The organism is Dellaglioa sp. BT-FLS60, from assembly GCF_054941065.1.
Map to the genome: position 1 here is coordinate 1 of NZ_JBSOLI010000022.1, position 53,582 is coordinate 53,582.

The following is a 53,582-nucleotide window of genomic DNA, read 5'->3' on the forward strand; positions in this document are numbered from 1 at the left end:
AGGGAACCTCTTTCTTTTGGGCTGGCTGGCCATTAAAGGAAACGAAGTTCCCTTTTTTGTATTATTATATAAAAAAATTGCCGCCAGTGATAGATTTTCTATCACCAACAACAAATATTGTAGAGCCTATTTTGGTTCGATGTTGTAAAGCTTTTTTTGATTCAGATTAAGTTACATGAACACATTTTTATATGGTAAAATAGTTTGAGTATTGAAAGGAAGGTGTTTAATATGGATGTTCATAATGTTGAACTAGTTATGAGTGCCGTTGCACCAGCGCAGTATCCAACAGATGGGATGCCTGAGATTGCATTGTCAGGGCGTTCTAATGTTGGAAAATCATCATTAATAAATACGTTAATTAATCGTAAAAGTTATGCGAGAACCTCAAGTCAACCGGGGAAAACGCAAACGTTGAACTTTTATAACGTTGAACAAAAATTATTTTTCGTGGATGTTCCAGGATATGGATACGCGAAGGTATCAAAAACAGAACGTGCAAAATGGGGTCAAATGATTGAAACTTATTTGGCAGAACGCACAACGTTGAGAGGCGTTATCTCGTTAGTTGACGCACGACATGAACCAACGAAATTGGATGTTCAAATGGTTGATTTTCTTCATTATTATGATATTCCAGTATTGGTTGTTGCAACAAAAAGTGATAAAATTTCTCGTGGTAAATGGAATCAACACGAAAGTGTCATTCGTCGCGCGTTGTCTTTAACTCCTGAGGATGATTTTGTTTTATTCTCTGCTCAAGATAAATCTGGAAAAGAAGAAGTTTGGCAGTGGATTGAAAAGCATGCAAACTTAGGAGAAGAAAATGGAATTTAATGACTATCAAGAAGCAGCAAATCGAACACTATATGGAACTGAACAAGTTTTAACTAATTGTGCTTTGGGTGTCGCAGCTGAAGGCGGACAATTAGTGGATTTGATTAAGGACTACACCTTTAAAGGCCGAGAATTAGATAAGGTTAAATTAACTAAGGAAATGGGCGATGTTCTTTGGTACTTATCGCAAATTGCTGAATGGGCCGATATTGAATTTGATGATGTTGCAAAAGATAATATTTTAAAATTAAATAAAAGATATCCAGACGGATTCAAAAAATAAAAAAATTCCGATAAGTTGATTGCTTATCGGAATTTTTTTATTTTTTCGTTTTCGAATCTTTGGTATCAGATTCAGGTTTTTCTTCTGTTTTTGAAGATTTTAGGTCAACTTTGGCAGGTTCTTTAGGATCAATTGCAAATTTATCAAATAAACTTTCTAAATTGTCTTGTCGTTGGATTTTTAAACTCATAATGGTAACCTCCTTATGTAAATATAGGATAACAGTTTATTAAAATGAATACAAGATAGCTAATTGTTGCATAAAAAGCGCTTTAATTAATATTATTATGCATAAAACAGATTATTTAATACGTTTTATTGCATAAATAATCTTTATAGCATATAATCAATTTATTCACTAATAAGAGAAATTGAAAAAGGAGCGTAAGATTGTGCAAATAAATAAAAAATGGCTTATAAGTATTCTTATTACATTTTTCATGATGTTAGTTGGTATGAATCAAGTAAATGCTGCAACAGACACATCATTACAGGATGTTAAGGATAAGGGAACATTAGTACTTGGAACGAGTCCAGATTATCCACCTTATGAATTTCAAACAACAGTTAATGGTAATGATAAGATTGTTGGATTTGATATTTCAATAGCAAAAAAAATTGCTAAAGATATTGGCGTTAAGTTGGTCATCAAAAAAATGGATTTTGATTCATTACTGGTTGGTTTAGAAACGCATAAAATCGATATAGTTATTTCAGGTATGAATCCATCAGATGCTCGTAAAAAAAGTATTGATTTTTCAAATATTTATTATAACGGGAAACAGATGATGCTGGTTAACAAAGCTGATAAAGCAAAATACAAAACATTGAATGATTTTTCTAATCTATCGGTGGGTGCTCAAACTGGTTCACTTCAATATACAATGAGTAAGGCGCAAATCAAAAATGTAACGATTAAAGGCCTAGCTAAAGTTACAGATTTAATTTTAGCACTTAAAAGTGGCAAAGTAGCAGGGGTTACAATGGAAGAACCAACTGCTAAAGCCTACGCTCAAAATGATAGTTCATTAGCAGTAGTTAACCCAGGATTCGTCTCAGCACCAGATGCAAAAGGTGCTGCAGCTGGATTTGCTAAAAATTCACCTACGCTGGTAGCGGCCGCAAACAAATCAATTAAAGAAATTAAAAAGAAAAATTTAATTAATAAAACTTATTTACCAGAAGCAAGTCAGTATTTAACAAAAAATACGTCAAACAATACAATGATTCATTACTGGAAATATTTTGCAAAAGGAGTTGGCTATACGTTACTAATAACGGCCATTTCAGTTTTTGTGGGTGTTATATTAGGAACGTTGTTGGCACTTATGCGTTTAGGTAAAAATAAGGTTATCAAACTTATTGCCGTTTCATATATTGAATTTGTGCGTGGGACACCGTTAATGATTCAAGTTATGTTCGTCTACTTTGGTATTGGGATGCTTGTCAATATTCCGGCATTGCTTGCAGGAATCATAGCTGTGTCGCTTAATTCAGGTGCTTATATCGCTGAAGTGATTCGTTCGGGAATAGCTTCTATTGATGAAGGTCAAATGGAAGCAGCAAGAAGTTTGGGACTCTCACAGAAAGAGACTTATCAATCAGTTATTATTCCACAAGCGGTGAAAAATATTTGGCCAGCCTTGGGAAATGAATTTATTACTTTAATCAAAGAAAGTTCAATTGTATCGATTATCGGTGTGACCGATTTAATTTACCAAATGAAGATGGTTCAATCAGCTACTTATAAAGGAATTGCACCGATTTTTGTTGCAATGTTACTCTATTTTATTTTAACGTTTAGCTTATCTAAATTATTAAATTACTTTGAAGGGAAGATGAAACATGTCTAAGATTATTGAAGTAAATAAATTAATGAAATCTTTTGGAAAAAATACTGTTTTAAAAGATATTTCTGAGTCAGTTGATAAAGGGCAGGTTATTTGTGTTATTGGACCGTCTGGATCCGGTAAAAGTACATTTTTACGTTGTTTAAACTTACTTGAAGTGCCAACCTCAGGAAATGTTCTTTTTGAAGGTAAAGATTTGACGAGTCTAAATGAAAAAGACTTAAATCAATTAAGAGAAAAAATGGGTATGGTTTTCCAAGGCTTTAATTTATTTCCAAATATGAATGTGATTGAGAATGTTAAATTAGCCCCCATGAAAGTTAAGAGTCTTTCAGATGAAGAAGCAACCAAAATTGCTACCAATTTGTTGGACAAGGTTGGATTGGCGGATAAAGCGTTGCAATATCCTGATAGCTTATCTGGTGGTCAAAAACAACGTGTTGCGATTGCTAGAGCATTGGCGATGGATCCAGAAGTGTTATTATTCGATGAACCAACATCAGCTTTAGATCCAGAAATGGTTGGGGAAGTCCTTAAGGTGATGAAAACATTAGCTAGCGATGGCATGACAATGGTTGTCGTTACTCATGAAATGGGCTTTGCTAGAGAAGTAGCCGATCAAATTTGGTTTATGGATCAAGGCTATATTCAAGAAAAGGGCCGTCCAGAAGATGTTTTTGATCATCCAACATCAGAACGTGCTCAAGACTTTTTATCAAAAATATTATAATAAATAGATTTCAGGTAGACGCCTCGTTTACTTGGAATCTATTTTCTTTATTCAAACAGTTGTTCGGGGTATAATTAATTAGTATTTATTATTGTAAAGAAGGTGCGTTGATTGGCTTCAGAGCATATTGAAAATAAGTTAGCATTATTGCCGGCGTTACCGGGATGCTATATTATGAAAAATTTAAATAGTCAGATTATTTATGTTGGTAAAGCAAAAAATTTGAAAAATCGTGTACGGTCTTATTTTAAAAGTGCACACGAAGGTAAAACAGCCAAATTAGTTTCGCAAATTGTTGATTTTGAAACGATTATTACGTCAACGGATAAAGAAGCATTTCTGTTAGAAATTACGTTAATTCAAAAGCATCAGCCTTATTACAACATCAAATTAAAAAAGGGTACCGGCTACCCCTATATTAAGATTACAAACGAAAAAGATCCCATGATGCAAATTGTCAGTCAAGTCAATAAAGATGGTGGGTTTTATTTTGGTCCTTATCCCAATGTGTATGCAGCACAGGAAACATTACAGTTTTTACAGAAAGTTTATCCCTTGAGAAGATGTAATGGATTTCAGAAACGTCCGTGTTTGTATTATCATATGGGGCAATGTTTGGGTGCTTGTTTTAAAGAAGTGCCACATGAAAAATATGAGGCACAAATTAAAAAGATTAAATCATTCCTGAATGGCAATGTAACAGTGGCCAAACAAAGACTCAAAAAAGAAATGGTTAACGCAGCGGATGAATTATCATTTGAACGTGCTGCCGAATTACGTGACCAAATTCATTTTATTGAGGTGACGGTTGAGAAACAAAAAATTATTTCCAATGATCATACACCACGTGATTTATTTAACTTTTATCTTGATAAAGGGTGGTTATCAATTCAAGTCTTCTTTATCAGACAAGCACGATTAATGAAACGAGAAAAAAGACTTTTTCCAATTGTGACAACACCTGAAGAAGAAATGGCAACGTTCATTCTTCAATTTTACAATCGGAAAAATAATGTATTACCTAAAGAAATTCTTGTTCCGGCAGGTATTGACACAGCTGTCTTATCTGATATTTTACAAGTTCCAATTCGGACACCACAGCGTGGTCAAAAAAGTGAACTTCTAAAATTAGCAAAGAAAAATGCACGACTCGTGCTGGAAGAAAAATTTAGATTATTAGAATTAGATGGTCGCAAAACTGTTGGAGCTATGAAAGAAATTACTGATGCTATGGGAATTCCAGAGGGACATCGCATTGAATCCTTTGATCATTCACATATCCAAGGGACCGATTTAGTTTCAGCGATGGTTAGTTTTATTGATGGTAAGCCTGAGAAGAGCGAGTATCGTAAATATAAGCTAAATACGGTCGATCATGCGGATGAAGCGGCAAGTACTCGTGAAGTTATTCGTCGACGTTATACGCGTCTTTTGAAAGAAGGTAAGCCCATGCCTGATTTAATTTTAATGGATGGTGCTGAAATTCAAATTGAGGCTGCGAAAGATATATTAATTAATGAGTTAAATCTGATGATTCCTGTGGCAGGGATGGTTAAAAATGATCAACATAAAACATCTGATTTAATGTTTGGTGAGGCTGATCAAAGATTGTCGTTAGATCCAAAGAGTGAGGGATTTTATCTTTTGCAAAGAATTCAAGATGAAGTCCATCGATTTGCGATTACCTTTCATCGTCAGGTTCATTCAAAACATTCATTGAGTTCACGCTTGGATTCAATTCAAGGAGTTGGCCCCAAAACGAGAATTAAATTATTGAAAGAATTTGGTTCGATGAAACATATTAAAGAGGCTTCAATGGAAGACTTACAGGGCTTAGGAATTTCGAAAACAGTTGCACAAACGATAAAATTATCTTTATAGACTAATAAAAGGACTTATTCGATATCAATAATTGATACCGAATAAGTCCTTTTGGTTTTCAGATAAAAAAGAAGCCTCACCAGTTTCACCTGATAACGCTTCGAGATTGAACAAATTATTTTTTATTTTCTTTTGCAACGGGACGCCAGATACCAAGGATAATTCCTGCAATTGCGGCACCAATTAAAACAGAAAGTAAGTAGAATGTTTTATTTGTTGCTAAGGCAATTACCCAAAGACCACCATGAGGTGCAGGAACGGAAACGTTCCAGAATTGACTCAACCCACCACCAATTGCGGCACCGATGACACTAGATGTAATGACATGTAGTGGATCTGATGCGGCGTAAGGGATCGCACCTTCAGTAATGAATGAAATACCAAGAATATAGTTAGATAAACCAGCTTTTCTTTCGTCTTCAGAAAATTTATTTTTCCAGAATGTTGATGCAATAGCAATTGCAAGAGGTGGAATCATACCACCGACCATAACAGCAGCCATCATTTTACCATCACCAGTTGAAGTGAAGACACCAATTGAGAATGTGTAGGCAGCTTTATTAAATGGACCACCCATATCGATAGCCATCATAGCGGCTAGGATTGTTCCGATTAGCACGGCATTAGCTGTTCCCATGTGTGTTAAGAAATCTGATAAGACATGGTTAATTTGTGCGAAGACAGGGTTAATCATGAAGAACATGATGGCGCCGACAATCAGTAGAGATAAGATTGGATAAATTAAGATAGGCTTCATACCATCTAATGATTTTGGTAAGTTTTTAAAGAGTTTTTTAAGACCAACAACAACGTAACCAGCAATGAAACCAGCAGCTAAACCACCTAAGAAACCAGAAACGGATTCAGTTTTAATGACATTTGCAGCGGCAAAGTTAGCCATGTAACCACCAACAATACCAGGCATAAGAGCAGGTCGATCACCAATACTCATAGCAATAAATCCAGCTAAGATAGGAACTAAGAATGCAAAAGCATAATTACCAATGCCATTTAAGAAGACAAAGGCTTGTGATTTTGAACCACCGGGAACATATTGTTCAACGATGAATGAAAGAGCCATTAAGATACCACCACCAACAACGAATGGGAGCATATGTGAGACACCGTTCATTAAGTTCTTGTAAATTTCATTCCAAACGCTACCTGAAGTTTCTGTCTCAGTTTCGGCAGCATCAGTTCCCTTAGCGTGATAGATAGGGGCTTTACCACTCACTGCACTGTTGATTAGTTCTTCTGGTTTTTTAATACCGTCAGTAACCGGACGATTAATTAATGGTTTGCCATCAAATCGATCCATGGCAACTTTTTTATCGGCGGCAACAATGACACCAGCTGCACGACTGATTTCTTCGTCGGTTAAAAGATGCTTAATACCTTCGGAGCCATTTGTTTCAACTTTAATATCAACGCCCATTTCTTCGGCTTGTTTAATCAAAGCAGCTTCGGCCATGTAAGTATGTGCAATACCAGTAGGGCAGGCAGTGACTGCGACAACGTAGGGATTACCTGAAGGTTTAGCATCATTATTTTTAGCAGCTAATTGTGCAGCAACTTCTTTAGCTTCTTTTTCGTTTTCAGCAGCAGTGAAGGCAGCTTGTACTTCATCAGGAGTAGTAACTGTTTTGAGTTTAGCAACTAAATCAGGGTTAATTAATAAACTAGATAAAGCAGCTAGCGCTTGAAGATGAGCATTATTTGCGCCTTCAGGAGCGGCAATCATAAAGAATAAGAACGTAGGTTGACCATCAAGTGATTCATAATCAAGACCAGCTTTGCTTTTAGCAAATAGAACAGTTGCGCGTTTAACCGCTTTGTTTTTTGCATGTGGCATGGCAATTCCTTCACCGATACCTGTTGTTGATTGTGCTTCACGTTTTAAAATATCTTGTTTGTAAAGCGCCTCATCATCAATAATACCGGCTTCAAAATATTTGTGAACCATTTCATCAATGGCTTCGGCTTTCGTTGTTGCTTGAAGATCCATGATCATGACATCTTTAAGTAATAATTCATTTAAGTCCATAGTGTAAAACTCCTTTTAAAAGTTATATTTTTTCAATTTTTATTTGTGGTAAAATTTCATTGATTTTGTCAATAGTTGCAATATCTTCAGAAAATGCGGTTGCAGAACCACAGGCAAGCCCGTATTTAAAACTTTCGACAGGGTCACTTGTTTTTGCGAAGGTACCCGTAAAGCCGGCAATCATTGAGTCACCAGCACCGACTGAATTAATCACGGTTCCTTTAGGTGCATTACTCTTATAGACAGCGTCTTTTGTGATTAATAAGCCACCATCACCAGCCATTGAGATTAAAACATGTTGTGCACCTAATTCTAATAGTTTCTGGCCATATTTAACGATGTCACTGATACTATTTAAAGTAACGTCGAATAATTCAGCTAATTCATGATGATTGGGTTTGACGACAAGAGGCTTTTCACCAATTGTTTTTAATAATGCCTCGCCAGTTGTATCGATGACAAATTGGGAACCTTTAGAACGAATGACTTTAATTAAGTTATAATAAAAATCTTGAGATAGGCTAGGGACCAAGCTCCCAGCTAAAATGACTGTATCATTTGACGTTAAAGTGTTAAATTGGCTAGTGAAATTTTTAATTTCATTATCTGAAATTTGAGGGCCTTTGCCATTGATTTCAGTTTCTTGTTCAGATTTAATTTTGATATTAATTCTTGAATCAGCTTTAATTTTTGTAAATTGAGTATCAAGATGATTGGCTTGTAAAGCTGAATTGATAAACTCACCTGTGAAACCACCAATGAATCCAAGAGCCTTATTTGGTTGAGATAATTCATTTAGAATTCGTGACACGTTAATGCCTTTACCACCTGGTAATTTGGTATCGTAATCCATTCGATTGACTTCGCCAAGCGTTAATTGATTTAATTGGACGATGTAATCGATAGAAGGATTGATTGTTACTGTATAAATCATTTAGAGGGCCTCCTGAATATTTGTTTGTTTTTTATAGTCGTCAATATCATTGATTGGTAATTTATCGGTAATAATGATGGCGTGATTAAGATCTGCTACTTTAACAAATGAAACTTGATTAAATTTAGAGCTATCAGCTAAAACATAAGTCTGTCGTCCTTGATTCATTGCAGCCACTTTTACTGCAGCCTCTTCAGAATCTGGTGTACTAAACCCAAAATCAAGATTAATTGAATTCATACCAAGAAAAACTAAATTAAATTGAAGGTTTTTGACCGTTTCAATACTGCCAGAACCAACAATAGCCTTTGTATTTGCTTTGACTTGCCCACCAATCACGATGGTTTTAACATTGTATTCGGCAAGTGAGAGTGCATGATTCACACCGTTTGTGACAACAGTTAAATCGTCAATTTGGTTCAAGTAGGGAATCATTGCAAAGGTTGTACTGCCAGCATCAAGGAAAATGACATTATTTGGCTGAATTAATTTTACGGCTGTTTTAGCAATTTCAGTTTTATTTGATATATTCAATGTAGATTTATCTTCTAAATTTGCTTCCACTTTTAATAATCGGTTACTTTGTGCGCCACCATGGACTCTAAGTAATTCGCCATCAGTTTCAAGTTGCTGTAAATCACGGCGAACAGTTGATTCTGAGACGTTTAAACGATGACAAATATCTTGTAATTTAACGTAACCATGTTTGTCAATTTCAGATCTGATAAATTGGTATCTTTCAATTGTAAGCACTTTCTCAACTCCTTATAAATGAAAATAACACATAAAACATTCAAAATCAACAAAAACCAGTCAAAAACAGTTAAAAAGTTTAGTTATGAGAAATTGGCTTGAATTTATGAAAGAGTTAAGTAAATGCATAGACAAATGACCTTTTCTTCTTTAAAATAGTAAGTTAGTAGTTAAACGGAAAGAAAAGGTGATTCTATGTTTATAGATCAAGTAACAATTGAAGTAAAAGCTGGTAAGGGTGGAGACGGAATGGTTGCATTTCGTCGAGAAAAATATGTACCTATGGGTGGCCCAGCCGGTGGCGATGGTGGCCGTGGTGGTAGCATTGTCTTTGAAGTAGATGAAGGTTTAAGAACCTTAATGGATTTCAGATATAGTAAGCATTTCAGAGCAGAATCTGGTGAAAAAGGAATGATTAAAGGGATGCATGGACATGGTGCACCTGATAAAAGAGTTCAAGTACCAGAAGGAACAACCATTAAAGATGCTGAAACTGGCGTAGTTATTGCTGATCTCGTACGTAAAGGGGATTATGCTGTCATTGCTAAGGGTGGCCGTGGTGGCCGTGGTAACATCAGATTTGCTAGCCCTAAGAATCCAGCTCCAGAAATTTCTGAAAATGGTGAACCAGGAGTTGAACGTAAAATTCAACTTGAATTAAAAGTTTTAGCTGATGTTGGTTTAGTTGGATTTCCTTCTGTTGGTAAATCAACACTGCTTTCAGTTGTCACAAGTGCAAAACCTAAGATTGCTGATTATCATTTTACAACGTTATCTCCTAATTTAGGGATGGTTCGTTTAGATAATAATCGTGACTTTGTTATTGCCGATTTACCTGGTTTAATTGAAGGTGCTTCAGTAGGTGTTGGTTTAGGAATTCAGTTCCTACGCCATATTGAACGGACTCGTGTTATCCTTCATTTAGTTGATATGAACCCTGAAGAAGGTCGCGATCCATTTGATGACTATCTTAAGATTAATAAAGAATTGGAAAACTATGATCCTGAATTACTTGAACGTCCTCAATTGATTGTTGCAAGTAAAATGGATATGCCAGGCGCTACTGAACAATTAGTAGAATTTAAAAAACAATTAGCAGAGGATTCTACACTAGAAGAAGTACCTCGTGTCTTTTCAACGTCTTCTATTACACGTGAAGGTCTTAAGACATTAATGAATGTGGCTGGTGATTTATTGGAAGAAACACCAATGTTCCCAACATTAAACATGAAAGAACAAGAAGCACAACAAAAAATCTATGACTTTGAAAAAGAACAAGAAAAATCAGCGCCTGATTTTGTTATTAATAGGGATGAAGATTTAACTTGGGTTCTTTCTGGTGAAAAATTAGAACGTTTGTATCAAATGACGAACATGGATCGAGACGAAAGTTTAATGCGCTTTGCACGTCAACTTCGTGGTATGGGTGTTGATGATGCCTTACGTGAACGTGGTGCTAAAAGTGGCGATATTGTAAGAATTGATAAATTCTCATTTGAATTTGTTGAGTAATTTTAAAATAGTTAATAGTTTTAGTTCATTTATAAAAGTTTCATTAGTATAAGTAAGAGGAGAACGGGACAGGATGGAGAAGAAGCAAAGATTAAAAAAAGCTAGATATATTACTGGCTTTGATGGCGTTAGGACATTAGCTGTTATTGGGGTTATCCTTTATCATCTTGTGCCGTCTAGTTTACAAGGTGGTTACCTAGGGGTTCCAATATTTTTTGTCGTATCAGGCTACCTAATTACTGATTTACTTAATCAAGAATGGCAACAGAATCACAAAATTGATATTCTTGGATTTTATATTCGAAGAATTCGACGACTTTACCCAGCGTTATTAACAATGCTAGTAACAACAATTACGTATATTACGTTATTTCAAAGAGATTTATTAAAAAATGTCAGAGAAATTTTTGCCTCAAATTTATTGTATGTTTACAATTGGTTTCAGGTTATTCACAAAGAATCATATTTTGATCATTTTGGAACGCCATCACCTTTTACACATCTTTGGTCACTTTCAATTGAAGGGCAATACTATTTTTTCTGGCCCATTATTGTTGTGCTATTGATTATTTTCCTGAAACGGAAAGAACGTATTTTTAATCTTATTTTTATACTTGCGTTCATTTCTGCTTTACTAATGGCTTTTTTATACAAAACAGGATCTGATCCAAGTCGTGTTTATTATGGTACGGATACAAGAATGTTTTCAATTTTGTTGGGTTCAAGTCTTTCATTCATTTGGCCAAGTAGTTCTTTGAAAAAAGAAATTTCGAATAAAGGTCGTCTTTTTTTGGATGTGGTGGGTAGTGTATCGCTTTTAACAATTATTTTGTTATTTTTCACTATGTCTGATCAGAGCTCACTTGTTTACCGTGGTGGGATGTTCTTCTTTTCAGTCTTAGTTGTGATTTTTGTTGCAACTGTTGCGCATCCAGGAAATGATATGAATAGGGTTATGACTAATCCACTTTTTACTTGGATTGGTAAAAGAAGTTACGGGATTTACTTATATCAATTTCCAATAATGGTGTTTTATGAGTCTAAGATTCAAAGTATTGGCGCACATCCATGGTTGAATGCGCTAGTTGAAATCGCCATGATTTTAGTAGTCAGTGATTTATCATACCGATTCTTGGAAAGGCCATTGCAAAGGTTTGACTATAAGCAAACTTTCACAATTATTAAGACCGTTTTTACAAACAGTGTTAAAATTAGTCGTCAAAAAGTGGCGGTTATTGTGGGAGCGTTGATTATTATTATTGCGTTTTTCGGAATGATTGTTGGTCCAAGTTTACCAGTGACTGGATCAAATGATTTAAAAGCTAATATTAGTAAAAATGCGAAATCAGCTGAGAAGAAGAATGCTGACGCTTTAAAAAAGACGAGTTCTTCTACTTCTAAAAAATCTAGTTCAGAAAAAACAAAATCAAGTCAAAAAAGTTCAGTGGAAAAACAGAGTCAAACGGCATTAACAGATGCTGAAACAGAAAAAGCTGCAGGTGTATATGCAACAGCTATTGGTGATTCAGTGTTAGCAGATGGTGAAAATATTTTACAAGACGATTTTCCACATATGTATGTTGATGCAAAAGTTGGTCGTCAGGTATATACGGCTTCAGGTGACATCAAATTGCTTGCTAATCAGGGAAAATTGCAAGATAACGTCATTATTGGGCTAGGAACTAACAGTCCATTTACAACAGATCAATTTGACGCTATTATGAGTGCAGTTGGATCAGCAAGACAAGTGTACTGGATTAATGTGCATGTCCCAACCAAACGTTGGGAAGGTACTGTTAATAGCATGTTAGAATTACAAAAGAAAAAATATTCAAATCTTCATGTGATTGATTGGCATTCTTATAGTAAAAATCATACAGAATGGTTTTATGATGACAACGTTCATCCGAATCCTAATGGTTCCAAATACTATGCGACTTATATCGCGCGCGAGTTAATTAAGAATAGATAGCATTTAAAATACCGTTAAACCATTTTGCTTTGGTTTAACGGTATTTTAAGTTTTAAGCTAAAAAAAGTTTATCATGGTCTATCCTGTAACCTAAAATTAAATGTGATTCTTCGTTAATGGTTCGGATAATTATTTTTTTAGGACGAGATTCTGAATCAGATTGATAAAGTAAGTCTCGAAGTAAAATTGGGTTGTTTGAGCGGGTTGCTTTTAAAATAAAAGATTCTGATGTACTAATTACTTCAGAAATAGGGTAAAATATACTATCAGTAGTGTAATATAATTTTAAATTTTTATTTAAGTCACTAGTTGCTAATTCTAAATCAATCATACGCATCATATTCACCAACCTTTAATGGATTAATAATGTTATTATGCATTTTTTTAAATGAAAATGAAAGGATATAAGATAAATATGCCAAGAGGATTAATTATTGAAGATGATAAAAATATTTCTGATAATATTGTCGAAACAACGAAAATTATGACATTAGAACAAGCTTTTGATGGCGAAGAAGGGCTATTTAAAGCGTCACAAAACATTTATGATATTATCATTTTAGATTTAATGCTTCCCAAAATATCAGGATTCGAAGTGTTAAGAAAAATTAGAGCGCTTAAAATTGATACAGCTGTGTTAATTTTGTCAGCAAAAGATAGCGCAGCTGATAAAATTGATGGATTTAACTTTGGAGCAGATGATTATCTAGCTAAACCATTTAATTTAAGCGAATTACAAATGCGAATAAGAGCGCTTTTAAAACGGACTATGAAATTTGAAGTAGATAGTGAATTAAGATATAAGGATATGGTTTTATCAGATAATAGAACTATTTTTTCTGGTAATCAAACGATAAATTTACCTGGTAAAGAGTATGAATTTTTAACGTACCTATTGGAAAATAAAAATACTATTTTAACAAAAGAGCAAATTTTTGATCGTGTGTGGGGATTTACATCAGATACGAGCATTACGGTTGTAGAAGTTTATATGAGTAATTTAAGGAAAAAGTTGAAGATGGTTGGTTATGAAAAAATGATTCGCACAATTAGAAACGTTGGCTATTTAGTTGAGTCTGATGAAAAATAAGACAAATAGAAATACAAGAACAAAATTATTTCTGGTCTACCTTCTCAGCTTTAGTTTCATTTTTGTGACACTTGGACTGATCGTGTATAATTCGTTCAATGATGCGTTAACAATTAATGTTGATACATCAATTAAAAAGCAAATTAAGCGAATAAAATATTCAAAATATGATATTATTTCGACGCTTGATGATAGTCCGCTTTTGAAACAAGCCCCAGATTTTAAAGTTTATCAAATTTTGTGGTCAAAAGATGGCGAAATAACGAATAAAAATGCAATGGGTACGAGATACCCAGTGTTTAGTAAAATTACATTTAATAAATCTGATTTAAATAAGTTTAAAACAATTAAACAAAAAAAAGGACCAACGTTTAGATCTTATTTAATGAAGATACCAGATTCGGCTGTTACAAAATGGCATAAAGCTCAATATATTCAAATTATTGAAAATATTGAAATTAATCAAAATTCATTGACTAGTTTTAGAAATATTTTATTAGTGTCATTGCTGATTTTTGGTATGTTGTCAATTGCATTGAGTTTTATGCTATCATCGATTAGTATTAAACCAATGATCAGTGCATGGAATAAGCAAAGAGAGTTTATAGATAATGCGGCGCATGAACTGAGGACACCGTTAACAATAATACAAAATAAATTAGAATATTTATTAACAAAACCTAATGCAAAAATTATTGATGAAAGTGAATCGATAGCGACTTCATTGAGTGAAATTCGTCGCTTGAATAATCTAACAAAAGATTTGTTGTTACTAGCAAATTCAGATTCTAATGCTAATGTGCTTCACTTTAAGAAGGTGCCTGCTAGGGCGTACTTTGAAGATATTATTCAGCCCTATGCGGATATTGCTTTGAGTCAAGATAAAAAATTTAATTTTCAAATAAAGATTTCAAATCAGTATATTTATCTGGATGAGGATCGAATTCATCAATTAATTGTCATATTACTTGATAATGCATTGAAATATACAGTTGCATGTAATGAAATTGCGTTTATTGTCGTTGATTCAAACAAACAATTGGTCATTCAAGTCATTAATGATGGTGAAAATATCAGTGATGCGCATAAAAAAATAATTTTCCAACGTTTTTATAGGGAAGAAAAATCTAGAAACCGTAAAACAGGTGGTAACGGATTAGGATTATCAATTGCTAAATGGATTGTCGATGAACATAAGGGTAAAATTGAAGTAATGAATAAGATACCTAAGGGTGTTATTTTTGAAGTTACATTACCAATGAAATTAAATGAATAATTAAGGACAGGTTAACAATATGGAATTAGAATTTTTAGGTACCGGAGCAGGTGCACCTGCAAAAAATAGAAATGTGACTAGTATTGCGTTAAAATTATTAGATGAACGTAATAGTGTGTGGTTATTTGATGCGGGTGAAGCAACGCAACATCAAATTTTACAAACAACAATAAAACCCCGTAAAATTGAGAAAATCTTTATCACACATTTACATGGTGATCATATTTTTGGATTGCCAGGACTTCTAAGTAGTCGTTCATTTCAAGGTGGTAATGGACCACTGACCATTTACGGTCCTAAGGGTATTAAAAATTTTGTAAGGACTAGTTTACAAGTTTCTGAAACAAAATTGTCATATACAATTAACTTTGTAGAACTCGATAAGCCTGGATTGATTTTTGAAGATGACACGTTTAAAGTTTATTTTGACTACTTAGATCATCGAATTTTAAGTGTTGGTTATCGAATCATTGAACATGATTACGCGGGTGAATTACAAATAGATAAGCTTAAAGAATTGAGCGTTCCTTCTGGTCCTATCTATGGTGAACTGAAAGCAGGAAAAGTAGTTCAATTAGAAAATGGAACAAAATTGGATGGACATGATTTTTTAGGCGAAACAAAAAAAGGGCGTATTGTCGCAATATTGGGTGATACAAGGAAAACAAAAAATAGTTATACGTTAGCTAATAATGCAGATGTATTGGTGCATGAGAGTACGTTCGAAAAATCTGAATCCAGAATGGCTAGAAATTATTATCATACAACTAGTGCTCAGGCTGCGGAAATTGCAAAAAAATCAAATGTGAAACTATTGTTGTTAACACATATTTCTGCACGATACGTTGGTAAAATGGCGATTAGTCTACAAAATGAGGCAAGAAGTATCTTTAAAAATACAACGGTAGTTAGAGATTTTGATATCATAAATATACCGTTTTCTCAAAAGGAAAAAGCAGATGATTAGTCAATATAAAGAGTTAAGGGATTTACGAAATCGAATTATTTTAATTAGTGGTGGCTCAAGTGGATTGGGTAAAGAAATGGCATATGAGGTGGCTAGAAAAGGTGCAGTAGTAATTATTTGTGCTAGGCAAATGGATAAGTTATTAGAAGTTAAAGAAACTTGCCAACGTCTATCAGGACGTCTAGCTTATGCAATGACGTGCGATGTATCTGATCCACTTCAAATTGAACAAATGGTTAAGAAAATTGAATCTTCAATTGGGCCGATTGATGTGCTTATTAATAATGCGGGATTTGGATTAATGGAAAATGTATTAACCTTTGATATGGATATTGCTGAAAAAATGTTTAGGGTGAATCTTTTGGGGTTAATGTATATGACACAAAATGTGGCGTTGCATATGGCTGATAGAAAATGTGGTGTTATTGTTAACATTGCTTCGATAGCAGGTAAAATTGCGACACCTAAATCAGCTGTTTATTCGGCAACAAAATTTGGTGTTCTGGGATATTCAAATGCATTGAGATTAGAATTAAAGCCATTAGGAATAAAAGTTATGACAGTCAATCCAGGACCAATTGCGACAAATTTCTTTAACATTGCTGACAAAAAAGGTGATTATCTAAAAAATATTGGGTCTATAATGTTAAAACCTAACAATGTTGCCCAAATTATTGTGAAGAATATTGGAACAAATAGGCGTGAAATTAATTTACCTTATTATATGGAAATAGCTAGTTTAGGCTATACCTTGTTTCCTAAAGTGGGCGATTTTTTAGCAGGGACTATATTTAACAAAAAATAGTGGGGGAAAGTCATGAAAAAGCAGTGGCGTACAATCATTGTGCTATTAATTATGATAGTAATTGCACTTTTTTCAATTTTGAATGTAAAAGAAGTTTCAATTAATTTTTGGTTTGCTCAAGTTAGAATGCCAATGATACTGATTTTGTTATTCTCAATTTTTGCAGGAGCATTATTAATCGGTATTTTAACAACAAGTACAACAATGATGTTAAAAAAAGAAAATAAAGAATTGAGTCAGCAATTGAATGAACGTAATACCGATTTTGATGAATCAGTGGCGAATGCAACTGATAAAATTCAATCAAAAAATAGAAAAGAAGTTCAATTACTGCAGAATGAGATTAAAATGCTAAAAGCAGAAAATCAAAATCGAAAATAAAGTTGAGGTTTAATATGATTGAATCAAAGTATAATTGGAAATTATTGGATTTAGGGGACAAGACCATTCCTAATGACGTATTTGAAAATATCCAATTAGATCGCTCATTGATTTCATTATTGTGGAGTCGTGGATTTACATCTGAGAAAGCTATTGCTGATTTTTTAAGTGCAGGTGCAGAAAATATACATGACCCAATGCTTATGCATGATATGGATAAAGGAATTGAGCGCATCCAACAAGCGATAGTTGAAAATCAAAAAATTACGGTCTATGGTGATTATGATGCTGATGGGTTAACTAGTACATCAATAATGTTTGAGGTACTTAGTGATATGGGTGCGGACGTGGAAACGTATATCCCTAATCGGTTCATAGACGGATATGGTCCTAATATTGATGCGTATAAAAAAATTATTAATAATGGGACAGCTTTGATTATTACTGTTGATAATGGTGTTTCTGGAAATCAGGCAATCGAATTTGCTCAATCACAAGGTGTTGATGTTATTGTGACTGATCATCATGAATTACCAGAAGTTTTGCCTAATGCTTACGCTATTATTCATCCTAGACATCCTGAAGGTCATTATCCATTTGGTGATTTGTCAGGTGCTGGTGTGGCATTTAAAGTTGCGAGTGCGTTAACAGGTGAACTTTCTGAAGAGTTATTAGATTTAGTTGCGATTGGAACAATAGCAGATTTAGTATCGTTGACAGATGAAAATCGAGCAATTGCAAGTTTCGGTTTGAAGGTGTTACAGCAAACACTACGGCCAGGGTTAATTTCCTTAATGGAGGTTGCTAGTCTAAAACAAGAAACGGTGGATGAAAAGGATATTGGCTTTGGTATTGCCCCACGTTTGAACGCAATTGGTCGATTGGGTGATGCAAACATTGGTGTGGAACTACTAACAACCTTAGATGATGAGCGAGCAAAAGAATTAGCAACTTTTGTTCAGTCCGAAAATGTTCGTCGTCAAAAAATTGTCGCTGATATTTCGGAGTTGGCCTTACAACAAGCAGAAACTGATGTTAACCAATATAAAAAAACGTTAGTTATTTCAGGAGAAAATTGGCATGAAGGTGTCTTAGGTATTGTTGCGAGCCGTGTTGTTGAAGCTACGGGAAAGCCAACCATTGTTTTGAATCAAGATACTAGTAAGGGACAATTAAAAGGTTCCGGTCGAAGTATCCAAATGTTTCATTTGTTTAATGCAATTAATAAACATAAAGAATTAACATCACATTTTGGTGGGCATCATATGGCAGTTGGACTAACGATACCTATTGAAAATTTAGAACAATTTAGTTTGGTATTAGAAAATGAGGCAGACATTCAAAATATTCAACTGAATGTTAAACCAGATAAAGTGATTACGAGCGTTTTAGACGTGGATTGGTTGACGGCAGATTTCTATAAGAATATTGAAAAACTAAAACCATTTGGTATGGGCAATGAAAAGCCTGTTTTTGAAATTAACTATAAATCAATACAAAAGGTTAAAGCAATTGGAAAAACAGGCGCTCATTTGAAATTTGAAATTGCTGGTGAAAAGGAACAAATTTCCGGAATTTCATTTTCAAATGGGAAATATGTAAATGATATCCAGAATGCTTCAGATAAAATTAAAGTTATTGGTGAAATTGAAGAAAATGTTTGGCTGAATAAAACTAGTTTACAATTGATGGTTCAGGATATTAAATCTGACGGGTTAACAATTATTGATGAACGAACTGATCATATAAGCGAGAACCTGTTTCAAAATGAAGGACTATTTATTTTTTGGAATTCAAAAAATTATAAACGATTAGAACGGTTTGCATCAAATAAACAGATTTTTAAACAAGCTGATCAAATTCACAGTGCAGAAGATTTTGATAATCAAAAAACAGTTATATTTGTGGATTGCCCAATTTCTTTGGAGAAGATGTCTGCAATATTACATTTTTCGAATATTCAGAAAATAATTATGGTATTTTTAAAGACAGATAGTGCCTATTTAGACGGTATGCCCTCTAGAGAACAGTATGCGAGTCTTTATAAATTCGCGATGAGTCATAAAAATGTCGATATTAATAATCAACTAATTGTTTTATCTAATTTTTTAAAAATAAAGAAAACTTTATTAATATTCATGATTAAGGTGTTTTTAGAGTTAGAATTTGTTAAAATAAAAGATGGTTTAATGACTGGACAAAAAGTAACGAATAAAATGGATATTAAGAATACTTCTGCATATCAGCTAAGAAATGAGCGAATGTTAGCTGAAGAACAGCTAGTCTACTCGAAAGAAAATGATCTGAAAAAGTGGATACTTGCTCAAATGAATGTAGAAGATTAAAGGAGCGTTTATTAGATGGTATTAGATTTAACGAAGTATATTGCTGCAATTCCAGATTACCCAGAAAAAGGTGTTGTTTTTCGTGATATTTCACCTTTAATGGCTGATGGTGCGGCATACCGTGAAGCAACAAATAAAATTGTTGACTATGCTAAGAGTAAAAATGTTGAGATGATTGTTGGACCTGAAGCTAGGGGCTTTATTGTTGGATGTCCAGTTGCCTATGATTTGGGTATTGGATTTGCTCCAGCTAGAAAAAAAGGCAAGTTACCTCGTGAAACGGTTGAAGCTAAGTATGCTTTGGAGTATGGAGAATCTGCACTTTATATGCATAAAGATGCCGTAAAACCGGGTCAAAGAGTATTGGTTACTGATGATTTATTAGCAACTGGAGGTACGATAGCAGCAACAATTGAGTTAGTTGAAAAATTAGGTGGTATTGTTGTAGGAACTGCTTTCTTTATTGAATTAGATGATTTAAAAGGTCGTCAAAAAATAAAAGATTACGATATATTTAGTCTGATGAACTATTAGATTAGTAATTTGATAAAAGAGTGTTTCAATTATGAAATACTCTTTTTATATATTCTCTTGTGACTAAATTAAATCAGATGACTAAAATTTGAAATATATATTTATATACTAAGGGGTATTTGATATGATTGCACAAACATTTTATTTAATCATTTTAATTATTTGGATGGTTATGATTGGTTTGACTGCTTGGGAAAAGGGTCCAACTAATTTTTTGAAATATATATTTACTACTGCAAAGATTCCGAGTCAAAATAGATTCCAACGCTCTTTTTTATCATTTTTGGTTGTTCAAGAAAAAGAGCAAAAATCTTATTTTTATGCGCTAAGTTTTTTAATGTGTACAATACTTGGATTAATGTTCTGGCCGGAGTTGATAATTTTAAGATTAATGACCTTTAGTGCCGCTTCATTGTTATTTTGTTATAGTTTTTTTTCTTATTTAAAATTATTTCCTAAGCAAACAAAAATTTGGCAAATTGAGTCCTATTTATTATTACTTATTACTACTTTTATTTTTTATTTAATTAATTATATGAATCTAATTACACCACTGACTGAAGAGACGGTTATTTTTACATTTGCATTAGGTATTATTATTATTACATTTAGTTCATTTTATTTATTGAAGTTACTTTCATATATTGTGCAAAATAATTTTGCACATACTGTTCAAGTTATTGCCGAATTTGCTTTAAATATTTTTTACGAAGGGTTGCTTGTTGGGACCTCTTTAATAGGTGTTCTGGGCGGTGAAACGAAAGTTACTGAGTTTATTGCAAAATTACCAAGTACCCATATCGGTGATCATTTGGTGGCACTTTCATACTATGGCTTAAGTGATTTCTTTGGAGATCCTATTAATACCATTCAAAATGTGCAATCATACCCAACTATTATTTTGTATATACATTTATTGAGTTTGTTATTCGGTGCAAGTTATACATGGATATTCCTTGCTAACTTGATAAGCATTGATAATAATTAAATGTGTTTTGCAATTATATTAAAAAGTTGATATACTAAACAAAGTTGTTTTGGAGAGTTGGCAGAGTGGTAATGCACCGGACTCGAAATCCGGCGAACGCTGTAATGGCGCGCGCAGGTTCAAATCCTGTACTCTCCTTAATTAAAATATCATGTTTTCTCATGTTTGCCGAATTACTGTTAAATCAGTAGTTCGGCTATTTTTTTGCTCTTTTTGATGTCATATACATTCCTATGTTTGCTATCAAAGGTAAGTCAAAAAGGACAGTCAGTTTTTTTGAGGTTAGTCAATTTTAGGCTTAAAGGTTAGTCAGTTTATAATACTAAAAATCAACGTCTAAAGCGGACTTGAGTTTCTCTTTTTGATTTGAAGTAACATGGGTATATATATCTAGGGTTACACTGATATTTTTGTGGCCTAGTCGTTCTTGAACTGATTTAGGTGTGATTGTACTGTCTTTTTCAAATAGCCATGTTGCATGTGTATGACGCAAACCGTGGGGCGTGATTTGATGCACAAAGGTTTTGTAATAATCATCATTTGTTTGAATGTAGGTAGCATTAAAATCTGAAATACCTTGATTAATAATAGACTTGATCCATGTATTTGGTTTACTTAAATTACGCCAAGTGTTTTTATTATTTGGAAAGACGAGTGCAGATTCTGAAGAGTATTCACGATAGGACTTGAGTAGGTCCGACTATTAAAGTATTTAAATCGATTATTCTGAGAAAGCCATTTAGGAGGTTGTACAGCTAATTTTCCTCCCTCAACCATCGCTAATGTCCGTTTAATATCAATCGTGCTATCGTCGAAATTAATATCGTTCCATTCAAGCGCAAGAAGTTCACCTTTGCGCTTGCCTATATACGCTAATACTAGTAAGAATGTAGCATGGGTGAAATCGATGCTTCCTGTATTATCTTTATTAGAATTGTTAAGAAGGTAACGAGTGAATTTTTCTAATTCAAGACTACTAAAAAATTATTAGATTGATCCTTAGCGAGGTTGGTCACTTGTCGTTTTGGAAACATAATGTGATCAAAAGGATTTTCGTTAATTAATTTTAGAGTAAAAGCAAAATCAAAAACTCGTTTGGCATAACGACTCAATATATTTAGTTTCGTGTATTTAGATGACCAATCGTTAACAATAGGCTGGAGAACGTCTGATGTAATGACGCTAATCTTCATGTCACCAATAACTTGCAATATATGAACGTCAAACATCTGTTTCGTTTTATAAATAGTACTAGATTGAACTGTATTTCTGTACGATTCTGTAAACCATCTCAAATAGACATCGTTAAATGTTAATTGTGAGGGAGATGAAGCAACAGTTGAAAATACAAAAGAATCATTTCTAACGCTGGCTTCAATTTTCCTGTATTCTGCGTTAGCTAGGGCAGGTGTCTTAAAGCCGCGTCGGGTTGTTGTCGACTTCTTTGAAGTTTTAGGATTAATACTGATATAAATTTGAAACATATATTTTGTGATTTCTTTTTTAGATGTATATTCTTTAATTGCAGGATTTTTTATATTCAAACAAATCACTCACTTCTTATAAATGAAACGTACGTTCTTTTTAGATGTAAAATAAAAGCCCTGAGTAGGACAATTAATAAAAATGTTTTTATAATTTTATATCGAATGATTTTCTGCAGTTTAGGCAGATGGCGTGATATTTTTTACCACGTTTACCCGCAAATCCAGCAATTGTTCCAATGCCACCGGTCAATACAGCCCCGCCAACAGCTTTGCCAACAGAAAAAGCTTTCTTCTTATTATCTAATATTTGAATATTAGTAGATTTACATTTAGGGCAATGAGGGGAGTTCGCTGCGTGTTTTTTCTCTTTTGCTTCTTTGACATAACTTTCGGCATTTTTCATTTTAGCCATATTATTAACAGTGTTCAGTCTAGTAGAGGTATCTTCTAGTTTTTTGTTCTTTTCTATTAAATCATTATACTTAATTTCAGCTGATTCAAATCTATCATTGCTTTCTAAAATATTTTGTTCTGAAATAAGAAGTTCTTTTTGTTTATTAATAATTTGAGTATTTAATATATGCAGCTGTTGATCTAAATCAAAGTTAGATTGTTCTTTTATAGAAAGTTTGATATTCGTTTGTACCTTTAATAGGGCATTTTCTTTTTCAAGTTCGTTAATTTTGTTTTTAAACTCAGTTAATTTAAATATATCTGATAATGTCATAATAGCTCCTCCAAAGTTTTAGTTATGTTGCAAAGTGAGCTGATGTATCAATGCACTCGTTTTAAGATTATTTTTTAGACAAATCTGTATAAGTAATCATCCAAGAGCCAAAGGCAGATTTGGCATCTTTAACCTTAACTGTTACGGTATCTCCTTTTTTAACTTTTGGATTTGAGTCACTAACAAAATTGAGGTGCTTACCAGTTTGTAGATTATAACCAGCAGCGCTATTTGGAACTGCCTCTGACACTTTAAATTCAACAGTTTTACCATTGATATCAGTGCCATTATTTAGTGTGGATTCAGCTTTATTTGTAGTATAATCTGGTTTTGTCTTATTTCCACAGGCAGAAAGTAGTAAGATTGAAACACCTAAAATACCTAATAAACTAATAATTTTTTTCATAATATAATTCCTCCACCTAGAAATATGATAAATTTTAATTTTTTTAACTTGTTATTAATTTTTTAAAGATTATTTTATAGCTGAAATAGCTAACGATTCCCTATACTCTTCTGCGACAGGAACTTCTTCAAAATCTACTGTTAAATCTTTATAATTTGTTAATGCCGCTTTGATATCTTCAATAGGAATGTTAAAAAATTCTTTTCTACTATTAACTTTATTAATTCTTTGATTACTAAATTTATGATGTAAATCAGATTCTAATTGATAAGCATCATAACTAAAAATAAGGGCATGAATATCAAATTTATAAGGAACTGATGCAGATGATGGTTCTGCTATTCTATCAAGTGGTTCTAAGCGACGCGTAACACCAATCTTAACAATATCTTTCCCAAATGAGCCAATGTTTGAAATAATATATACATATCCCGCTGTTGTATTTTGTAGCCTATAATCCAGTGCTTCTTTGTCCTTTTCATGTGTATCAATTTGCTGCTGTAATTCAGAGAGTTGAAGTTTAAGGCTATTTTTTTCAGATTCATCAGCAGTTAGTAATTTTTCTTGAAGTTCAGTAATTACGTTTTTATAATGTTTAATTTCTTTATTCAATGCCTTCTGTTTATTTTCTATTTCCTTTTTTAGTGCTTTTTCTTCACGTTCTTTTTCTCTTTGTTCTCGTAAATCTTCTTTTTCTTGTTATTTCTTTTGAGAATACTCATATGCTAAATATAATTCTTGTATTTTAAGGTCGAAGTAGTCAGATAAGAGACGGGTACTAGTTACTTCATACATTTTATTATGTTGGTCAAATGATGTTTCAATTCGTTTTTCAATACGTTCTAGGTTGGAGTATGTAACTTTATTAATTGCTGATTCACATTCGTTGTTAAATCCTCGTAAAATCGTTTTGTTATTCATTTTTCTACCTTTAGCTTTACTATTATCTACAGTCCAATTACCGATACGGCTCGTTTATCTTTGATCATCATCTTCTGTTCGCGCCTGAGTTCAGTTAACTTTTCTTTGTAACCTAGAGCAGTTGCAAAGTCATAATGTGGTTCGTATATTCCAAAATCTTGCATTGCTAAATTATCTTCAAGTAATCCCAAAGTTTTTTTGAGGTTATCAATATCTATATTACCCGTTGATTAAAAGCAAAAATGGCTGAAAGTATTACTAATACTAATGCTGGTAAAACGAGTAAGCTTAAAGAAAAACCGAACATAACATACCCGATTATTCCAAGAATGTGACCAATAATTGAAATATTATTTTTGACTGATTGAATAAGACCAATAATATTTAAAGCAAGACTAATGGATATAAAGATACAGATGATAAAAAATGTAATAATGACTAGAAAACTTAAACTGCTATCATTATTTTTAAACTCGTCCACAAGAATTGAGAGCATGATAGGCCAAGAACTTGCCATTAAAATAGCACCGAAAATATTAGAAATACCTGCAATTGTATTAATTTTTAATTTCATTATATTATTCTCTTTAGTCAGCTTTTAATGTGAATCAGTCTATTGCACGTTAATTGAATGCAAGCAGCCGAAATTACACCTGTTTGAAGTATTTATACGCTCTTTTGTATATTATTAATAATAGGTAATGCATAGCGTGATTGCAATTACTTTTTGTATTTAGGACTAAAAGTATTGTGTATTACATATCGTCTTAGAAGTATTAGCACATTAAAATACAACACATTCTGTTTAGGACATAGAAAAATTAACATATCAATTAAGATGTTAATAATGAAATGATGTTATTTTTTTCTTATGAAAAATTGTCAAATCTTGCCATTAAATAGGACATCAAGTACAATAATGGCAAGATTATAAATGGAAGTTGGCTGAGTAATGAAAATTGGAATTGATCGCATTAATTTTTTTACATCGGATAAGTATGTTGACATGGCTGAATTGGCTGAGGCTAGGGATGTGGATCCTAATAAGTATTTAATTGGGATTGGTCAGTCGAAAATGGCGGTTATTCCACCAACTCAAGATGTTGTAACGATGGGTGCGAATGCTGCAGATTTATTGATAGATGATGAAAACAGAGAGAAAATTGATTTTGTTATTTTTGCAACAGAATCTGGTGTTGATAATTCTAAATCGACAGCAGCCTATGTTTCTGGTTTATTAGGATTAAATCATGTAAGGGCAGTTGAAATTAAACAAGCTTGTTATGGTGCAACGGCTGCGATTCAATTGGCAAAAGGACATGTGGCTCTTCATCCAGATAGTCAAGTACTAGTTATTGGTGCGGATATTGCAAGATATGGGTTAAAGACTTCTGGAGAGCCTACACAAGGTGGCGGTGCCGTTGCAATGATGATTACGGCGGATCCAGCGCTATTAACATTAGATGCAGACAGTGGGTTCGTAACGGAAAATGTTATGGATTTTTGGCGTCCTTTAAATCATAGTGAAGCACTTGTAGATGGCAAAGCGTCACAGAATGTTTATTTGGATTTTTTTAATCAAACATGGAATGAATATAAAAATAAAACTGGATTAACAGTAAATGATTTTAAAGCAATACTTTATCACTTGCCATATACAAAACTTGGCATTAAAGGATTAAGAGAGGTGCTTCCAGAAGCAAGTGAAATTAAAAAAACTGAATTAACACATGAATTTGAAGCGGCTAAAAAATATAACAATCAGGTTGGAAATTTATATACTGGATCATTATATTTAAGCTTTATTTCTTTACTTGAAAATAGTGATGATTTAGAAATCGGTGATAGAATTGGATTTTATAGTTATGGTTCTGGCGCGGTTGGTGAATTTTTTTCTGGTAAATTGGCTGCTAATTTTAAAAGTCACTTGCCTCAAACAAATTTGGAATCACGAGTTAAAGTATCTGTTGCGTTGTACGAAAAGACCTATCAAAGTCAATTAAAAAATGATGGTGCGGATATTGATTTAGATTATGCTAATGATCCAGCTAAATTTATTTTAATTGGTAGTAGCAATATGCAGAGACAATACCGAATACAATAAAAATATTAACCGATTTAACCCCTAAGTTGAGACTAACTTGGGGGTGCTTTTTATGGCTGATGAATTGAATACAAAATAAATAAGGCAATCAATTACCACTCAAAGTTGAGTAGCAGTTGATTGCCTTGTAAGCCATTATTAAAAATGACGATAGAGTCCAATTACTTTACCTAAAATAGAGACCTTATCTAAGATAATAGGTGCCATCGTATCATTTTCAGGTTGGAGTCGGAAATAATTGTCTTCTTTGAAGAATCTTTTACAGGTCGCTTCATCGAATTCATTCATAGCGATAACAATTTCGCCATTTTCAGCATTTGACTGTTTTCTGACGATGACCTGATCGCCGTTTAGAATACCAATATTAATCATACTTTCTCCACGAATTGTTAGCATGAATAGGTCATCTGAAGAATTAAAGTCAGGTGGTAAGGGGAAATAATCAGTCACTTGTTCAACTGCTAAGATAGGAACACCAGCGGTAACAGTACCTACCATTGGAATTAAATTTTCATGACTATTAACACCAATTGCATCTAAACCAAGTGGTGTAAGTTCGATGGCTCTAGGTTTAGTAGGGTCTTTAGTTAGTAATCCTTTTTTTTCAAGTCGAGCAATGTGTCCATGAACCGTGGAAGTTGAAGATAAAGAAACAGCTTCACCAATTTCTCTAACAGTTGGCGGATAGCCTTTTGTATCCACTCGTTCATGAATAAAGCGCAAGACCGCAAGTTGCTTGCTGTCAGATGCTTTTGTCATTTCGTACACCTCATCATCATTATTTATTACTTTAATAGTAGCATATGAAAGTATCTGTTGCAAACAAACGTTCGGTTAATTCAAATGATTGTTTTTTATGATATTATCGGGTATGCTTATGAGTGAAATTTTAAGGAGTGATAGTAAATGAGTCCAGAAGATTTAACACCAAGAATAAATGAATTAGCTGCAAAAAGTAAAACTGCTGAAGGATTAACAAAATCTGAAGAAGTTGAAAGAAAAGAATTACGTGAAACCTATCTGGCATTATTTAGAGAGGGTTTTAGAAGCCGGGTTGAAATGATGCAGGTTTATGATAAATCAGGTAAAGAAGTAACCCCAGATAAAGTAAAAAAAGTGCAACGTGACAAAGGCTTACGAGACGATTAGTAAAATAGTTCACACTTTAGGTAGAATTACCTTTTCTTTTATGTCAAGATTGTGTAGAATTAATGATTGAAGTGAATTGAAAGGGGTCTTGAATTATGTCAATAGGAATGACGATTTTAATCGCCGTTATTGCGTTAGCAGTTGGACTTGTCGGAGGATTTTTCGGTGCTCGTAAGTATATGGAAACATATTTACAAAAGAACCCACCAATCAATGAAGATATGTTAAGAATGATGATGGTCCAAATGGGCCAAAAGCCTTCTGAAAAGAAATTACATCAAATGATGTCATCAATGAACGCACAAGCAAAAAATAGCTCACAAAAAAAATAAGTTAATATTTTATGAACAGGCAAGGGTTTTCTTTGCTTGTTTTTTTTTCACAAAAAGGGGGCACCAGAATGAATATTTTTAGAAAACTTGGATGGTTTTTTAAACAAGAAAAAAAATCATATAGTATTGCAGTATTTTTCTTGATTTTAGTGGCAATTTTCCAAATTGTGCCACCTAAGATTATTGGAAATATTGTTGATAGCATGAGCGAAAAAGAATTAACAGTAAGCAAACTTGCTATTTGGATTGGCATTCTAATTTTTGTTGCAGTGGGTCAATACTTGTTTAGGTTTGTTTGGCGAAGAAATATTTGGGGGAGTGCTGCTCGCCTTGAAAAAATTTTACGAACCAGATTATTTAGACATTTTATGCAAATGGATCAATCGTTTTTTCAACAGAATCGCACTGGCGATTTAATGGCACATGCCACAAATGATTTAACGGCTATTCAACAAGTTGCGGGTGCTGGAATATTAACCTTTGCTGATTCAATTATTACAGGTGGAACGACTATCATAGCGATGATTTTTTTAATTGATTGGCGATTAACCATTTTGGCAATTATTCCACTACCTTTGTTAGCAGTTATGGCTAGATATTTAGGTACCAAAATCCACACGGCATTTTCTACCTCACAAGCGGCATTTTCAACATTGAATAACAAAACGCAAGAGAGTGTTAGTGGCATTAAAGTTATTAAGACACTTGGACAAGAACAAGAAGATATTGCTGATTTTGAAGAAAAAGTTCAAGAAACAATCAAAATTAATAGAAGAGTTAACTTTTTAGATGCGCTATTTGATCCTATAACAAGTTTAATTATTGGGTTATCATATGTTTTTACTATTATTTTGGGTGGTTATTATGTAACTAATAATGTTATTTCAATTGGACAACTCATTTCATTTATCAGTTATATCGCGTTACTTGTTTGGCCAATGTTTGCTATTGGGCGACTATTTAATATTATCGAACGTGGTAATGCTAGTTATGATCGTGTACAAATTTTACTTAATCAAAAAAGCGGCATTATTGATAATAAAAAAGGGTTAACTAAATCACCAGCAGGACCTTTTGATTTCAGTATTCAGCATTTTAATTATCCAGATGATGATCGTGAAAGTTTACATGATGTTAGTTTTCATATTGGTTCTGGGCAAACGCTTGGGATTGTTGGTAAAACTGGTGCTGGTAAGTCAACAATTATGAAATTAATACTGCGTAAATTTGATGCATATAATGGTATTATTACGGTTAATGATTCAGATATTAAAGAATACGCATTAGATACATATCTCAAGTCAATTGGGTATGTTCCGCAAGAAAGTTTCTTATTTTCAACGTCTATTTTTGATAATATTCGATTTGCAAATATGGATTTAACAAAAGAAAAAGTTGAAAATGCTGCATTTGATGCGGATTTGGCTAGCGATATTATGGAACTACCTCAAAAATATGAAACAGAGGTTGGTGAACAAGGAATATCATTATCTGGTGGTCAAAAACAACGTTTAGCTATTGCTCGTGCGTTAGTTATTGATCCAGAATTGTTAATTTTAGATGATGCACTTTCTGCTGTTGATGCTAGAACGGAATCAGTTATTTTGAATAGATTAAAAAGTAAACGTCAAAATAAAACAACTATTATTTCTGCGAGTCGTATGAGTAGTGTTATGGATGCAGACGAAATTATAGTCATTGATGGTGGAACAATAGTTGAGCGAGGTAAACATGCTAGCTTAATGGCATCAAAAGGTTGGTATTATCAAATGACAACTAAACAACAACTTGAAAGTAAGCTAGATGGAGGTGATTTTGATGAGTGAACAATCTAAGTCAAGTTGGCAAAAAGAATTGAGTAGTAAGGAACAAAGAACGGTTATTAAAAGATTGTTGCCCTATACAAAAGAGTTTAAAGCAGATTTTTTAATTGCTATTTTATTTGCTGCAATCTTGAGTGGCATTAATATACTTTTACCATTACTCTTACAATATTATATGGATCATTATCTGCAATCAAAATCAACACCGCTAAATATCATGTTTTTATTTGCGGGACTTTATTTTATGGGTGTCATTTTAAAAGCAGTCACACAGTTTATTCAAACGTATTTGTACTCAATGGGTGCAGAAAAAACATTGGAAAAAATTCGTGTGATTCTTTTTAAGAAAATTCATACATTAGGTATGAGATATTTTGATCAAACACCGGCTGGAGCCGTCGTTTCTAGGGTGACTAACGATACAATGACTTTAGCAGATTTTTGGACGTTATTCATGACGTTAATTGTGGGGGTGTTTTCACTTGTTTCTGCTTTTGTGGCAATGTACATTGCCAAACCACAAATTGCATTAGTGACATTGATTTTTATTCCTATTTTATTAATAACAACTTGGTATTATCAGCGTTTTAGTTCAAAAGTATATCGACAAATGCGAGAATATTTGAGCCGATTGAACACAAAATTGAACGAATCAATTGTTGGTATTAGTGTCATTCAGCAATTTCGTCAAGAGAAAAGAATTGAAAGCGAATTTGAAGACACGAATGACCTTTATTTGAAAAAAAGATTTGAAATGATTCGGACTAATTCGTTATTATTATCACCAATTATTAGTTTATTTTATGCATTGGCAGTTGTGATTACGTTGGGATTGTTTGGTATCAATAGTCTGGATCATTTTGTTGAGGCAGGAATGGTGTATGCATTTTTGACGTATTTACAAAATTTCTTTAATCCTATGACTAATTTGATGGATTATTTGACAACATTTCAAGATGGTATTGTTGCGGGTAGTCGAATCATTAGCGTTTTAGACGATCAAACGACGGAACTACAGCAAGCACCTGAAGAAGGTGCAACCATTATGAATGGTAAAATTGAATTTAAAAATGTTACTTTTTCATATGATGATGAAAATACTGTTTTAAAAAATATTTCATTTGTAGTTCAGCCTGGTGAAACATTGGCATTTGTGGGCCATACGGGTAGTGGTAAAAGCTCAACCATTAATGTATTGATGAGATTTTATGACTTCCAAGAAGGTCAAATTTTAATTGATGATGTGGATATTAAAAAATATTCATCTGAAGAACTTCGTAAGAAAATGGGTCTGGTATTGCAAGATTCATTCTTATTTTATGGAAACGTTGCGTCTAATATTAGAATGTTTAATGAAACTGTAACTGATGAACAGATTGAAAAGGCCGCTAAATTTGTCCATGCTGATCAGTTTATTGATAAATTACCACAGAAGTACCAAACAAGAGTTGTTGAACGTGGCGCAACTTATTCTGCTGGTGAGAAACAGTTAATTTCATTTGCGAGAACAATTGTGACTAATCCTAAAATTTTAATTTTGGATGAAGCTACAGCAAACATTGATACTGAAACAGAACAACTTATCCAAGCTGGCTTGAAACAAATGAGACAAAATAGAACGACATTGGTTATTGCTCATAGATTATCGACTATTGTTGATGCCAATCAAATATTAGTTTTAGACAAAGGTGAAATTGTCGAACGAGGAACACATGACGAATTGATTGACTTACAAGGTAAATATTTTGATATGTATCATTTGCAGAATGGTTCGGAAGATTAACTTGAATTAAACTAGTACAGGATTAGGTATAAGCTTTCAAAAAAATAAAAATACCGCTTGAAAATCATCATGATTTTCAAGCGGTATTTTTATTTTTTATGAGGATCAACGTATTTAAAGTCAGGATTAATATCGTTATCTAGTTTTTTAAATGAACTTGTTAATTGAGTATCTATTTGCGCTTGAACCTCATCAGTTAACTTTGTTTTTTTATCTAGATAGATAGGATCGCCAAATGCAACGGTAATTCTTTTTCTACTGAAAAGCTGTTTAAAGGTTAATGGACCTTGATAAACTGCGGGAACTAAAGGGACTTTTGCCATACGAGCAATTAAGAGTGAGCCACCTTTTAATTCTTCAGAATGGCGGGTTCCTGATGGGAACATGATTAGGGACAATTCGCCTTTTTTTAAAAATTTGACAGGAATTTTAATGGTTGATGGGCCAGGATTTTCGCGATCAACGGGAAAAGCATTGGCATGAATTAAGATATAGCGTAAAATTGGATTTACAAAGAGTTCTTTTTTTGCCATAAATGAAAATTTCTTAGGACTAGCGGCTAAGGCAAAGTAAATGGGGTCAAACCAAGTCCGATGCGGACCTACTAAAATATATGATCCTTCGGGAAGATTTTCTTTATTAATATAATGAGCGTTTCCGTTGATTAAAAAGGTAATAATTCTTACAATAAATCGTGCAAATGAATAGAACATGTCGCAACAATCCTTTCAAATTTAAACTTTAGTATGTTAAGTATGACTAATTAAATTCAAAGTTGCAAGTTTAAGTCAAATTTATAGAAAGCGGGGTGACAATGAATGGTCTCACTCAATGAGAATGAACGGATTGATCAATTGTATTCAAATCAGATTCAAATTATTCAGAGTCCAGATGTTTTTTCTTTTTCACTAGATGCTGTTTTGTTGGCTCATTTTGCGGAAGTTTCAAGAAAAGAGTCAGCTAGAATTGTTGATTTATGCGCTGGAAATGGTGCAGTTGGTCTCTTTATTAGTCAAAAAACAAAAGGTCAAATCTATCAAATTGAACTACAAGAGCGATTGGCGGATATGGCTAAGCGAAGTATTGAATTAAATCATCTGGAAAATCAGGTACAGGTTAAGCAATTAGATTTAATTAAAACGTTTGATTATCTAAAAAAGGATTCCGTTGACACCGTCCTTTGTAATCCGCCCTATTTTCCGAATACCCCTGAATCTTCACGGAATCCTAACCCATACTTGGCTATTGCAAGACATGAGATTACGACTGATTTAGATAAAATTTTAGAGATTACTAGTGGCCTGTTAAAAATGAAAGGAAAAACTTTTTTTGTTCATCGTCCTGATCGCTTGCCTGAAATTTTGAGTAAGATGGTTAATCATCGATTAGCACCTAAAAGAATTCAATTTGTTCATCCGAAAGAGGATAAAGAAGCAAATATGGTTTTAATTGAAGCTATTAAAGATGGAAATGCGGCTGGAATAAGAATTATGCCGCCAATTGTTGTTTATGATAATGATAATGACTATACGCAAACTGTTCGGGAGATTGTCTATGGTAGTTGATAAACACTATTATTTCTATGTTCTATTATGTGCCGATAATACATTATATGGAGGATTCACTACGGATCCTGAAAAAAGACTTGCCACTCATAATGCAGGCAAAGGAGCCAAGTATACTAAGCTACCCAGTAGACGTCCTTTAAAGATGATTTATCAAGAAGTTTTTGCGACAAAATCAGAAGCGTTGAAGAAAGAATATGCCTTTAAACACCAACCAAGAAGTAAAAAAATCGCTTATTTAAGAGAACAATCAGTTGAAATCTGAAATAATATAAAAAAGAGATTTCAAATGATATAATTAACAGATAAATTTATATAGAGGAGTTACAATATTATGAAAATTATTGCTTATGGCATTCGAGACGATGAATTACCTTATGTTCAAGAATGGGAAAAGAATAATCACATTAAAATAAAGACTGTATCTGAATTATTAGATGAAGAAACGGTCGAATTAGCGACAAATTACGATGCAATAGTTGCTTATCAACAAAAGGATTATACAGCTGGGTTGATTAAAAAAATACATGACTTAGCTATCAATTACTTGTCAATTCGTAATATTGGTGTTGATAATGTTGATGGGGATGCCGTTAACAAGTACGGTTTAATCGTGACAAATGTGCCATCATATTCACCAAGTGCAGTCGCGGAACTTTCTGTTGCTAAATTACTTGAATTATTTAGGAAGACCCCACAGTTTAATCATAAAATGCAAAATAATGATTTTACTTGGGAGCCTGATATTTCTAAGGAAATTCGTACGCAAACAATTGGCGTAATTGGGACAGGAAGAATTGGACAAACGGCTATTCGAATTTTTAAAGCTTTTGGTGCAAAAATAATTGGGTATGATATTTATCAAAATCCTGCTTTAAAAGAAGAAGGGATTTATGTTGATTCTTTAGATGAGTTATACGCAAAATCAACGGTTATCACCATTCATAGTCCAGCAACTGAAGATAATTATCATTTGTTAGATGATGCTGCCTTTAATAAAATGCAAAACGGTGTGCATATTTTGAATATGGCTAGAGGAACGTTAATTGATACGGATGCTTTGATAAGAGCATTGGATTCAGGAAAAGTGGCGGGAGCTGCTTTAGATACACTTGAAAATGAAACTGATTATTTCAATGAAAAGTTAACGACGTCGCAGGTGAATGGAACTTTTAAAAACTTATTACAACGTGAAAATGTTTTGATAACGCCACATACTGCGTTTTACACGGAACCTGCCGTTAGAAATATGGTAATTGGTGCGCTAGATGCAAGTAAAGATTTAATAGAGACAGGTCATTCAGATAAAGAAGTGACGTTCAAATAAACTGATTTAGAAAATGGAGGATTCAGCTGATGAAATTAATCGCATTTGGTATGAGAAAAGATGAAGTCGGATTTGGTAAGCAATGGGCCGCTGATAATCAGGTTGAGGTCGAAATTACTGAAGCGTTATTGACCACTGAAACGGTTCAACAAGCAAACGGATTTGACGGTATTATTGCTTTACAAACAATTCCTTATGATGAAAACTTATTTTCCGAAATGCAGAAAATGGGGATTAAGATTCTTTCTGTTCGAAATGTTGGCGTTGATAATATTGATTTAGTTGCTGCTAAAAAATACGGTATTACGGTGACAAATGTGCCAGCTTATTCGCCTAACGCGATAGCTGAATTTTCCGTGACGCAATTGATGCAGCTTTTAAGAAGGACGCCTGAATTCAATTTGAAGCGTCAAAATCAGGATTATCGCTGGGCCCCTAATATTTCAAGAGAGTTGAGAAGTTTGACAGTTGGTGTGATTGGGACTGGTCGTATTGGCCGAGTTGCAATGGCTATTTATAAGGGTTTTGGTGCAAAAGTAATTGCGTATGACGTCTATCCTAATGCTGAATTAAAAAAGACGGGTGTCTATGTTGATACGCTAGATGAATTATTTAAACAAGCAGACGTTATTACACTGCATACACCAGCGACAAAAGAGAATGAACATATGCTTAACCATGACTCTTTTGCAAAAATGAAACAAGGCGTTTTGATTGTGAATACAGCTCGAGGAACGCTGATTAATACTGAAGATTTGATTGAAGCATTGAAATCGGGTCAAGTTGGTGGGGCAGCATTGGATACTTATGAATTTGAGAATCCAATTTTTAATCACAATTTAGACGGCTTAGGCATTGAGGATCCATTGTTCAATGAACTGTTGAGCATGATAAATGTTATTTTAACGCCACATATTGCTTTTTATACTGAAACGGCCGTTAAAAACATGGTTGAAATTGCTTTGAATAGTGCACAGCAATTTCTGACAACAGGAACTGCGGATACTGAAGTTAAATAATTTAAATTAAGACTTGCGTTCTAATTTGAGATTTTGTATACTTAAAGACGATGTTAAAACATCAATTCACACCTTGTGGGATGTGACTGAGGGTGCTCGGGAGAGTCTTAGCACAGTTGAACACTTGGGAGGAAAATAAAACTTTTACTCGGAGGCACTACATCATGGCTGTTATTAGTATGAAACAATTGCTCGAAGCCGGTGTTCATTTTGGACATCAAACACGTCGCTGGAATCCAAAGATGAAACCATACATCTTTACTGAAAGAAATGGTATTTATATCATTGATTTACAAAAAACAGTTAAATTAGTTGATGCTGCTTATGCATCAATGAAAAAAGCTGCTGAAGATGATGGCGTTATTCTTTTCGTTGGGACAAAGAAACAAGCACAAGATGCTATCGAAGAAGAAGCAACACGTGCAGGTCAATACTTTGTTAACCATCGTTGGTTAGGTGGAACTTTAACTAACTGGAACACAATCCAAAAACGTATCAAACGTCTTAAAGAAATTAAAAAAATGTCCGAAGATGGCACATTTGATGTTCTTCCTAAAAAAGAAGTTTCTTTATTAATCAAACGTAGAGATCGTCTTGAAAAATTCTTGGGTGGTATTGAAGATATGCCTCGTATCCCCGATGTATTATTCATTGTTGATCCTCGTAAAGAACGTATCGCTGTTAAGGAAGCTCAAAAATTGAACATCCCTATCATCGCTATGGTTGATACAAATAGTGATCCTGATGAAATTGATGTTAAAATTCCTTCAAATGATGATGCAATTCGTGCCGTACGTTTGATTACTGCAAAAATGGCTGATGCTATTATTGAAACTAATCAAGGTAAAGAAGAAGTGAACGAAGCTTCTTTCAAAAAAGCTGACGAAAAAGTAGATTCAATCGAAGATATTGTTGAAGCTGTTGAAGGCGGAAACAATAAAAAAGATGCTGAATAGTAAATAAATTAGGCTGTCTCAAAATTAGGTACTGTAATGGCCCTTTCTTTTGAGGCAGTTTTTTTAGATATTAAGAGATTAAATAAAATAAATGATGTAATAAGGAGGCCATACAAATGGCAAACATTTCTGCTTCTCAAGTTAAAGAATTACGTGATACAACTGGTGTTGGTATGATGGACGCAAAAAAAGCACTCGTTGAAGTTGACGGGGATATGCAAAAAGCAATTGATTTTCTTCGTGAAAAAGGTATGGCTAAAGCTGCTAAAAAGAGTGACCGTGTTGCAGCTGAAGGTTTATCTGATGTTCAATTTTCTGGTAACTTCGCAGCTATCATTGAAGTTAACGCAGAAACTGATTTCGTTGCTCAAAATGAACAGTTCAAAACACTTGTTAAATTAATTGCTACTAAGATTGCTGAAGAACATCCTAAAGATGTTGAAGAAGCACTTACAATTAAAACAGAACGTGGCACAATCAGTGATGATATCATTGAAGCAACACAAGTTATTGGTGAAAAAATTACGTTACGTCGTTTTGAACTAATTGAAAAAGCTGATAATGAAAGCTTTGGCTCATACTCACATATGGGTGGTTCAATTTCAACACTTGTTGTCGTAACGGATGCTGATGAATCAACTGCTAAAGACGTTGCTATGCACGTTGCAGCTATCAATCCTAAGTATGTATCCCGCGAACAAGTACCTGCTGAAGAATTGGCACATGAAAAAGATGTTCTTTCTAAAGAAGCTGCTAACGAAGGCAAACCAGCTAACATTATTGAAAAAATGGTTGAAGGCCGTTTAAACAAATATTTAGCTGAGATTAGTTTGGATGATCAAGATTTTGTTAAAGATCCTGATATGACAGTTGCTAAGTATGTTGCTTCAAAGGGTGGAAAAGTTAAATCATTTATCCGTTATGAAGTTGGAGAAGGTCTTGAAAAGAAAGAAAATAACTTTGTTGATGAAGTTATGGGTCAAATTAAATAATTCTTTCAATTTAAAAGTTTGTGCTTAACGGCACAAACTTTTTTTATAAATTTATTTTGACATAAATTGAATTATTAATTGTGTTTAAGATATGGTAAAATAAAGGTAAATAGATTGTAGGAGGAACAGTGAATGTCAGATGTTAAGTATCGACGCGTCATGTTGAAGTTAAGTGGCGAAGCGTTAGCCGGAGAACAAGGATTCGGTATTAATCCACCTGTAATTCGAAAAGTTGCTGAAGAATTAAAAGAAGTTCAAGAAATGGGTGTTGAAGTTGCCATCGTTGTTGGTGGTGGTAATATGTGGCGAGGCGAGGCTGGTGCCGCAATGGGTATGGAACGTGCTCAGGCAGATTACATAGGCATGTTAGGGACAGTTATGAATGCATTGGCATTACAAGATAATCTTGAATCTGTGGGTGTGCCTACTCGTGTTCAAACGGCTATCGAAATGCGTCAAATTGCTGAACCTTATATTCGTCGTAAAGCTGTTCGTCATCTTGAAAAAGGTCGTATTGTCATTTTTGCTGCTGGGACAGGGTCACCTTACTTTTCAACGGATACAACATCAGCATTAAGAGCTGCAGAAATCAATGCAGATGTTATTTTAATGGCAAAAAATGGTGTAGATGGTGTTTATTCAGCTGATCCTCAAAAAGATGAATCAGCAACAAAATTTGAAGAATTAACACATTTAGATATTATTAATAAGAACTTGCAAGTTATGGATACAACTGCAAGTACATTATCAATGGATAATGATATTCCATTGGTTGTCTTTAACTTAAATGAACCAGGAAATATAAAAAAAGTTGTTCTTGGCGAAGCCATTGGAACAACCGTTAGGGGAAAATAAATGAAAATTACAGAACCTATTTTAATTGACGCTCAGGATAAAATGTCAAAAGCAGAAGTTTCACTTCAAAAAAATCTTGGTAATATTCGAGCTGGTCGTGCCAATGCTAGCTTGTTGAATAACGTCATGGTTGATTATTACGGTGCACCAACACCAATTAATCAAGTATCGCAAATCTCAGTTCCCGAAGCACGTGTTCTTTTAATTACACCATTCGATAAAAGCGCGTTGAAGGATATTGAACATGGCTTATTAGTTGCTGATTTAGGAATTAGTCCTTCAAATGATGGATCAGCAATTCGTTTAGTTATTCCTCAATTGACAGAAGAACGTCGTAAAGAATTAGCTAAGGATGTTAAAGCTGAAGCTGAAAATGCTAAAGTTATTATCCGTAATATCAGACGTGACGCAGTTGATGCCTTGAAAAAAGCTGAAAAAAATGGCGATTTAACTGAAGATGATTTACGAGATTTAGAAAAACAAGCTCAAGATGTAACGAATGCATCAATTAAAAATATTGATGGTATTCAAGCAGATAAAGAAAAAGAAATTTTAGCAGTTTAAATAAATAGGTTTATTTTAAGACAGGCATCGTTTTGTGCCTGTTTTTTTGCTACAATAGAAGGTGCAACTATTCTTGGAGGTACAATATGGGCTTTAGTCTTAAAAAAAATAAAATTAATGAAATAATACAACTTGATCCAGATAGAATTCCTAATCACGTTGCTATCATAATGGATGGCAACGGACGCTGGGCTAAAAAACGTCATTTACCCAGAATTGCGGGGCATAAGACAGGAATGGATACTGTTAAAACAATTACAATGGCCGCAAGTGATTTAGGCGTTAAAGTGTTGACACTTTATGCATTTTCTACTGAAAATTGGAAACGTCCTGAGACAGAGGTTAATTACTTAATGAGTTTACCAGGTACTTTTTTTGATAAATTTGTACCTGAATTAATTGAAAAAAATGTCAAAGTAAATGTAATTGGGTATATTGATCAATTACCAAATGAAACTCAAATTGCCGTTCAAAATGCGGTTGAAGATACCAAAAATAGTACAGGAATGGTTCTCAACTTTGCACTAAATTATGGTGGACGTGCAGAAATTGTAACGGCTATGCAAAAAATTGCAGCGGATGCAGTTGAAGGTAAGCTTAATGCAGCAGACATCACAGATGCAACAATTGATCAATACTTGATGACTGCTAATTTGGCACCTTATAATGACCCAGAATTATTAATCAGAACGAGTGGTGAAGAAAGGATTTCTAATTTCTTATTATGGCAAATTGCCTATAGTGAATTGGTTTTTACTGACACATTATGGCCTGATTTTTCTGAGGCGTCATTAAAAAAAGCAATATTAGATTATCAAAAAAGAGATCGTCGCTTCGGTGGCATAAAAGAATAGGAGAATTTTCATGAGACAGCGTGTAATTACAGCAATCGTAGCACTGTGTATTTTTATTCCATTGATTATTATTGGAGGATTACCAATGCAGATATTTACCCTAATTTTAGGGTGTATCGGTATTTCAGAAGTATTTGTGATGAAGAAAAAATTATTAGTATCACCTGAGGCAACCCTTGGTCTTTTAATGACATTAACGGTGATTGCACCGGATAAGTGGTTTTCATTTTTACCAGGTCATATTTCATCTGTAAATGTATTCTATTTTCTTGTCACACTTCTGTTGATGTATATGGTTGCTTCAAAAAATCGTTTTTCATTTGATGATGCGGGTGTTTTTGTTTTAAGCGCTTTATACGTTGGAATGGGATTTCATTATTTTATTGCCGCAAGAGGTAATAACTTTAGTGGGTTAATGACGTTAGCCTATATCTTAATTGTTATTTGGACAACAGATACAGGTGCTTACTCGTTTGGCCGTAAATTTGGTAAAAATAAATTAGCACCACATATTAGTCCCAATAAAACATGGGAAGGCTCAATTGGCGGAACGCTCATGGCAACATTATTAGGAAGTGTTTTTGTCTACTTTTTCCCACAAAATCATTCATTTCCAATGATGATTATAATTACGTTGATCCTTTCAGTATTTGGACAATGTGGTGATTTAGTTGAATCTGCCTTTAAACGTTTTTATGGCGTTAAGGATTCTGGCAGAATTTTACCTGGACATGGCGGTATTTTAGATCGATTTGATAGTTTAATTTTTGTTTGGCCAATTATGCATTTATTTGGTTTAATGTAATAAATTAAAGGGGGAGGATTCACATGATTAAAACGATTATCACATTTATTATTGTTTTTGGTATTTTAGTTGTGATTCATGAATTTGGTCATTATTATTTTGCAAAACGTGCTGGCATTTTAGTTCGTGAATTTTCAATCGGTATGGGGCCAAAATTACTGTCATTTCATCGAGGTAGCACAACGTATACATTAAGAATTTTACCTCTTGGTGGATACGTGCGGATGGCAGGCATTGCGGATGACGAGGATGACGATTTAAAACCTGGTATGCCGATGAGTTTAATATTAAATGAGAATAATAAGGTTGCCAAAATTAATACAAGTAAGAAAATAACGTTATACAATGGTATTCCAATTGAATACTTGGATAGCGATTTACAAAAAAAACTCTGGATTACAGGATATGAGAACGGTAATGAAGATGAAGTAAAAAAATATACTGTTGATCATGATGCCTTAATTATTGAAAAAGATGGGACAGAGGTTCAAATTGCCCCTGAAGATGTCCAATTTCAATCAGCGACACTTTGGAATCGAATGTTAACGAATTTCGCTGGACCAATGAATAACTTTTTATTAGCAATTGTTGCCTTTATGTTATTAGCTTTTATGCAAGGTGGCGTGGCAACTAATTCAAATCAAATTGGGACAATTCAACAAGGATCTGTTGCACAAAAGTCAGGATTAAAAGCTAACGATAAAATTGTAGCTGTTGCTGGCAAAAAAACGACAAACTGGACTGAATTGACTTCAGCTATTAGCAGTCGACCGGATAAAAAAACAGATTTAAAAGTAATGAGAAATGGTCAAACTAAATCTATCGTAATTACACCAAAATCAAGTAAAAGTGATTCAAAAAAGACCGGACGAATTGGAATTACAGTTAAAATGAATCACTCATTTATAAATAAAATCACCTATGGTTTTACGCAAGCGTGGAATGTTGTTGCCAGTATTGTTGCTGTATTAATAGGAATGTTTACTAAAGGCGTTAGTTTAAACGATTTTGGTGGACCGGTTGCTATTTATGCGGTAACATCTGATGCAGCGAGTTATGGGTTGACAAGTGTTATTTCATTACTTGCATTTTTATCAATTAACTTAGGAATTGTAAATCTATTGCCAATTCCTGCTTTGGACGGTGGTAAGTTGGTATTGAATATTATCGAAGGAATTCGTGGTAAACCAATTTCACCTGAAAAAGAAGGTATTATTACGTTAGTCGGATTTGCGTTTTTAATGATTTTAATGGTACTAGTTACGTGGAACGATATTCAACGATATTTCTTTTAAATGAAAAAGGAGAATAAGAATAGCTATGAAACAATCACAATTATTAATACCAACAATGAAGGAAGTTCCAAATGATGCTGAGGCGATTAGTCACCAAATGATGTTACGTGCCGGATATATTCGACAAGTTTCTGCCGGAATGTACAGCTATTTACCATTGGCTTACGCCGTTATTAGAAAAATTGAAACTATTATTCGTGAAGAAATGGAAGCAGCCGGGGCAGTTGAAATGCTTGTTCCTGCTATTATTCCTGCTGAATTATGGCAACAAACAGGTCGCTATGAAACTTATGGCGATACCTTGTTTAAATTAAAAGATCGTCATGATAGAGATTTTATATTAGGTCCTACTCATGAAGAAACATTTACAGCTTTAATTCGTGATGAAATTAAATCATATAAAAAATTACCACTTACAATGTATCAAATTCAACAAAAATATCGTGATGAAAATAGACCTCGTTTTGGTATTTTAAGAGGCCGTGAATTCTTGATGAAGGATGCTTATTCATTCCATGCGGATGAAGAAAGTTTAAATGATACTTATCAAAAAATGAATCGAGCTTATCAAAATATTTTTGAGCGTTGTGGGCTTAATTTTAGAAGTATTATTGGTGATGCAGGGGCAATGGGTGGTAATGATTCAAAAGAATTTATGGCAATTTCTGATATTGGTGAAGATACGATTGTTTATTCTGACAAGAGTGATTACGCTGCTAACTTGGAAATGGCGAAAAGTTTGAAGACATATAAAAATTCACATGAAGCCATTAAAGAAATTGAAAAAATTGAAACACCTAATGTAAAAACAATTGATGAACTAGCAACATTCATCGAAACGGCCAGTGATAATTTGATAAAATCATTATTATTTATTGCTGATGAAAAACCAGTTATGGTTTTAATGCGTGGGAATGATCTATTAAATGAAATTAAATTAAAAAATGCATTGAGTGCTGACTTTTTACGTATGGCAAAAGAATCAGATGTTGCTGACGTATTAGGTGCTGAATTTGGTTCACTTGGACCTGTCGGCATTTCAGAAGATGTCATGATTATTGCTGATGAAGGTATTAAAGGCATGATTAATGTGGCAGTCGGTGCTAATACAACAGGCTTCCATTTCTTGAATGCTAATATTGATCGTGATTATCGTGTGGACGAATTCACAGATTTACGTTTGGCTCAAGAAGGTGAAGTGTCACCTGAAGGCGAAGGCGAGTTGAAATTCACTAAGGGAATTGAGATTGGTCATATTTTCAAAATTGGCACACGTTATTCTGAAGCATTAGGTGCTAATATTTTAGATAATAATGGTCGCGAAAAACCAGTTATCTTAGGTTGTTATGGAATTGGCGTTAGTCGATTACTTGCTGCTATTGCTGAACAACAAGCGGATGAAAATGGATTAGTATGGCCTAGAAGTATTGCGCCTTACGATGTGCATGTTATTCCAATTAATGCTAAAAATGATGAACAAATGGCTTTAGCCAATGAAATTGATAAAAAAATGACTGAAAATGGTTATAAAGTATTGGTTGATGACCGTAAAGAACGAGCAGGCGTTAAGTTTGCTGATTCAGATTTAATTGGGTTACCCGTTCGAATTACGGTTGGTAAAAAGGCAGCTGATGGTATCGTTGAAGTGAAATTACGCCGAAATGGTGAAAACATTGAAGTGACGAAAGATGAATTAGAAAGTTCTATTTCAATTTTACTTAAAGAAGAAAATCAAAACTAGTTAAAGAGGATTGAGTTCAAAATAAAATTTTGACTCAATCTCTTTTTCATTTTTAGAAAAGGAGTTAATCATTTGTCGCTTAATAATAAAGAATTATTCAATAAACTATTAGAACAGATTCATTTTCAGTCCAGTCAAGAAAATAATGAAATTCTGAAGTTAATCGAAATTTCGACTGTTACTGTTCATGAGAAATCTAAACAATGGGAATTTAAATTAATGACACCTGAAATTCTACCATTTTCACTGTTTAAGGAATTAGAAGATCAAATTGCGATGACGTTTAAAACGATTGCAAAAACAAAATTAACAGTTCAAGTTGAGCAACCGCAATTAACGAACCAATTGCTTGGTGATTATTGGGCGTGGACGGTTCAAAATAGTGAAGCTAATTCTTCATTAGTTCAGGAACTTTTCCACGGTAATGTGCCTTATCTTGATGATAATCGTGTGATGTTAATGGCTGAAAATGAAATTGTTAAAACCTTTTTAACTGGTCAAGCACTTGGACCAATTGAGGCTGCATACCAAATGGTCGGATTTCCACAGATGACGATTAACACGTTATTGGATGAATCAAAATCACAAGAAAAAATAGAAGAAATTAAACAGCGAAAAGAAGCACAAGATGCCATAATGATGCAAAAGGCAACTCAAACGATTCAGAAGCAAAATGAGAAGAAAAAAGCTGATTCTCAAACGACGATTAGTGGTCCTGTTCAAATGGGTAAAAAAATTAGTACCAAAGAACCTGCAAAACGAATGGTTGAAATTGTTGAGGAAGAACGTTCAGTTATTATTGAAGGTTATATTTTCTCTAAAGAAATTCGAATACTTAAATCTGAACGTCAATTGATGATTATTAAAATGACGGATTATAGTTCATCTATGACAGTTAAAAAGTTTTCTCGTAACGAAGAAGATGAAGCGATGTTTGCCGCTATTCAAGAAAAAGAATGGGTTCGGGTTCGTGGTGCAGTGCAAGAAGATAACTTCATGCGAGATTTGGTTGTGAATGCTTATGATATTAACCAGGTTGATCATCAAAGTCGTCAAGAAACAGCTCCAGATGATGAACGACGAGTTGAATTGCATTTACACTCAAATATGAGTCAAATGGACGCGACAAATTCAATTACAGATTACGTCGAACAGGCTAGCAAATGGGGACAAAAAGCTATTGCAATTACGGATCATTCTGGATTACAAAGTTTTCCTGAAGCACATTCAGCTGGTAAAAAAAATAAGGTTAAAATTTTATATGGCGTTGAGGCAAACGTTGTTGATGATGGTATTCCGATTGCATTTAATGATAAAGATGTGAATTTAGAAGAAGCAACTTATGTGACATTTGATACGGAAACAACGGGTTTGTCTGCTCGATTTGATAAAGTCATTGAATTAGCTGCCGTTAAGATGAATAAAGGTAATGTCATTGAAGAATTTGATGAATTTATTGATCCAGGTCATCCATTATCTGAAACGACCACTAACCTAACGTCAATTACGGACGAAATGGTTCATGGGTCAAAATCTGAAGAAGAAGTTTTTAAACTATTTAGAGAATTTTCAGAAGATAGTATCTTAGTTGCTCATAATGCTAGTTTTGATATTGGTTTTATGAATACTGGATATGAACGTTACGGGATGGAACCCATGCAAAATCCAATTATTGATACGTTAACATTGGCAAGATTTTTACATCCGGAATTAAAAGGCTTTAGATTAAATACGCTTGCTAAAAAGTTTAATGTTAATTTGGAACACCATCATCGTGCCATCTATGATGCTGAAACGACAGGACTTTTATGTCATCTATTTCTGAAAGATGCTAAAGAACGATTTGATATTGAATCGCATATTCAATTAAATGACCATATGGGAGAACACGGTGCTTATAAACAAGCGCGACCATTTCATGTTACGTTGCTTGCAACAACCCAAGTTGGTCTTAAAAATATGTTTAAATTAGTATCAACTTCTATGATTGATTACTTTTATCGGATGCCACGGATTCCTCGAAGCGAGTTGAACAAATATCGCGAAGGGATTATTGTTGGTTCGGCGTGTGATTCAGGTGAAGTATTTACAGCCATGATGCAAAAAGGGATGGAAGAGGCTAAGGAAAAGGCGAAGTTCTATGATTATTTAGAAATTCAGCCTAAAGCCTTGTATGAGCCCTTAATTCATCAAGAATTAATTAAAGATAATCAAAATTTAGAAGAAATTTTACAAAATATGGTTGATTTAGGGCACGAAATGGATAAACCTGTTGTTGCAACTGGAGATGTTCATTATTTGAACCCTGAAGATGGTATTTATCGTAAAATCTTGATTAATTCAATGGGTGGTGCCAATCCGCTTAATCGTTCTATTTTACCTGATGCACATTTTAGAACAACAGGCGAAATGTTAGATGGCTTTCAATTTTTGGGTGCAGATGTTGCTAAAGAAATTGTGGTAACCAATACGAATTTAATTGCTGATATGATTGCTGATGATATTTCACCAGTTAAAGATCGATTATACGCACCGAAAATTGATGGTTCTGAAGAAGAAATAAAGCAGTTGACGTATACCCGTGCTCATGCACTTTATGGAGAAGAACTACCTGATACAGTTGTTAAACGGATCGATAAAGAACTGACAAGTATTATTGACAACGAATTCTCAGTTATTTATTTGATTTCGCAAAAATTGGTTCATAAATCTAATAAAGATGGTTATTTGGTGGGGTCCCGTGGATCTGTTGGATCAAGTTTTGTTGCAACTATGACTGGGATAACAGAAATTAATCCATTACCACCTCATTATCGTTGCCCAAATTGTAAGTATTCACATTTTTATGAAAAGGGTGAATATGGATCTGGTTTTGATTTACCAGACCAAGACTGCCCTAAATGTGGGACACCTTTGGATAAAGATGGGCATGATATTCCATTTGAAACTTTCCTTGGCTTTTACGGGGATAAAGTTCCCGATATAGATTTAAATTTTTCGGGTGATTATCAAGCAATCGCCCATAATTATACGAAAGTTCTTTTTGGTGAAGACTATGTTTTCCGGGCAGGAACTATTGGAACTGTCGCAGATAAGACAGCTTATGGTTACGTTAAAGGCTATGAGCGTGATACTGGTGCAACGTTCAGAAATGCTGAAATTGATCGATTAGCTAAAGGATCAACTGGGGTTAAACGGACGACTGGGCAACATCCTGGTGGTATTTTAGTTGTGCCAAATTATATGGATGTTTATGACTTTTCGCCTATTCAGTATCCGGCTGATGATTCAACTTCAGAATGGAAGACGACTCATTTTGATTTCCATTCTATTCATGATAATATTTTGAAATTGGATATTCTTGGTCATGATGATCCTACTATGATTAGAATGTTACAAGATTTATCAGGTGTTGACCCAAAAACAATCCCTACGGACGATAAAGGGGTTATGCAGATATTCCAAGGCCCTGAAGTACTTGGTGTAACTAGCGACGAGATTTTCTCAAAAACGGGTACATTAGGCATTCCAGAATTTGGAACGAGATTTGTTCGAGGAATGTTAGAGGAAACAAAGCCTAAAACGTTTGCTGAATTACTAAAAATTTCTGGTTTATCACATGGGACAGATGTGTGGTTGGGCAATGCTGAAGAACTGATTTCTAATGGGACGATTACGATGCCTGAGGTTATTGGCTGTCGTGATGATATCATGATGGGACTCATTCACATGGGTATGGAAGCAGGTAGTGCTTTCAACATTATGGAAGGTGTTCGAAAAGGGAAAGGTATTTCTGACGATTATCAAACTGAAATGAAAGAAGCAAAAATTCCTGATTGGTATATTGGCGCTTGTCTGAAAATCAAGTACATGTTCCCTAAAGCACATGCTGCAGCCTACATTTTAATGGCATTGCGGATTGCTTATTATAAAGTTTATTTTCCAATGTTATATTACTGTGCTTATTTCAGTGTGAGAGCCGATGATTTTGATTTAGTTGCAATGTCACACGGTAAAGATGCTGTGAAAAAGGCAATGAAAGAAATTACTGATAAAGGGATGGAAGCATCAACAAAAGAGAAAAACTTGTTGACTGTTCTTGAATTAGGAAATGAAATGCTTGAACGTGGATTTGAATTTGAAATGATTGATCTAGATAAGTCAGATGATTCAAACTGGTTAATCGAAGGTAATAAATTAATTGCGCCGTTTAGAGCCGTACCAGGTCTTGGTAATAATGTTGCTAAGCAGATTATTGCTGCTCGTGAAGAGCGTCCATTTTTATCTAAAGAAGATTTAGCTAAACGTGGTAAAGTGTCTAAATCTTTAATTGAGTATATGACGGAAAACAACGTCTTGAAGGCATTGCCAGATGAAAATCAATTATCCATTTTTGATGATGTCTTTTTTTAAAGAGATTTGATAAAAGTGATAACTAGGCAGTTTGTTGATGTTTTCATAAAATTATGCTATATTAAAGAAAGTATTTTGATATCTTGTTTGAGTGAGCAGCGATGCTCACTCTTTTTATTGGAAAAATGTAAGGAGGGTAAAGTGTGAGTACTGTTATAGAGACTGTCACAGAGCTAGTTCAGCCAATTGTTGATGAACAAAACATTGAATTGGTTGACATTGAATTTGTTAAAGAAGGCCCAAGTTGGTTTTTAAGAGTTTACATTGATAAACCTGAAGGCATTAAAATTGAAGAATGTGCCGCTGTCAGCGATATTTTAAGTGAAAAATTAGATGAGATTAATCCTGATCCAATTCCACAGGCCTACTTTTTAGAGGTTTCATCACCTGGTGCTGAAAGACCTTTGAAAAAAGAAAAAGATTATGAAAGAGCCGTGAATGAATACGTCAACGTGTCATTATATGAACCCATTAATGGCGCTAAGATTTTTCAAGGGACATTAAAAGAATTAACGTCAGATGAATTAACTATTGTTTATATGGATAAAACGCGTAAGAGAACGCTTGTTATTCCTCGTAAAAAAATTGCTAAGGCGCGTTTAGCTATCAAATTTTAAACAGTCTTTTATAAAGGAGCAAATTAAAGATGAGTAAAGAACTATTAAGTGCACTAACGGTGCTGGAAGAAGAAAAAGGTATCAAAAAAGAAGTTATTATTGATGCTATTGAAGCAGCACTTGTTTCAGCATACAAACGTCATTATAATCAAGCACAAAATGTCGAAGTAGAATTTGATTCAAAAAAAGGTAATATTTCAGTTTATGCTGTCAAAGAAGTTGTTGAAGAAGTCTTTGATTCACGTCTTGAAGTGAGTTTGAAAGATGCTTTAGAAATTAACAAAGCTTACGAAATCGGCGATTCTATTCGCTTTGAAGTAACGCCTAAAGATTTCGGCCGAATTGCTGCACAAACTGCTAAACAAGTAATTATGCAACGTGTTCGTGAAGCTGAACGTAGTATTGTTTATGATCAATATATTCAATATGAAAACGAAATTGTTAGTGGTGAAGTAGAACGCCATGATAATCGTTACATTTATGTAAACTTGGGTAAAGTAGAAGCCGTTTTAGCTAAAATTGACCAAATTCCTGGTGAAAGCTTCAATCCACATGATCGAATAAAAGTTTATATTACAAAAGTTGAGAATGCTGCTAAAGGTCCTCAAGTTTTTGTTAGTCGTTCACATCCTGATTTGTTAAAACGATTATTTGAACAAGAAGTTCCTGAAATTTATGATGGAACAGTTGAGATTGTGTCAATCGCTCGTGAAGCTGGTGACCGTGCTAAAGTTGCTGTTCGTTCAAATAACCCAGATATTGATGCTGTGGGGACTTGTGTTGGGCCTAAAGGTCAACGTGTTCAAACAATCGTTAATGAATTAAAAGGCGAAAATATGGATATTGTTGAATGGAATGAAGATCCTGCAAAATACATTGCAAACGCATTGAACCCTGCAGAAGTTGTTAATGTTATATTTAATCCTGAAAATGACCATGCTTGTACAGTTGTTGTGCCAGATCACCAATTATCATTAGCAATTGGTAAAAAAGGTCAAAATGCTAGATTAGCTGCAAAATTAACGACGTTTAAAATTGATATTAAATCTGAATCTGATATGGTTAATAGTAGTGAAGCAGAACCAGTTTCTGAAACAAACGAATAAGCCGACCAAAAATTGATCGGTAATTGATTTGGAGGCAATTTAGAAATGATTAATCGTAAAATTCCAATGCGAAAAGATATTGTTACAGGTGAAATGAAGCCTAAAAAAGAACTTGTTCGTGTTGTAAAAAATAAAGAAAATGAAGTATCGTTAGATCCAACTGGTAAAAAGCCAGGACGTGGTGCTTATATTTTTCTTGATGTAGATGTGGCAAAAAAAGCAAAAAAAGAAAGAACGTTTAATAAAGCGTTCGGTATTAAAATTGACGAGTCATTTTATGAAGAGCTTGTCGAATATGTTGATCACCAAGTAGCTAGACGAGAATTATTTAAAGATGAAAAATAGTCAAAAATTCTTACAAATGCTGGGCTTGACCAGACGCGCAGGTATGTTGGTAACTGGTGAAGGATTAGTATTGAATGCAGTCAGAAAAAATAATGCCAAGTTGGTAATTCTTTCTGAAGATTGTGGACAAGCGACTTTAAAAAAAGTAACAGATAAGTGTAACAGTTATAATGTGAAATTATATGTTGGCTTTTCAAAAGCCATTTTAAGCGAAGCCGTTGGACAACAGCGCACGGTTTATGCTATTACCGATAAAGGTTTTAGCAGAAGGATGTGTGACTTAATGGATATATAGAAGGAGCATGCAAATATGGGAAAAAAAAGAATTTATGAATTAGCTAAAGAGCTAGATTTAAATACGAAAGATATTATCGATTTCGCAACGACTAAGGGTTTTGATGTGAAAAATCATATGTCAACTATTGGGGACAATGAAGAACGTCAAATTCGTGATAACTTTAAAAAAGGTGCAGCAAAGAAACCTGTTACAAAAGTTGCCCCTAAAGCAGCAACAAGTAAACCAGTTGTAAAAAAAGCAGTACAACCAGCAGCAAAGACAACAAGTCACAAGCCTGCTGCTCAAAAAACAACACAAGCAACATCAAAACCAGCAGCAAAGACAACTAATGTTGCACCAAGAACAACAAGTGATAAACCTGCAAATCGTCCTCAAAATAGTACGCAATCAAGTGCTAGAACAGCTAATAACGGTAACGCTAATCAGCAAGGACGTTCGAGATTTAACAATAATAACCGTTATGGGAATAATCCTTATAACAAACGTAACAGAAATAAGAAAAATCGTCGTTCAACGACACCAAAACCACCAGTATCACCTAGAAAAGATAAACCATTACCAGAAATTTTATTCTATAATGATGCAACAAATGTGGCTGAAATCGCTAAAAAGATTCATCGTGAACCAGCAGAAATCATTAAAAAATTATTCATGCTAGGTGTTATGGTTAACCAAAATCAAACACTTGATACAGATACAATTGAAATTTTAGCATCTGAATATGGAATCAAGTCAGAAGCTAAGGTTGATGTTGATGTTGCTGATATTGATAAATTGTTTGATGCAGAAATTAGTAACGAAGACAATCTTGTTTCAAGACCACCAGTTGTTACAATCATGGGTCACGTTGATCATGGTAAGACTACTTTACTTGATAAATTACGTCATACACATGTTACTGATGGTGAAGCCGGTGGTATTACACAACATATTGGTGCTTATCAAGTAAGACATGATAATAAAACAATTACATTCTTGGATACACCAGGACATGCTGCATTTACGAATATGCGTGCTCGTGGTGCTGATATTACTGATATTACAGTTTTAGTTGTTGCTGCTGATGATGGGGTTATGCCTCAAACAATCGAAGCCATTAATCATTCTAAAGCTGCTAATGTTCCTATTATTGTTGCAGTTAATAAAATTGATAAACCTGGTGCAAATCCTGCTCATGTTACAGAACAATTAGCTGAATATGAATTAATTCCTGAAAGTTGGGGTGGTGACACTATCTTCGTCGAAATTTCAGCGAAGACTGGTGAAAACCTTGATGAATTGTTAGAAATGATTTTACTTGAAGCTGAAGTTCTTGAATTGAAAGCAAATCCAAAACAAAAAGGGATTGGTTCTGTAATCGAAGCTCGTCTTGATAAAGGCCGTGGTACAGTTGCTTCATTACTTGTTCAACAAGGGACTTTAAAAGTTGGAGATCCAATCGTTGTTGGTAATAGTTTTGGACGTGTCCGTACTATGACAAATGATAAAGGGCGTCAAGTCAATAAAGCTAAACCCGCTACGCCAGTTGAAGTTACTGGTTTGAATGATGTTCCAGGTGCTGGTGATCGTTTCGTTGTCTTTGATGATGAAAAGACTGCTCGTGCAGCTGGTGAAGAACGTGCTAAACGTGCTTTAACAAAAGAACGTGGAAATGTGACGCATGTGACACTTGATAATTTGTTTGATTCACTTAAAGAAGGCGAATTGAAAGAAGTTACTGTTATTATCAAGGCGGATGTTCAAGGTTCAGTTGAAGCTCTTGCAGGTAGTTTGAAGAAAATTGATGTTGAAGGCGTTCGCGTTGACATTATTCATCAAGCTGCTGGTGCAATTACTGAAAGTGATGTGACTTTAGCAGAGGCAAGTAATGCAATTATTATTGGGTTCAATGTTCGCCCAACACCTCAAGCTAAAATTCAAGCACAAGCTGATGAAGTTGATATTCGCTTACATCGTGTTATCTATAACGCGATTGAAGAAATTGAAACTGCAATGAAAGGGATGCTTGAACCCGTTTACGAAGAAAAAATTACAGGTCAAGTTGAAATTCGTGAAACATACAAAGTTACAAAAGTTGGTACAATCGGTGGTGCTTATGTCACTGAAGGATACATTGAAAGAGATAGTGGCGTTCGTTTAATTCGTGACGGAATTGTGATTTATGAAGGTAAATTAGCAAGTTTGAAACGCTTTAAAGATGACGTTAAGATGGTTAAACAAGGTTTCGAATGTGGTGTCATGATTGAAAAATACAATGACATTAAAGAAGGCGACCAAATTGAAGCCTACGTTATGGAAGAAGTTCCAGTTAAATAATTCATAACAACTATTAGGAGGATATGAAATGACACAACATTATCGTGTGGGTCGTTTATCACAAGAAATTCAAAAAGAAGTTAATGACATTCTTTTAAAACGAGTGAGAGATCCTCGTGTTGAAGGTGTTACAATTACGGGTGTAAATGTGACTGGTGATTTACAACAGGCGACAATTTACTACAGTATTTTGTCAAATATGGCATCAGATGCACAAAAAACACAACGTGGTTTAGAAAAAGCTTCTGGATTAATCCGTGGTGAACTTGGATCAAGATTGTCAATTTACAAAACACCAGAATTAGCTTTTGTGAGAGATGAGTCAGTACAATATGGTGACAAAATTGATCAATTGCTTAAGAAAATAGATTCTGAATATTAATTTAGAAAGTCTGATAATGTTGGTTATTCAACATTGTCAGACTTTTTATTTTGAATTTTACACATATAATAACGTATTTAGTTAGTTATTTTGGCTCTTCGTCAACTGTTGTTGGTGAAATTGTCATTGAGAAATCTGTTATTTGATAACAGGTTTCTTTTTTTGCTTAAAATTTAATTGTACTCAAAATACGTAAACGATACTGGCTAAAATTTTTA

The 53,582-nt window shown here is 34.0% G+C and carries 53 protein-coding genes, 1 tRNA gene and 1 pseudogene; 40 read left to right on the forward strand and 15 right to left on the reverse strand.

The window, feature by feature from the left end:
- Positions 1-231 precede the first annotated feature (231 nt).
- Positions 232-837 carry a ribosome biogenesis GTP-binding protein YihA/YsxC gene (gene yihA / locus ACVQ8P_RS00390; protein WP_462296871.1) on the forward strand — a complete coding sequence of 202 codons (606 nt, stop codon included), beginning with the start codon at positions 232-234 and terminating at the stop codon, positions 835-837.
- Positions 827-1,120 carry a nucleoside triphosphate pyrophosphohydrolase family protein gene (locus ACVQ8P_RS00395; RefSeq protein ID WP_462296872.1) on the forward strand — a complete coding sequence of 98 codons (294 nt, stop codon included), beginning with the start codon at positions 827-829 and terminating at the stop codon, positions 1,118-1,120. The genes yihA and ACVQ8P_RS00395 overlap by 11 nt, the downstream gene beginning before the upstream one ends.
- A 37-nt stretch (positions 1,121-1,157) precedes the next feature.
- Here ACVQ8P_RS00395 and ACVQ8P_RS00400 read toward each other — a convergent pair whose 3' ends face one another.
- Positions 1,158-1,310: an SPJ_0845 family protein gene (locus ACVQ8P_RS00400; RefSeq protein WP_462296873.1), complete on the reverse strand. Its 153-nt coding sequence runs from the start codon at positions 1,308-1,310 to the stop codon at positions 1,158-1,160.
- A 250-nt stretch (positions 1,311-1,560) separates the two neighbouring features.
- On the opposite strand from ACVQ8P_RS00400, the gene ACVQ8P_RS00405 reads away from it, so the two are divergent.
- The 3 genes from ACVQ8P_RS00405 (at position 1,561) to uvrC (ending at position 5,581) form a co-directional block, all read left to right on the forward strand.
- Positions 1,561-2,973: an ABC transporter substrate-binding protein/permease gene (locus tag ACVQ8P_RS00405; RefSeq protein ID WP_462296921.1), complete on the forward strand. Its 1,413-nt coding sequence runs from the start codon at positions 1,561-1,563 to the stop codon at positions 2,971-2,973.
- On the forward strand, positions 2,966-3,700 hold the full coding sequence (locus ACVQ8P_RS00410) for an amino acid ABC transporter ATP-binding protein (protein ID WP_462296874.1): 735 nt from the start codon (positions 2,966-2,968) through the stop codon (positions 3,698-3,700). Before ACVQ8P_RS00405 ends, ACVQ8P_RS00410 begins: the two co-directional genes overlap by 8 nt.
- Positions 3,701-3,811: 111 nt before the next feature.
- Positions 3,812-5,581 carry an excinuclease ABC subunit UvrC gene (gene uvrC, locus ACVQ8P_RS00415; protein ID WP_462296875.1) on the forward strand — a complete coding sequence of 590 codons (1,770 nt, stop codon included), beginning with the start codon at positions 3,812-3,814 and terminating at the stop codon, positions 5,579-5,581.
- Positions 5,582-5,696: 115 nt separating this feature from the next.
- Here uvrC and ACVQ8P_RS00420 read toward each other — a convergent pair whose 3' ends face one another.
- From ACVQ8P_RS00420 to ACVQ8P_RS00430, 3 genes are read right to left on the reverse strand one after another with little or no spacing between them, the layout of a single operon-like run.
- Positions 5,697-7,625, reverse strand: coding sequence for a PTS fructose transporter subunit IIABC (locus tag ACVQ8P_RS00420; protein WP_462296876.1), 1,929 nt, complete (start codon positions 7,623-7,625; stop codon positions 5,697-5,699).
- A 22-nt stretch (positions 7,626-7,647) separates the two neighbouring features.
- Positions 7,648-8,559: a 1-phosphofructokinase gene (gene pfkB / locus ACVQ8P_RS00425; RefSeq protein ID WP_462296877.1), complete on the reverse strand. Its 912-nt coding sequence runs from the start codon at positions 8,557-8,559 to the stop codon at positions 7,648-7,650.
- Positions 8,560-9,312 (reverse strand): DeoR/GlpR family DNA-binding transcription regulator, encoded by a 753-nt coding sequence (locus ACVQ8P_RS00430; protein WP_462296878.1) that lies wholly within the window; start codon positions 9,310-9,312, stop codon positions 8,560-8,562.
- Positions 9,313-9,507: 195 nt separating this feature from the next.
- Here ACVQ8P_RS00430 and obgE point away from each other — a divergent pair, with 195 nt between their 5' ends.
- Together obgE and ACVQ8P_RS00440 are read left to right on the forward strand one after the other, a co-directional pair.
- A complete protein-coding gene (gene obgE, locus ACVQ8P_RS00435) occupies positions 9,508-10,824 on the forward strand; it encodes a GTPase ObgE (RefSeq protein WP_462296879.1) in 1,317 nt (438 codons plus the stop codon).
- A 73-nt stretch (positions 10,825-10,897) separates the two neighbouring features.
- Positions 10,898-12,796, forward strand: a complete 1,899-nt coding sequence (locus ACVQ8P_RS00440; RefSeq protein ID WP_462296880.1) for an acyltransferase family protein — start codon at positions 10,898-10,900, stop codon at positions 12,794-12,796.
- 52 nt (positions 12,797-12,848) lie between these two features.
- On the opposite strand, the gene ACVQ8P_RS00445 is transcribed toward ACVQ8P_RS00440, so the two are convergent.
- The gene (locus tag ACVQ8P_RS00445; RefSeq protein WP_462296881.1) at positions 12,849-13,136 is read right to left on the reverse strand and encodes a hypothetical protein; all 288 of its coding nucleotides are present in this window, start codon (positions 13,134-13,136) and stop codon (positions 12,849-12,851) included.
- A 48-nt stretch (positions 13,137-13,184) separates the two neighbouring features.
- Between ACVQ8P_RS00445 and ACVQ8P_RS00450 the strand changes: the two genes are divergently transcribed.
- The 9 genes from ACVQ8P_RS00450 (at position 13,185) to ACVQ8P_RS00490 (ending at position 21,320) form a co-directional block, all read left to right on the forward strand.
- The gene (locus ACVQ8P_RS00450) at positions 13,185-13,886 is read left to right on the forward strand and encodes a response regulator transcription factor (RefSeq protein ID WP_462296882.1); all 702 of its coding nucleotides are present in this window, start codon (positions 13,185-13,187) and stop codon (positions 13,884-13,886) included.
- The gene (locus ACVQ8P_RS00455; protein ID WP_462296883.1) at positions 13,876-15,162 is read left to right on the forward strand and encodes a sensor histidine kinase; all 1,287 of its coding nucleotides are present in this window, start codon (positions 13,876-13,878) and stop codon (positions 15,160-15,162) included. The genes ACVQ8P_RS00450 and ACVQ8P_RS00455 overlap by 11 nt, the downstream gene beginning before the upstream one ends.
- Positions 15,163-15,181: 19 nt before the next feature.
- Complete coding sequence (gene rnz / locus ACVQ8P_RS00460; RefSeq protein WP_462296884.1) at positions 15,182-16,129, forward strand: ribonuclease Z; 948 nt, start codon at positions 15,182-15,184, stop codon at positions 16,127-16,129.
- Positions 16,125-16,934, forward strand: coding sequence for an SDR family NAD(P)-dependent oxidoreductase (locus ACVQ8P_RS00465; RefSeq protein ID WP_462296922.1), 810 nt, complete (start codon positions 16,125-16,127; stop codon positions 16,932-16,934). Before rnz ends, ACVQ8P_RS00465 begins: the two co-directional genes overlap by 5 nt.
- A gap of 12 nt (positions 16,935-16,946) precedes the next feature.
- Entirely contained in the window at positions 16,947-17,315 is a 369-nt protein-coding gene (locus tag ACVQ8P_RS00470; RefSeq protein WP_462296885.1) for a LapA family protein, read from the forward strand.
- Positions 17,316-17,329: 14 nt separating this feature from the next.
- Positions 17,330-19,660, forward strand: a complete 2,331-nt coding sequence (gene recJ, locus ACVQ8P_RS00475; RefSeq protein ID WP_462296886.1) for a single-stranded-DNA-specific exonuclease RecJ — start codon at positions 17,330-17,332, stop codon at positions 19,658-19,660.
- A 15-nt stretch (positions 19,661-19,675) separates the two neighbouring features.
- Positions 19,676-20,194 carry an adenine phosphoribosyltransferase gene (locus ACVQ8P_RS00480; protein WP_462296887.1) on the forward strand — a complete coding sequence of 173 codons (519 nt, stop codon included), beginning with the start codon at positions 19,676-19,678 and terminating at the stop codon, positions 20,192-20,194.
- A 124-nt stretch (positions 20,195-20,318) separates the two neighbouring features.
- Positions 20,319-21,182, forward strand: coding sequence for a hypothetical protein (locus ACVQ8P_RS00485; protein WP_462296888.1), 864 nt, complete (start codon positions 20,319-20,321; stop codon positions 21,180-21,182).
- Positions 21,183-21,233: 51 nt separating this feature from the next.
- Positions 21,234-21,320, forward strand: a tRNA-Ser gene (locus ACVQ8P_RS00490).
- 184 nt (positions 21,321-21,504) lie between these two features.
- Here ACVQ8P_RS00490 and ACVQ8P_RS00495 read toward each other — a convergent pair.
- From ACVQ8P_RS00495 to ACVQ8P_RS00530, 8 genes and pseudogenes are all read right to left on the reverse strand, one after another.
- A pseudogene (locus ACVQ8P_RS00495) lies at positions 21,505-21,840 on the reverse strand (tyrosine-type recombinase/integrase); the annotation flags it as partial.
- A 304-nt stretch (positions 21,841-22,144) separates the two neighbouring features.
- The gene (locus tag ACVQ8P_RS00500) at positions 22,145-22,726 is read right to left on the reverse strand and encodes a tyrosine-type recombinase/integrase (RefSeq protein WP_462296889.1); all 582 of its coding nucleotides are present in this window, start codon (positions 22,724-22,726) and stop codon (positions 22,145-22,147) included.
- Between the two features lie 88 nt (positions 22,727-22,814).
- Positions 22,815-23,396 (reverse strand): hypothetical protein, encoded by a 582-nt coding sequence (locus ACVQ8P_RS00505; RefSeq protein ID WP_462296890.1) that lies wholly within the window; start codon positions 23,394-23,396, stop codon positions 22,815-22,817.
- Between the two features lie 67 nt (positions 23,397-23,463).
- A complete protein-coding gene (locus tag ACVQ8P_RS00510; RefSeq protein ID WP_462296891.1) occupies positions 23,464-23,802 on the reverse strand; it encodes a hypothetical protein in 339 nt (112 codons plus the stop codon).
- Between the two features lie 69 nt (positions 23,803-23,871).
- Entirely contained in the window at positions 23,872-24,414 is a 543-nt protein-coding gene (locus tag ACVQ8P_RS00515; RefSeq protein ID WP_462296892.1) for a GIY-YIG nuclease family protein, read from the reverse strand.
- A gap of 87 nt (positions 24,415-24,501) precedes the next feature.
- Positions 24,502-24,723 (reverse strand): DUF4041 domain-containing protein, encoded by a 222-nt coding sequence (locus ACVQ8P_RS00520; protein ID WP_462296893.1) that lies wholly within the window; start codon positions 24,721-24,723, stop codon positions 24,502-24,504.
- 26 nt (positions 24,724-24,749) lie between these two features.
- On the reverse strand, positions 24,750-24,914 hold the full coding sequence (locus tag ACVQ8P_RS00525; protein ID WP_462296894.1) for a hypothetical protein: 165 nt from the start codon (positions 24,912-24,914) through the stop codon (positions 24,750-24,752).
- A 23-nt stretch (positions 24,915-24,937) separates the two neighbouring features.
- The gene (locus tag ACVQ8P_RS00530; RefSeq protein ID WP_462296895.1) at positions 24,938-25,297 is read right to left on the reverse strand and encodes a transporter; all 360 of its coding nucleotides are present in this window, start codon (positions 25,295-25,297) and stop codon (positions 24,938-24,940) included.
- Between the two features lie 378 nt (positions 25,298-25,675).
- Between ACVQ8P_RS00530 and ACVQ8P_RS00535 the strand changes: the two genes are divergently transcribed.
- On the forward strand, positions 25,676-26,827 hold the full coding sequence (locus ACVQ8P_RS00535) for a hydroxymethylglutaryl-CoA synthase (protein WP_462296896.1): 1,152 nt from the start codon (positions 25,676-25,678) through the stop codon (positions 26,825-26,827).
- A 138-nt stretch (positions 26,828-26,965) separates the two neighbouring features.
- On the opposite strand, the gene lexA is transcribed toward ACVQ8P_RS00535, so the two are convergent.
- Positions 26,966-27,586, reverse strand: coding sequence for a transcriptional repressor LexA (lexA, locus tag ACVQ8P_RS00540; protein ID WP_462296897.1), 621 nt, complete (start codon positions 27,584-27,586; stop codon positions 26,966-26,968).
- A 147-nt stretch (positions 27,587-27,733) separates the two neighbouring features.
- On the opposite strand from lexA, the gene ACVQ8P_RS00545 reads away from it, so the two are divergent.
- From ACVQ8P_RS00545 to ACVQ8P_RS00560, 4 genes are all read left to right on the forward strand, one after another.
- Positions 27,734-27,976, forward strand: coding sequence for a DUF896 domain-containing protein (locus tag ACVQ8P_RS00545; protein WP_462296898.1), 243 nt, complete (start codon positions 27,734-27,736; stop codon positions 27,974-27,976).
- Between the two features lie 95 nt (positions 27,977-28,071).
- Positions 28,072-28,308: a YneF family protein gene (locus tag ACVQ8P_RS00550; protein WP_462296899.1), complete on the forward strand. Its 237-nt coding sequence runs from the start codon at positions 28,072-28,074 to the stop codon at positions 28,306-28,308.
- Positions 28,309-28,376: 68 nt separating this feature from the next.
- Entirely contained in the window at positions 28,377-30,134 is a 1,758-nt protein-coding gene (locus tag ACVQ8P_RS00555; RefSeq protein ID WP_462296900.1) for an ABC transporter ATP-binding protein, read from the forward strand.
- Positions 30,127-31,914: an ABC transporter ATP-binding protein gene (locus ACVQ8P_RS00560; RefSeq protein ID WP_462296901.1), complete on the forward strand. Its 1,788-nt coding sequence runs from the start codon at positions 30,127-30,129 to the stop codon at positions 31,912-31,914. The genes ACVQ8P_RS00555 and ACVQ8P_RS00560 overlap by 8 nt, the downstream gene beginning before the upstream one ends.
- 89 nt (positions 31,915-32,003) lie before the next feature.
- On the opposite strand, the gene ACVQ8P_RS00565 is transcribed toward ACVQ8P_RS00560, so the two are convergent.
- Positions 32,004-32,627, reverse strand: a complete 624-nt coding sequence (locus ACVQ8P_RS00565) for a lysophospholipid acyltransferase family protein (protein ID WP_462296902.1) — start codon at positions 32,625-32,627, stop codon at positions 32,004-32,006.
- A gap of 105 nt (positions 32,628-32,732) precedes the next feature.
- On the opposite strand from ACVQ8P_RS00565, the gene ACVQ8P_RS00570 reads away from it, so the two are divergent.
- The 19 genes from ACVQ8P_RS00570 to rbfA all read left to right on the forward strand — a co-directional run bounded on the left by ACVQ8P_RS00570 (position 32,733) and on the right by rbfA (position 53,364).
- Entirely contained in the window at positions 32,733-33,479 is a 747-nt protein-coding gene (locus ACVQ8P_RS00570) for a tRNA1(Val) (adenine(37)-N6)-methyltransferase (RefSeq protein ID WP_462296903.1), read from the forward strand.
- Positions 33,469-33,744, forward strand: coding sequence for a GIY-YIG nuclease family protein (locus tag ACVQ8P_RS00575; RefSeq protein ID WP_462296904.1), 276 nt, complete (start codon positions 33,469-33,471; stop codon positions 33,742-33,744). Before ACVQ8P_RS00570 ends, ACVQ8P_RS00575 begins: the two co-directional genes overlap by 11 nt.
- Before the next feature lie 69 nt (positions 33,745-33,813).
- A complete protein-coding gene (locus ACVQ8P_RS00580; RefSeq protein ID WP_462296905.1) occupies positions 33,814-34,806 on the forward strand; it encodes a D-2-hydroxyacid dehydrogenase in 993 nt (330 codons plus the stop codon).
- Between the two features lie 29 nt (positions 34,807-34,835).
- Positions 34,836-35,825, forward strand: a complete 990-nt coding sequence (locus tag ACVQ8P_RS00585; protein ID WP_462296906.1) for a D-2-hydroxyacid dehydrogenase — start codon at positions 34,836-34,838, stop codon at positions 35,823-35,825.
- 164 nt (positions 35,826-35,989) lie between these two features.
- Entirely contained in the window at positions 35,990-36,781 is a 792-nt protein-coding gene (gene rpsB, locus ACVQ8P_RS00590; protein ID WP_462296907.1) for a 30S ribosomal protein S2, read from the forward strand.
- 116 nt (positions 36,782-36,897) lie between these two features.
- Positions 36,898-37,773 carry a translation elongation factor Ts gene (gene tsf, locus ACVQ8P_RS00595; RefSeq protein WP_462296908.1) on the forward strand — a complete coding sequence of 292 codons (876 nt, stop codon included), beginning with the start codon at positions 36,898-36,900 and terminating at the stop codon, positions 37,771-37,773.
- Between the two features lie 132 nt (positions 37,774-37,905).
- Positions 37,906-38,628: a UMP kinase gene (gene pyrH / locus ACVQ8P_RS00600; RefSeq protein ID WP_462296909.1), complete on the forward strand. Its 723-nt coding sequence runs from the start codon at positions 37,906-37,908 to the stop codon at positions 38,626-38,628.
- A complete protein-coding gene (gene frr, locus ACVQ8P_RS00605) occupies positions 38,629-39,192 on the forward strand; it encodes a ribosome recycling factor (protein ID WP_462296910.1) in 564 nt (187 codons plus the stop codon). It begins immediately after the preceding gene.
- A gap of 86 nt (positions 39,193-39,278) precedes the next feature.
- Positions 39,279-40,046 (forward strand): isoprenyl transferase, encoded by a 768-nt coding sequence (locus ACVQ8P_RS00610; RefSeq protein ID WP_462296911.1) that lies wholly within the window; start codon positions 39,279-39,281, stop codon positions 40,044-40,046.
- 10 nt (positions 40,047-40,056) lie between these two features.
- A complete protein-coding gene (locus ACVQ8P_RS00615) occupies positions 40,057-40,851 on the forward strand; it encodes a phosphatidate cytidylyltransferase (RefSeq protein ID WP_462296912.1) in 795 nt (264 codons plus the stop codon).
- Positions 40,852-40,874: 23 nt separating this feature from the next.
- Positions 40,875-42,146, forward strand: a complete 1,272-nt coding sequence (rseP, locus tag ACVQ8P_RS00620; protein ID WP_462296913.1) for an RIP metalloprotease RseP — start codon at positions 40,875-40,877, stop codon at positions 42,144-42,146.
- A 25-nt stretch (positions 42,147-42,171) separates the two neighbouring features.
- The gene (locus tag ACVQ8P_RS00625) at positions 42,172-43,887 is read left to right on the forward strand and encodes a proline--tRNA ligase (protein WP_462296914.1); all 1,716 of its coding nucleotides are present in this window, start codon (positions 42,172-42,174) and stop codon (positions 43,885-43,887) included.
- A gap of 72 nt (positions 43,888-43,959) precedes the next feature.
- Positions 43,960-48,300 carry a PolC-type DNA polymerase III gene (locus tag ACVQ8P_RS00630; RefSeq protein WP_462296915.1) on the forward strand — a complete coding sequence of 1,447 codons (4,341 nt, stop codon included), beginning with the start codon at positions 43,960-43,962 and terminating at the stop codon, positions 48,298-48,300.
- A 143-nt stretch (positions 48,301-48,443) separates the two neighbouring features.
- The gene (rimP, locus tag ACVQ8P_RS00635) at positions 48,444-48,917 is read left to right on the forward strand and encodes a ribosome maturation factor RimP (protein ID WP_462296916.1); all 474 of its coding nucleotides are present in this window, start codon (positions 48,444-48,446) and stop codon (positions 48,915-48,917) included.
- A 29-nt stretch (positions 48,918-48,946) separates the two neighbouring features.
- Entirely contained in the window at positions 48,947-50,023 is a 1,077-nt protein-coding gene (nusA, locus tag ACVQ8P_RS00640) for a transcription termination factor NusA (protein WP_462296917.1), read from the forward strand.
- Between the two features lie 45 nt (positions 50,024-50,068).
- Positions 50,069-50,368, forward strand: a complete 300-nt coding sequence (rnpM, locus tag ACVQ8P_RS00645; RefSeq protein WP_462296918.1) for an RNase P modulator RnpM — start codon at positions 50,069-50,071, stop codon at positions 50,366-50,368.
- Positions 50,358-50,663: a L7Ae/L30e/S12e/Gadd45 family ribosomal protein gene (locus ACVQ8P_RS00650; protein WP_462296919.1), complete on the forward strand. Its 306-nt coding sequence runs from the start codon at positions 50,358-50,360 to the stop codon at positions 50,661-50,663. Before rnpM ends, ACVQ8P_RS00650 begins: the two co-directional genes overlap by 11 nt.
- Before the next feature lie 15 nt (positions 50,664-50,678).
- Positions 50,679-52,982, forward strand: coding sequence for a translation initiation factor IF-2 (gene infB / locus ACVQ8P_RS00655; protein WP_462296920.1), 2,304 nt, complete (start codon positions 50,679-50,681; stop codon positions 52,980-52,982).
- A gap of 28 nt (positions 52,983-53,010) precedes the next feature.
- The gene (gene rbfA, locus ACVQ8P_RS00660; protein ID WP_057973617.1) at positions 53,011-53,364 is read left to right on the forward strand and encodes a 30S ribosome-binding factor RbfA; all 354 of its coding nucleotides are present in this window, start codon (positions 53,011-53,013) and stop codon (positions 53,362-53,364) included.
- Positions 53,365-53,582 lie beyond the last annotated feature (218 nt).

What these genes read in the sequence shown, in the direction of transcription:
- yihA (WP_462296871.1), top strand. Translation starts at nt 232, where the DNA reads ATGGATGTTCATAATGTTGAACTAGTTATGAGTGCCGTTGCACCAGCG.
- ACVQ8P_RS00395 (WP_462296872.1), top strand. Translation starts at nt 827, where the DNA reads ATGGAATTTAATGACTATCAAGAAGCAGCAAATCGAACACTATATGGA.
- ACVQ8P_RS00400 (WP_462296873.1), bottom strand. Translation starts at nt 1,310, where the DNA reads ATGAGTTTAAAAATCCAACGACAAGACAATTTAGAAAGTTTATTTGAT.
- ACVQ8P_RS00405 (WP_462296921.1), top strand. Translation starts at nt 1,561, where the DNA reads ATGATGTTAGTTGGTATGAATCAAGTAAATGCTGCAACAGACACATCA.
- ACVQ8P_RS00410 (WP_462296874.1), top strand. Translation starts at nt 2,966, where the DNA reads ATGTCTAAGATTATTGAAGTAAATAAATTAATGAAATCTTTTGGAAAA.
- ACVQ8P_RS00420 (WP_462296876.1), bottom strand. Translation starts at nt 7,625, where the DNA reads ATGGACTTAAATGAATTATTACTTAAAGATGTCATGATCATGGATCTT.
- pfkB (WP_462296877.1), bottom strand. Translation starts at nt 8,559, where the DNA reads ATGATTTATACAGTAACAATCAATCCTTCTATCGATTACATCGTCCAA.
- obgE (WP_462296879.1), top strand. Translation starts at nt 9,508, where the DNA reads ATGTTTATAGATCAAGTAACAATTGAAGTAAAAGCTGGTAAGGGTGGA.
- ACVQ8P_RS00440 (WP_462296880.1), top strand. Translation starts at nt 10,898, where the DNA reads ATGGAGAAGAAGCAAAGATTAAAAAAAGCTAGATATATTACTGGCTTT.
- ACVQ8P_RS00445 (WP_462296881.1), bottom strand. Translation starts at nt 13,136, where the DNA reads ATGATGCGTATGATTGATTTAGAATTAGCAACTAGTGACTTAAATAAA.
- ACVQ8P_RS00450 (WP_462296882.1), top strand. Translation starts at nt 13,185, where the DNA reads ATGAAAATGAAAGGATATAAGATAAATATGCCAAGAGGATTAATTATT.
- ACVQ8P_RS00455 (WP_462296883.1), top strand. Translation starts at nt 13,876, where the DNA reads ATGAAAAATAAGACAAATAGAAATACAAGAACAAAATTATTTCTGGTC.
- rnz (WP_462296884.1), top strand. Translation starts at nt 15,182, where the DNA reads ATGGAATTAGAATTTTTAGGTACCGGAGCAGGTGCACCTGCAAAAAAT.
- ACVQ8P_RS00470 (WP_462296885.1), top strand. Translation starts at nt 16,947, where the DNA reads ATGAAAAAGCAGTGGCGTACAATCATTGTGCTATTAATTATGATAGTA.
- recJ (WP_462296886.1), top strand. Translation starts at nt 17,330, where the DNA reads ATGATTGAATCAAAGTATAATTGGAAATTATTGGATTTAGGGGACAAG.
- ACVQ8P_RS00480 (WP_462296887.1), top strand. Translation starts at nt 19,676, where the DNA reads ATGGTATTAGATTTAACGAAGTATATTGCTGCAATTCCAGATTACCCA.
- ACVQ8P_RS00485 (WP_462296888.1), top strand. Translation starts at nt 20,319, where the DNA reads ATGATTGCACAAACATTTTATTTAATCATTTTAATTATTTGGATGGTT.
- ACVQ8P_RS00505 (WP_462296890.1), bottom strand. Translation starts at nt 23,396, where the DNA reads ATGACATTATCAGATATATTTAAATTAACTGAGTTTAAAAACAAAATT.
- ACVQ8P_RS00510 (WP_462296891.1), bottom strand. Translation starts at nt 23,802, where the DNA reads ATGAAAAAAATTATTAGTTTATTAGGTATTTTAGGTGTTTCAATCTTA.
- ACVQ8P_RS00520 (WP_462296893.1), bottom strand. Translation starts at nt 24,723, where the DNA reads ATGAATAACAAAACGATTTTACGAGGATTTAACAACGAATGTGAATCA.
- ACVQ8P_RS00530 (WP_462296895.1), bottom strand. Translation starts at nt 25,297, where the DNA reads ATGAAATTAAAAATTAATACAATTGCAGGTATTTCTAATATTTTCGGT.
- ACVQ8P_RS00535 (WP_462296896.1), top strand. Translation starts at nt 25,676, where the DNA reads ATGAAAATTGGAATTGATCGCATTAATTTTTTTACATCGGATAAGTAT.
- lexA (WP_462296897.1), bottom strand. Translation starts at nt 27,586, where the DNA reads ATGACAAAAGCATCTGACAGCAAGCAACTTGCGGTCTTGCGCTTTATT.
- ACVQ8P_RS00545 (WP_462296898.1), top strand. Translation starts at nt 27,734, where the DNA reads ATGAGTCCAGAAGATTTAACACCAAGAATAAATGAATTAGCTGCAAAA.
- ACVQ8P_RS00550 (WP_462296899.1), top strand. Translation starts at nt 28,072, where the DNA reads ATGTCAATAGGAATGACGATTTTAATCGCCGTTATTGCGTTAGCAGTT.
- ACVQ8P_RS00555 (WP_462296900.1), top strand. Translation starts at nt 28,377, where the DNA reads ATGAATATTTTTAGAAAACTTGGATGGTTTTTTAAACAAGAAAAAAAA.
- ACVQ8P_RS00560 (WP_462296901.1), top strand. Translation starts at nt 30,127, where the DNA reads ATGAGTGAACAATCTAAGTCAAGTTGGCAAAAAGAATTGAGTAGTAAG.
- ACVQ8P_RS00565 (WP_462296902.1), bottom strand. Translation starts at nt 32,627, where the DNA reads ATGTTCTATTCATTTGCACGATTTATTGTAAGAATTATTACCTTTTTA.
- ACVQ8P_RS00570 (WP_462296903.1), top strand. Translation starts at nt 32,733, where the DNA reads ATGGTCTCACTCAATGAGAATGAACGGATTGATCAATTGTATTCAAAT.
- ACVQ8P_RS00575 (WP_462296904.1), top strand. Translation starts at nt 33,469, where the DNA reads ATGGTAGTTGATAAACACTATTATTTCTATGTTCTATTATGTGCCGAT.
- ACVQ8P_RS00580 (WP_462296905.1), top strand. Translation starts at nt 33,814, where the DNA reads ATGAAAATTATTGCTTATGGCATTCGAGACGATGAATTACCTTATGTT.
- ACVQ8P_RS00585 (WP_462296906.1), top strand. Translation starts at nt 34,836, where the DNA reads ATGAAATTAATCGCATTTGGTATGAGAAAAGATGAAGTCGGATTTGGT.
- rpsB (WP_462296907.1), top strand. Translation starts at nt 35,990, where the DNA reads ATGGCTGTTATTAGTATGAAACAATTGCTCGAAGCCGGTGTTCATTTT.
- tsf (WP_462296908.1), top strand. Translation starts at nt 36,898, where the DNA reads ATGGCAAACATTTCTGCTTCTCAAGTTAAAGAATTACGTGATACAACT.
- pyrH (WP_462296909.1), top strand. Translation starts at nt 37,906, where the DNA reads ATGTCAGATGTTAAGTATCGACGCGTCATGTTGAAGTTAAGTGGCGAA.
- frr (WP_462296910.1), top strand. Translation starts at nt 38,629, where the DNA reads ATGAAAATTACAGAACCTATTTTAATTGACGCTCAGGATAAAATGTCA.
- ACVQ8P_RS00610 (WP_462296911.1), top strand. Translation starts at nt 39,279, where the DNA reads ATGGGCTTTAGTCTTAAAAAAAATAAAATTAATGAAATAATACAACTT.
- ACVQ8P_RS00615 (WP_462296912.1), top strand. Translation starts at nt 40,057, where the DNA reads ATGAGACAGCGTGTAATTACAGCAATCGTAGCACTGTGTATTTTTATT.
- rseP (WP_462296913.1), top strand. Translation starts at nt 40,875, where the DNA reads ATGATTAAAACGATTATCACATTTATTATTGTTTTTGGTATTTTAGTT.
- ACVQ8P_RS00625 (WP_462296914.1), top strand. Translation starts at nt 42,172, where the DNA reads ATGAAACAATCACAATTATTAATACCAACAATGAAGGAAGTTCCAAAT.
- nusA (WP_462296917.1), top strand. Translation starts at nt 48,947, where the DNA reads ATGAGTAAAGAACTATTAAGTGCACTAACGGTGCTGGAAGAAGAAAAA.
- rnpM (WP_462296918.1), top strand. Translation starts at nt 50,069, where the DNA reads ATGATTAATCGTAAAATTCCAATGCGAAAAGATATTGTTACAGGTGAA.
- ACVQ8P_RS00650 (WP_462296919.1), top strand. Translation starts at nt 50,358, where the DNA reads ATGAAAAATAGTCAAAAATTCTTACAAATGCTGGGCTTGACCAGACGC.
- infB (WP_462296920.1), top strand. Translation starts at nt 50,679, where the DNA reads ATGGGAAAAAAAAGAATTTATGAATTAGCTAAAGAGCTAGATTTAAAT.
- rbfA (WP_057973617.1), top strand. Translation starts at nt 53,011, where the DNA reads ATGACACAACATTATCGTGTGGGTCGTTTATCACAAGAAATTCAAAAA.